The organism is Klebsiella sp. WP3-W18-ESBL-02, assembly GCF_014168815.1.
In the GTDB taxonomy this organism is placed as follows: domain Bacteria; phylum Pseudomonadota; class Gammaproteobacteria; order Enterobacterales; family Enterobacteriaceae; genus Kluyvera; species Kluyvera ascorbata_B.
This window is the reverse complement of the sequence record NZ_AP021972.1, coordinates 1953450-2010391: the sequence shown is the minus strand read 5'-3', so window position 1 is coordinate 2010391 and position 56942 is coordinate 1953450. Positions and strand designations below refer to the sequence as shown.

Genomic DNA, 56942 nt, shown 5'->3' with positions numbered 1-56942 from the left:
GGTAAACACCAGCGTGCCGAGGATCAGCAGAGGAAAAGAGTGCAGGCCAAAGAAGGACAGCAGCGCCAGTCCAATGGCGCAGAGATAGGCGGAGATCATATACACTTCGCCGTGGGCGAAGTTAATCATGCCGATAATACCGTAAACCATGGTGTAACCAATGGCGATAAGCCCGTAGACCGATCCTAGCGTCAAGCCATTGACTAACTGTTGTAAAAAGAATGTCTCCATCTTCGCGCGCTCGTGTTATTGGCCATGTTTTAAAGCGCCGGTATGCTGCCATACCGGCGCTGAGCGTGACTCCATCCGGTTACTCAACTTCCTTATACTTGCCTTTGTCATCCCATTGATAAACGACATAGTCGGAGACTTTCAGATCGCCTTTGCTGTCCCAGGCTTTTTTACCCATCACGGTTTCCACCGGATTGGCCTTCAGCCAGGCGCTGGCTTTCGCCGAGTCGGGTCCTGCGGCTTTAAACGCCGCTGCGATAGCCTGAATAGAAGCATAGGAATAGAGGGTATAGCCTTCCGGCTCGAACTTATTGGCACGGAATTTCTCAATCACCGCTTTACCGTCCGGGATCAGGCGCGGATCTTTGCCGAAGGTCATGTAGATGCCATTGGTGTACTGTGGTCCGCCGGCAGCGGTCACCATCTCTTCGTTCACAATGCAGTCACCGGAGAAGAATTTCGCCTGCACGCCCTGCTCACGCATCTGGCGTACCAGCGGTCCGGCTTCCGGATGACAGCCGCCGAAGAACACCACGTCCGGCTTCTGCGCACCAATTTTGGTCACCAGCGCGTTGAAGTCTTTCTCGCCGCGCGACAGGCCTTCATACATCACCTCTTTCACGCCGCGTTTGGCCAGCGCTGCGCGGGTGGCATCCGCCAGGCCCTGACCGTAGGTATCTTTATCGTGAATGATAACCACCCGTTTCGCCTTCAGCTTATCAATGATGAAGTTGCCGGCAACGTCACCCTGCTGGTCATCGCGGCCGCACATACGGAACATGTCATTCATACCGCGTTCGGTAATAAGCGGGTTGGTTGACCCCGGGGTAATCGCCAGCACCCCGGCATCGTTATAGACCTCGGAAGCCGGCATAGTAGAAGATGAACAGAAGTGGCCGACAACGGCCTGAACTTTATCCTGATCGACCAGACGGTTCGCTACCGCTACGGCCTGTTTAGGTTCACAAGCGTCATCGCCCTGCACCAGCTTAATCTTTTCGCCGTTAATCCCACCGGCGGCGTTAATATCTTCCGCCGCTTGAGTCGCACCGTGCCAATATTGATCGCCATAGGTCGCGTTAGGCCCGGTAAAAGGCCCGGCAACGCCAATAACGATATCGGCCTGGGCGGAAAACGCCGTCACCAGACACCCTGCCAACACAATCGAAAGCGGACTTTTTATTAATTTCAGCGACATTATTATCTACCTTAGCAAAAGAGGTTTATGCATTACGGTGTGAAGCCGAACCACCGGCGCATTGCGCCGGACAAACGACATCCTGACAATATCCTGCTGATAACGGCGAGGTTTCCTTACGCTTCTCAGGCCAAATCATTAAGCAAAATGGTTGCCAACTTTGCACAACCCGCGCTCGGATTTTGACAATTCTGAGTATAGAGCGCCGTTGCAGGGCCTCTGCACCGGCGAAGTGAAATTACGGGAGGGATCACATCTGCTTAACAATAAAGTACATAAATATTGCAATAGTCACGGTTTGTGCATTTTTGTTGCAAATTGTGCAACTTATGTTAACTAATGGTGCAACGGCCTGCCGCTGAGGGTCTGACGCTAACGTAACGTCAGATCACGCGTTGTCCCTGAACGTTTCCAGACGCTGAATTTGCCGCCCATGCGCATCAAAGTTAGTTTCAGCCAGCCAGGCACAGATGACCGCTTCGCAGCGCGCCCATTCACCGTCGATGATAGACAGATAGTCGCTATCGCGGGTGCGACCTTTACGGATCATCCGCTGACGCAGGCGCCCTTCCCAGCTAAACCCCAGGCGCTCGGCGGCGCGGCGGGATTCGAGATTCATCGAATCACATTTCCACTCCAGCCGTCTGTAGCCCTGTTCAAACGCATTTTTCAGCAGCAGCCACACGGCTTCGGTTCCCAGCGGCGTTTGTTTCATCAACCGCGACCACGTCACGTGGCCAATTTCTACCGACCCCATCTGGCGATCGATGGCCATAAAACTGACCAGTCCGACTGCCCGCTCGGTGCGTCGGTCGATCACCGCATAAGGCACCAGCGCAGCGTCATCAACTTTGACCTGCACCCACCGTTCGGTGGCGACAAGAGAGTCGGGGCGCGAACTGGCAAGCCACGTCCAGTCGCTCTCTTCGCCCTGCGCGTAGGCCTCGTACAGATCGGCGGCGTGACGCGCTGCATTGAGGGGTTCCAGCCAACAAAAGCGGCCGTACAGCGGCGCACGCGCCAGCGCCCCGGCCCCCTGCCAGTCGGGGATACGATCGTTTACCCACTGGCCAAACTCATTGATTTCCGGCATAAACATTTCCTGTCAAAACGGTAAACTAAGGGTTATAGCAGAAAGACCACGAATGTTACACATTTGTAAATTTTACTATGCGCAATAAGAATAATATCGTCCATAACATCATGAATACCCGGCGCGATATTCTGTATCCGGCCTGACACTCCCCGCCCCAACGATTGACGTGTTCCCCTGGCCATTCTGGAGCCCTCTGGATTTTGTCGTTATACTGTTTAAATAAACAGATACCGGAGGCCACTTGCCCTCACGCCCAACGTACCGCCCACAATTTTCCCCCGCCGCAATATACGCGTACCCCGAGCACCTGCGCCCGTTTATTTCGGCGATCCCACCCTTGCCCGGCGTGTATGTCTTTCATGGCGAAAGTGAAACGTTGCCGCTCTATATTGGGAAAAGCATCAACCTGCGCAGCCGGGTGCTGTCACACCTGCGTACGCCCGATGAAGCCGCCATGCTCTATCAGGCGAAAAGAATAAGCTGGACGCGCACCGCGGGGGAAATCGGCGCACTGCTGCTGGAAGCTAAAATGATTAAAGCACAGCAGCCGCTGTTCAATAAGCGCCTGCGCCGCAGCCACCAGCTGTGCGCGTTGCATATGCAGAACAGAAAGCCTGAGGTAGTGTACGCAAAAGAAATCGACTTTTCTCATCACGCTGGCTTATACGGGCTGTTCGCCAATCGTCGCACTGCGCTGGAAGCGTTGCGGTCTATTGCCGACGCGCACCGGCTCTGTTACGGATTGCTCGGCCTCGAACCGCTGAATAAAGGGCGCGGCTGTTTTCGCTCGGCGCTTCACCGCTGCGCCGGTGCCTGCTGCGGTAAAGAGACCCTCGACGCACACCACCACAGGTTGCTTTGTGCACTTGAGCAGCTTCAGCTCATCTGCTGGCCGTGGCGTGGGGCGATCGCATTGCCAGAGGAGAGCGATGATCTCATTCAGTATCATATTATCCGCAACTGGATGTGGCTGGGCTCGGTTGGTTCGCTTGCCGAAGCTGCAACCCTATCGCGCCAGCAGGCCGGTTTCGATCACGATGGCTATAAGATTTTGTGTAAAACGCTGATGTCAGGCAGTGCAGCCGTTATCGATCTGAGTGGGGAAAGCGATGGCTGAGGCGCAGTGAACACAAGGGACAAAAACAAAAAAAACCCCCGTAGATGGTTTCACGACACTGCTTATTGCTTTGATTATTCTTTACTTTCCCATGGTACCCGGAGTGTGTAGTGATCAACTAAAACTCGCCACCGATTTAAAGTTTTTGCTGTATCGGTTTTCCGATTCGTTTGGGGATAACCCACCGTTATAGTCATCCGGCCTTTGCGGGCGGTAATATACGACGATATAGTCAGTGATCGTATGATCAGCTTCGCTAAAGCTTATAGAACCTGTCACGGGCACCCATCGTTTTTCAGACTTCGGAAGATGCAAATGGAGTACAGGAAGCTCACTCACTGGATGCAATGTAAAACTATGCGGCCCAGTGGCAATCGTTTTATAATCCCAAACGCCTAAATATGGCACTGAATGGCTAAACACGATGCAGCATATTCAGCGAATGTCCCTATTCTACTTATCACCTCCATTAAAATTGGGGGGATTACCCTAACTGTCCTGTTAATTGACGTTTCTGCGAAACGCGAAGAAATACAAGCCCTGGCGTTTTTCGAGCATGAGAGTAAATGATGAGCAAAGCAGTTAAATCCCTAGCGCTGGCGCTGGGCAATTCAAACAAAGAAGAAGCTACTAACGCATTTCGTCAGGCATTCAGCTATGCAGAGCGTGAAGGTGTACGCCTGAGTTCTCTGCATGTTATCCGGGAAGAAACCGCGCCTATTAGGGCAGATCGAGAACGCGAGTTAGTTGACAAGTACAATGCTCTTCTGGTCGAAGCCCGCCGTATCCGCGAACGTGCAACCTCATTGCAGGATGAGAAGATAGTCCTGAATGAGTCATACCAAAATGCACTTTCTGAACTCAGCCAATGTCAGATTGAGCTGTCGGAGGCGCAAAAAGAGATCGCCCGGCTGCAAACTATAGTCCTCGCTCTGAGTGCCGATATAACGACACCCGCAGCCACCAGCACGCAGAGTGATTCAGCATCAATGATCCGTGATCGCCTGAATGCCAAGAAGGCAAAGGTTGTCGATTTGTCTAAACATCCCATGACGCTTAAAACGCGTGAGATTTTCGACGCACTACTTACAGAGCTACAAGATTCAGCTCGAGGCTATTTCGATTACCGGGAACCAAAGGAAAACACTCCTTATGGGGAAATTCACTATTACTGGTCACCAGGGGATACCTATCACATCTGGTGCAAATACACCGGGGAAGGCTTCAAGATTTCGACAGCAACATTTGGCCCACGCGGAGGAGAGAAAGGGACAGACCAATATTTTGTGAAAGATGCTGATGCGCTTTTAGACTGGTTAATGAATCGATGGGAAGTAATGCTCTAAGTCACGTCATAGTGCCATTCTTATAATACTAATGCCCATAATTCACTCTTCGTCAATACTTGCCTTTAGCATTTCGAAAGGGGGTAACAACTTTTATTCAGATTCAGAATCTTCAAACGCATCTAAACAACATGACTCGAAATCAGACCAGAACTGTACGCCCTGTTCTCTGTGTTTGAGGGGAATGAAGTGAGATCGCATTAACGTGCGTGGGAAAACAATTCATTGCACTCAGTGAGTACAGGATATGTACAGAGTGTGAATTTCAGGCACAAAAAAACCACCCGTAGGTGGTTTCACGACACTGCTTATTGCTTTGATTATTCTTTACTTTCCCATGGTACCCGGAGTGGGACTTGAACCCACACAGCGCGAACGCCGAGGGATTTTAAATCCCTTGTGTCTACCGATTCCACCATCCGGGCTCGGGAAGAAAGTGGAGGCGCGTTCCGGAGTCGAACCGGACTAGACGGATTTGCAATCCGCTACATAACCGCTTTGCTAACGCGCCTTTAAATCTTAAACACCCGCTATTGCCGATGCTTTTAATTTGGAGCGGGAAACGAGACTCGAACTCGCGACCCCGACCTTGGCAAGGTCGTGCTCTACCAACTGAGCTATTCCCGCATTATCAAGTTGGTTCGTTAACCACTTGATTTTGCTATCGTCTGGCAATCTGTGCTGCCGTTCGATGCGTTGCATTCTACTTATCTGACGCGGTGAGTCAACGGTATTTTTCGCAACTTTGCATCGTTTGCTGAAAATTGCGTCGAAACGATCACTCTTGAAGCAAATCACCGCGCGCCGCGTTCAAATATTGCAGCATAGACCACAGCGTCAGCACGGCCGCCACCAGGAATAATGCAATACCCGCCCACTCAACCCACATATTCGGACGCCACAGCATCCACACCAGCGCGGTCATCTGCGCGGTGGTCTTCACTTTACCAATCCAGGAGACGGCAACGCTGCTGCGTTTACCCAGCTCAGCCATCCACTCGCGCAGCGCGGAAATAATAATTTCACGGGCGATCATCGTTGCCGCCGGTAACGTAACCCACCAGGTGTGGTAGTGCTCGGCTACCAGCACCATGGCGATGGCGACCATGACTTTATCGGCGACCGGATCGAGGAAAGCGCCAAAGCGGGTGCTCTGGTTCCAGCGACGGGCAAGGTAGCCATCAAACCAGTCGGTCACGGCGGCGACAAAGAAGATCAGCGCGCACGCGAACGGCGCCCAGACAAAAGGAAGGTAGAACGCCAGCACGAAAAATGGAATCAGGATGACGCGGAACAACGTAAGCAATGTAGGGATATTATATTGCATGGCGCGGTAACTATCTGTTGTTAGTAAATATTAGCCCTATGTTGCTACAGAGCCCCTAATGTTTCAACGAGTAGAAGATCTTTTCTGCTAAGCCAAGCGAGATTCCGGGCACTTTGGCAATTTCTTCGACGCTGGCCTGCTGTAAACCCTGCAGGCCGCCCATGTATTTGAGCAGCATCTGGCGTCGCTTCGGCCCTACGCCTTCGATGGTCTCCAGCGAACTGGTGCTCTTGACCTTCGCGCGCTTTTTACGGTGGCCTGAAATGGCGTGATCGTGCGACTCATCACGAATATGCTGAATAACGTGCAGCGCCGGCGAGTCCGGAGGCAGACTAAACCCCTCGCCTTCCGGTTCAAAGAACAGCGTCTCGAGCCCCGCTTTGCGGTCGCTGCCTTTTGCCACCCCCAGCAGCAGCGGGTGATGTTTATCCCACGGCACATCAAGTTCGGCAAACACGGCTTTCGCCTGCCCCAACTGCCCTTTCCCACCGTCAATCAGGATAACGTCAGGAATTTTACTCTCATCAATCGCTTTACCATAGCGGCGACGCAGCACCTGGTTCATGGCCGCATAGTCATCGCCCGGGGTAATGCCGGTAATATTATAGCGGCGATACTCGGCGCGCAGCGGGCCGTTAGCATCGAACACCACGCAGGACGCCACCGTCTGCTCACCCATGGTATGGCTGATATCAAAACACTCCATCCGCTTAATCGCCGGCAGCTTCAGCTCGGCGGCCAGCGCCTGCAGGCGCTGATGGACGGTAGACTGTTGGGAAAGTTTAGTCGACAGCGCGGTCACCGCATTGGTACGCGCCAGCTTTAAATAGCGCGCGCGATCGCCGCGCGGTTTTGTCTGCACCTGAATGCGTCGCCCGGCCAGCTCTGATAAAGAATCGGCGAGTAGCGTTTTGTCCTGCAGCGTAAAGTCGAGCAGGATCTCACCCGGCAGCGTGCGCACCTGGCTGCCCTGAAAATAAAATTGACCGACGAAGGTTTCCACCACCTCGCCCAGTTCAGTATCGTTCGGCACCTTCGGGAAGTAGCTGCGGCTGCCGAGCACTTTGCCCTGGCGAATAAACAGCACGTGCACGCAGGCCATACCGGCTTCAAAGGCCACGCCGATCACGTCCAGATCGTCACCGTTGTTGGAGACAAACTGTTTCTCGGTAACCCGGCGCACCGCCTGAATCTGATCGCGAATACGCGCCGCTTCTTCAAAGGCCAATGCCTGGCTGGCTTTTTCCATACGCGCAATCAGCTGCGTCAGCACCTGATCATCTTTACCGGCAAGGAATAGCCGCACGTATTCCACCTGCTGCGCATACTCTTCTTCACTCACCAACCCCTTCACGCACGGCCCGAGACAGCGGCCGATTTGGTATTGCAGGCAGGGGCGCGAGCGGTTGCGGTACACGCTGTTTTCACACTGGCGGATGGGGAAAATCTTTTGCAGCAGCGCCAGGGTCTCCCGTACCGCATAGCCGTTCGGGAATGGCCCGAAGTATTCGCCTTTCGCATGCTTAGCGCCGCGATGGGTCGCCAGGCGCGGGTGGGTATCGCCGCTGAGAAAAATAAAAGGATACGATTTATCATCACGCAGCAGTACGTTGTAGCGCGGCTGATAGAGCTTGATGTAGTTGTGTTCGAGCAGCAGCGCTTCCGTTTCGGTGTGGGTCACGGTGACGTCAATTTGCGCAATTTGCGCGACCAGCGCTTCCGTTTTGCGTGAAGCAACCTGAGCACGAAAATAGCTGGAAAGGCGTTTTTTGAGATCTTTGGCTTTGCCAACATAAATAACCGTGCCGCCGGCATCATACATACGATAAACGCCGGGTTGGCTGGTTACGGTTTTCAGAAAGGCTTTTGAATCAAAAACATCACTCACTGACTTGCTAACGACTCCGCATTGCACAGGCCATGGCGAATTGCCAGGTGCGTCAACTCAACGTCACCGTGGATGTTCAGCTTGCTAAACATACGATAACGGTAGCTGTTGACCGTCTTGGGACTCAGATTCAACTGTTCTGAAATCTCATTCACCTTCTGACCTTTTGTGATCATCAGCATAATCTGCAATTCACGTTCAGACAAACTGGAGAACGGCGATTCCGTTTTTTCTGGCTCGATCTGGCTTAAGGCCATCTGCTGAGCGATATCGGACGCAATATAACGCTGGCCGGAGAACACGGAGCGGATAGCATTAACCACTTCCTGCGGCGCGGCGCCTTTGCTGAGATAGCCTGCAGCCCCAGCCTGCATCACTTTCGCCGGTAGCGGATTTTCCGTGTGTACGGTCAGCATAATGACTTTGGTATCGACCGCAGACCGCGCAATTTTGCGCGTAGCTTCGAGGCCGCCGATGCCGGGCATGTTCATGTCCATCAGCACAACGTCGACAGGGTTAGCACGGCACCACTTCACCGCATCTTCCCCGCAGTTTGCCTCGCCGGTCACTCTAATACCTTTTATATCTTCCAGAATGCGTCGTATCCCTGCGCGCACCAGTTCGTGGTCATCAACAAGAAGGACGTTGATCAAAGGAATAATCTCCAGAATAGGGATAACGCTACTACTGCTTAATTCCCCCATACTACCGGGTTTTATATCATCTGTGAAAGTCTAAAAATGCCAGAGCTTCGATTTCGATCTCGTTTTTGGAAATATTCATGTACAGATGCTGGAAAGCTCTTAAAAACAGTAAGATGCCAAAGGCCGTTATCAGTATGCAGGCGGTGATTATCGGCGTAAACAGGCGCTTTATCGTATATTTGCTAAATAGCCCCTATAATATGTAACAACTATTAACGATGCAGGAACCGTATTTAAACAATTTGCGGCTAAGCCACTGCCCATGCAGTCGAAAATAATAATTAATATCAGCTCTGAGCAGCGCACAAAAAACAGGCACTCCTTTTTTTCTCTCCGCTTGTGGTATACTGCGCCGCTTTCATCATCCGCATCGCGCATAATGCGCAGAAATTGTACGAGGCAATAAATGAGCACACCTGATTTTTCCACCGCTGAAAATAATCAAAATCTGGCCCAGGAACTCTCCTGCCTGAAGGCCATGCTGACCCTGATGCTGCAAGCGATGGGGCAGGCTGACGCCGGCCGTGTGATTATTAAGATGGAAAAGCAAATTGCGCAGTTAGAAGATGAAGCTCAGGCTGCCGTATTTTCCAGTACCGTTAAGCAAATTAAACAAGCTTATCGCCAGTAATTAAAAACCGGCCGTCGGCATCGCTGCTGACGGTCGGTTTGCCGTCTGGCACGCAGAACGTGTGAATACAAGTCAGATCAAACCAATCGCCGCCGCATAGCAGGCAATCTGCGTTTTATTAGGCGCATTGAATTTCTTCTGCATATTCTTTTGATGGAAATTCACCGTATTCTCTGAAATAGACAGAATCATCGAAATTTCCGCCGATGTTTTTCCTTCCGCAGTCCATTTCAGAATTTCTAATTCCCGCTTACTGAATTTCATCTCGCGCGGCATCACCATTTCGTCTTCGACGCGTAATAATGCCAACAGGCTCATTTCCAGCAGAATCTGTAAGCGCAGCGCCATTTCATCCTCATCCTGAGCAACGCGCAGCACGCGTGAACGCGACACCGATAAGAAACCGTGCGCATGATTCGGCAACATCAGGCACTGCGTGGCCCCCGTTTGCAAACCATGCTCGCGCGCAGCGTGCCACAGCTCCTGGGCGTCGCTAAAGAGTTCATCATCCCAGCGCAAATGGCCCAGTGAGAAATTATCCGGTTTCAGCACCGGATCGATAGCCATATAGTTTGCCGACTTATAGTGCGACATCCAGGCATCTGGATAGGTGGTATACACCGAAATGCGGGGCCGGGTAAACGGCACCGGGTGACGAACGCACAGGGCGAAGAAATCATATTCCAGATATTCGGTTTGCTGCTGAAGTAACGTGTATATCTGCGCGCTTGCTGTCGCCGCCTGGAAAAGATGCAGCACTTCCCGCCGCCAACTGAAAAAATCATCGTCTCTCATAACAAACGAGAAACCCCCTGATCAACAATCATTTTTATGAATACTAAAACCTAACACATAAATCTTATTTATATGTATAAAATATCACGCTATCGCCAAATAATCTTAAATTGCCGCATTTTTGCAACGTAACACGCGATATAGCTGCAATCAGGCCCTTTACGCGCGCCCGTAATGAAATAATGTCCACCTATTAATAAGGCGAACTTAAGTAAAATTTTTCATTGAAAAGAGGATGCCCGCACGTGGTCATCCTTTGCGATATAAATTAAGTAGCCGCCGACGCGCGCCGGTTGGGCTACCCGGCGCGCATTAGCGCTATTGCATGAGGAATTTTTCGAGGAACTGACGCGTACGCGTCTGCTGTGGATTGGCAAACAGGGCTTTTGCCTCCCCTTGCTCGACGATTCTCCCCTGATCCATAAAAATAGCCCGATCGGCCACATCACGCGCGAAGCTCATCTCATGGGTAACGATAACCATCGTCCGCTTTTCCTGCGCCAGCGCGCGAATGGTATTCAATACCTCACCGACCAGTTCCGGGTCCAGCGCGGAGGTGGGCTCATCGAAGAGAATGACGTCCGGACGCATCGCCAACGCGCGGGCTATGGCTACGCGCTGCTGCTGGCCGCCGGAAAGACGTCGCGGATAGCTCGCTTCCTTGCCTGTCAGCCCGACCTTCGCTAACAGCTCGCGAGCGCGGGCGATCGCACCGGGTTTATCCTCGCCTTTCACAATCACCGGCCCTTCAATAATGTTTTCCAGCACGGTGCGGTGTGGAAACAGGTTAAAGTTCTGAAACACAAAACCAACGTGCTGTCGCAGGCGGCGAATCAGCCCCTTCTGCTGGCTCATTGGCCGCGCGGTATCAATGGTTATCTCCCCCACGCGAATGGTGCCACTCTCCGGCTGCTCCAACAGGTTAATACTGCGCAGCAGCGTGGTTTTACCAGAGCCGCTCGGCCCGATAATCGCCACCACTTCGCCCTCTTTCACTTCAAGGTCAATGCCGTGCAGCACCGTCTGTCCGTGGAATTTTTTCACCAGGTTTTTGACTTCTATCGCGCTCATTTCGGATCTCGCTCCTGGCGGTTAAGCTGGTTTTCAAAATAGTTTTGCAGCATCGACAGCACCGTCGCCATCACCCAGTAAATCAGCGATGCGGCCAGGTACATGGTGAACACTTCCAGCGTGCGCGAAGTAATCAGCTGCGCCTGGCGGAACAGTTCCGGCACCTGAATGGTGGCGGCCAGCGAGGTATCCTTCACCAGGCTGATAAAGCTGTTCGACAGCGGCGGCAGCGCGACCCGCGCCGCCTGCGGCAGAATCGCCCGACGCAAGGTCTGCCACGGGGTCATGCCAATACTGGCGGCCGCTTCCCACTGCCCTTTGTCGATCGATGAAATCGCCGCTCGCAGCGTTTCGGCGGCATAGGCCGCGGTGTTAAGCGACAGGCCAATCATCGCCGACGGAATGGGGTCCAGCTCGATGCCAAACTGCGGCAGGCCGTAGTAAATCATAAACAGCTGGGCAATCAGCGGCGTGCCGCGAAAGATAGAGATGTAGCAGCGCGCCAGCCAGCGCACCGGCGCAATCGGCGACAGGCGCATCAGCGCGAGAATAAAGCCCAGCACCAGCCCGAAGAACATCCCGCCAATACTAAGCTGGAGGGTAAAGACCGCACCTTTGAGCAAATACGGTGCGGAATCAATCACTAATTGAATACTTTCTTGCATGAGCGCGTTCTATTTAGATGTGAGGATGATAGGCGAACAGCGCAGGCGCGCCGCCGGTGTGAACAAACAAAATGGGGCCTTCATCCTTAAAGCGTTTCTGGCTGATGCCATCAATAAGCCCGGCCATCGCCTTGCCGGTGTACACCGGGTCGAGCAGAATACCTTCCAGACGTGCCAGCAGCTTAACCGCCTCCATGCCGTCATCGTTAGGGATGCCGTAACCCGGCGCGAAATAATCGTCCCACAGCGTAATGTTGGCCTTCGCCGTCAACTCAAGGCTACGGGCAATCTCCTGCTGAAGCGTCACCACTTTCGGCAACTGATCGGCAACCTTGCGCGAGACGGTTACGCCAATCAGTTCGGCTTCCGGCATGACCTGCTCCAGACCAACGGCGAGGCCCGCATGGGTACCCGCGCTGCCGGAGGCGACCACGACGGATGAAATCGACACCGCGCCTTCGCACTGCTGGGCGATTTCCAGCGCGCTCTCCACGTAACCCAGCGCGCCCAGCGCGTTTGATCCGCCTACCGGGATCACGTACGGACGAAAGCCCTGCGCCTCAAGGCGCGTCGCCAGCTCGGCAAGCTGGGCGTTCGGATCGTTCAGCGCATCGCACATTTCGACCTGAGTATTGAATAAATCCAGCAGCAGGCGGTTGCCGTTGCTGAGGTAGTTTTCCGCCGTGGTGCCCATCGGGTTTTCCAGCAGCGCCACACAGTGCAGGCCCAGTTTGGCCGCCACGGCCGCTGTCTGGCGCACGTGGTTAGACTGAATCGCGCCGGCGGTCACCAGCGTATCGGCCCCCTCGCGCAGCGCATCGGCGGCGAGAAACTCAAGCTTGCGCAGCTTGTTGCCGCCCATTGCCAGCGGCGTGACGTCGTCGCGCTTAATAAAGATATCGCGCCCGATGTAGTCAGAAAAGCGCGGCAGGTATTCCAGCGGCGTCGGCGCGCCAATAAATTCCAGGCGCGGAAAGCGGGTTAAATTTTGCAGTGACATAACATCTCCTTGGTCTCGTTTTTATTATGCGCCCAAAATAAAAAAAGGCGCCCTTTCAGCGCCTTTTTTCGATCGGAGCGATTACTGCGTCACGTCTGCGCCGAACCATTTTTCGGACAGCGCCTTCAGGCTACCGTCTTTATGCATGGCATCAATCGCACTATCAACCGCTTTCAGCAGGTCTTCGTTGCCTTTACGCAGCGCCACGCCCGATTCCTGGCGGGAGAACGCATCACCGGCAACGGCCAGCGTGTCGTTAGTTTTCTTCACCAGGTCCAGCGCGGCCAGACGGTCAACCAGGATAGCATTGATGCGGCCTACGCGCAGGTCCTGATACTTGGTCGGGTCATCATCATAGGTACGAATGTCTACGCCCTGCACGTTCTGACGCAGCCACTCTTCGTAGTTGGTTCCCAGGCCGACGCCGACTTTTTTGCCTTTCAGATCGGCGGCGGTTTTGATGGTGCCTTCATTGCCCTTTTTCACCAGCGCCTGAATACCGGAGATGGTGTACGGGGTGGAGAAGTCATATTTCTTCTGACGTTCCGGCGAAATGGTGACCTGGTTAATCACCACGTCAATACGTTTGGAGTCCAGCGACGCCAGCATACCGTCCCATTTGGTCGGCTTCAGATCGGCTTTCACACCCAGATGCTTCGCCAGCTCGTTAGCGAACTCGACTTCAAAACCGGTCAGCTTGCCATCATCGCCCTGGAAACTAAACGGAGGATAGGTGCCTTCCAGCCCAACGCGCAGCGTGCCGCGTTCTTTGACCTGGTTTAATAAATTTTCAGCCGCAAAAGCATGAACACTTGCGCCTGCGACCAGCGCAGCGGCCATTACGCCCATCAGCGCCTGACGACCCAGAAACTTCAGCTTCATCATTCCCCCGAAAAACATCATTTTTTCAGTAGTGTAAACCGTTCATCATCAATGACAAACACCTATGCGATACATGTTATTCCAAATTAATATATATCAGAGGTTTCACAATCTGCGAAATCTTGTTCGCCGCTCCGGGGAGCGTGGCGCTGAAAACGCAGGTATTTACGCAGCGCAATGCGATAATTGTTGGTGCTGGTGTCCGGCAGCCAGGCTTCCAGCTTTTCATCCGCGTGGCGCTCTTGCAGCAATGCATGCGGCACCTGCTGTTCGGTGAAATGATTGCCCAAACGACGCAGGCGCACCACGTATTCGCGCACGGTGCCAGCGCTCATGTCGGTTTGTTCGAGAAGGTATTGTTTAAAGCCGATGATATTGAAGAAAGCGCTCCGCTCTTTGCAGTGCAGATCGCCACAGAAGCGGCACAGTGCGGACCACGCGCTACGCTCCTGCTGCCACGCGGCGTCATCCATCAGGGTATCGAGACGGGAAATCGCGATTTTGTTCACTATCTCCCCGTGGCGGACCAGCGTGATGCGATCGAGCAGTTTATGACAATGTGCGCAGTGCGTTTGGCTGTGTTTGAAGTCTTTCAAATAGCGGCTTAGCGGCCGTCTTTTTACCTGCATCATCATGATAACTCCGGGTTTTCATTGATTAATGCGGCATTTTTTGGTCAAACTTTACGTTATTCCAACCTACAACTTACCCAGCTTGATGCGTAAACGCTTGATCGCCTGGCTGTGCAGCTGGCTGACGCGCGACTCCCCGACTTCCAGCACCGCGCCAATCTCTTTAAGATTGAGCTCTTCCTGGTAATAGAGGGTTAACACCAACTTCTCGCGTTCCGGCAGGGCCTCAATGGCCTCCATCACGCGATGGCGCAGATCGCCTTCCAGCAGTTGATGCAGTGGGTTTTCGTGCTGATTCTCTTCCGTCACCAGTTCGATGCTGTCGCCGTACTCTTCCCGCCACTCATCGTAGGAAAAAAGCTGGCTGTTATTGGTATCCAGCAGCACCTGACGGTATTCCTCAACCGCAATCCCCAATCGCTGCGCGACTTCGGTTTCCGTCGCGTTTCGTCCCAGCTCTTGCTCCAGTTGACCCAGCGCTTGCGCAACTTCACGCGCGTTTCGCCGGACGCTACGCGGAACCCAGTCACGGCTGCGTAGTTCGTCCAGCATCGCCCCACGGATGCGCTGCACTGCGTAAGTGGTAAATGCCGTACCTTGCAGAGCGTCATAGCGTTCAACAGCGTTCAATAAGCCGATACCGCCCGCCTGGAGCAGATCGTCCAGTTCCACACTCGCCGGCAAACGCACCTGGAGGCGCAGCGCTTCGTGTCGTACCAACGGCACATAGCGTTGCCATAGCGAGTGTTTATCCATTACACCTTCAGCGGTATACATTGAATTCACGATAAACAGCCCTGCATCAATATGATTTATCGGCACGATTATCCGTTTCTATAGCCGTTTTAATCGATGGAACAGTGGGGAAAATGTGGGGTTATTTGCAGAGTAAGTAAAATTTCAGCAACAAAAAACCCCGCCGAAGCGGGGTTGAGTCAGGTTGAGAGCGATTAGCCCTGCAGCAGAGACAGAACCTGCTGCGGTACCTGGTTAGCTTTTGCCAGCACGGAGTTACCGGCCTGCTGAATGATCTGCGCTTTAGACATGTTGGACACTTCGGTCGCATAGTCGGCGTCCTGAATACGGGACTGCGCTTCAGACAGGTTGGTGGTGGTGTTGTTCAGGTTGGTTACCGCGGAATCCAGACGGTTCTGGATAGCACCCAGGGAAGAACGGAATTTGTCGATGGAGCTGATAGCAGCGTCCAGAGCAGCCAGAGGATCTTTGGTTGCCGTGCCTGCAGCAGTAGCTTCAGAAGTGATTTTACCACCAGAAGTCACGTACGCCGCTGAACCCACAGATTTAGCAAACGGGTTACTGTTGCTGTTGTCAACGGTACCCGCGGTACCATCACCCAGCAGGTTAGCATTAACGGTAACAGCCCCGGTATCTTTGTCTACTTTGTACTGAGTAGTAAATTGCTTAACGTCAGTAAAGTTACCATTGGCATCTTTGTAAGTGGCATCAGCTTTGCCTACATCAGCGCCAGTGCTGTTGAACGTAATGGAGCCTTTCAGTACACCCGAAGCATAGTTAACGGTAGAAGCCGTTGCATGACCCGCAACAGTTGAAGCGGTATCAGTGCTTGCGACTTTCGCCATCACTTCATCTTTAGAGATGGTGGCGGTGTAAGTCATATTACCGTTAGTAGCATCGGTAAAGTTATAAGTTGTACCGCCGACGCTTACAGAAGAAGTATATGCGCCAGTTGCCGCTTTAGCTGCGTCAGCAGATGCCTGCATCAAGCCATCAAGGGTAGCCGCAGTACCAGTGCCGCCAGCATTACTGGTGGTCAGGTTACCCGCAGTATCCAGGAATGCATCCTGACCACCGATAGTAACTTTACCGTTGGAATCGACGTCGAATTTAACGCTCGCGGTTGAACCGTTGGATGCAGTGTAAACACCAGACTGAGAGCCAGAAGCCGGGATCAGTTTCTGTGCGAAAGTAGTAACATCAGTATTGTCTACACTTGCAGCATAGCTAAAGTTACCGCTGGTTGCATCGTAGGTGTAGTTAGTGGTGATATCACCTGCGCCATCATCGACATAGGTCTTAACAGAAACGGTATCGCCAGTGCTCAGTTTTGCGAAAGCATCGGAAGCACTAACTGCATCGTTCTTGGTGGTCAGGTTATACAGACCAGAGCCGGTTGCAGTTTCGGTCGCGCCAGCCGCCGTCAGGTTACTAACAGTTGCTGCTTTGTTGTTGACAGTGCCGGAGCCATTTACGTTAAAGCCATTCAGACCCAGAGTAGAAGAGTCAATTTTCTTCAGATCGATGGTGATCGTCTGGCCATCGTTCGCGCCAACCTGAATTTTCAGGGAGCCGTCTTTTGCCAGCACGTTCACTCCGTTGAACTGGGTCTGACCGGATACGCGGTCAATTTCGTCCAGACGAGATTTGATTTCGTCCTGGATAGAAGCCAGGTCGGAATCGGAGTTAGTGCCGGTGGTTGCCTGAACGGTCAGTTCACGCACACGCTGTAAGTTGTTGTTGATTTCAGACAGTGCGCCTTCCGTGGTCTGTGCCAGGGAGATACCGTCGTTGGCGTTACGCGCAGCCTGAGTCAGGCCTTTAATGTTGGAAGTGAAACGGTTAGCAATCGCCTGACCCGCAGCATCATCCTTCGCGCTGTTAATACGCAGACCTGACGACAGACGCTCAATAGAAGTCGACAGTGCAGACTGGTTCTTGTTGATGTTGTTCTGAGTGATCAGCGAGAGGCTGTTGGTATTAATGACTTGTGCCATGATTCGTTATCCTATATTGCAAGTCGTTGATTACGTATTGGGTTTCCACCCTTCGGCTCAATCGCCGTCAAACTTGTTATCGTCTGCCGTAAACCAACCTTTAGAATTTTTTTTCGCAATCACGCATTTTTTTAGCCGCCGAATTACTCTTTTCTCTTGCCCTTATTCCTGCCATTAAAAAAAAACAATTAAGCGTAAACTTTGACGCATTCAGGCCGATAACCCAGACATTCATTCTACGTGTCGACAAATCAAGGAATAACAATGGCAAGCATTTCTTCACTAGGAGTTGGATCGGGCCTGAATCTGAGCGACATTCTGGATAGCCTTACCGCTGCACAAAAACAGACGCTGACGCCGATTTCTAAACAACAGTCTTCCTATACCGCAAAGCTGAGCGCCTACGGCAGCCTGAAAAGCGGGCTCGAAGCATTCCAGACCGCCAACACCGCGCTGTCGAAAGCCGATCTGTTCACCGCGACCACTACCGCCAGTTCGACCACCGCGTTTAGCGCCACCACGACCGGCAGCGCCATTGCGGGAAAATACACCATCAGCGTCACGCAGCTGGCGCAGGCGCAAACGCTGACCACCAAAACCACCCAGAGCGATAGCAAGACCGCCATTGCCACCGGCGACAGCACTTTAACTATCCAGCAGGGCGGCGATAAAAAGCCGGTGACCATCGATATCAGCGCCGCTAACTCGTCGTTAACCGGTATTCGCGATGCCATCAACAATGCGAAAGCGGGCGTCAGCGCCAGTATCATTAACGTCGGCAACGGCGCCTATCGTCTGTCGATCACCTCGAACGATACCGGTTCAGATAACGCCATGACCTTAAGCGTCAGCGGCGACAGCGCGCTGCAAAGCTTTATGGGCTATAACGGCACCAGCACCGATGCCAGCAACGGTATGGAACAGAGCGTTAACGCGCAAAACGCGAAGCTGACCGTCAACAACGTTCCGATTGAAAACAGCAGCAACACCATCAGCGACGCGCTGGAAGACATTACGCTGAACCTCAACGATGTCACTTCCGGCAACCAGACGCTGACTATCACTCAGGACACCAGCAAAGCGCAGAGCGCCATCAGCGCCTGGGTGACCGCCTATAACACCCTGCTCGATACTTTCAGCAGCCTGACAAAATACACCGCTGTAGACGCGGGCGCAGACAGCCAGGATGCCAACAACGGCGCGCTGCTGGGCGACACCACGCTGCGTACCATTCAGACCCAGCTGAAAAGTATGTTAAGCAATTCGCTGAGCTCCTCTTCTTACAAAACGCTGGCGCAGATCGGTATTACCACCGACCCGAGCGACGGCAAACTGGAGCTGGACAACGATAAACTGACCGCGGCGCTGAAAAAAGATTCTTCCGGCGTGGGCGATCTGCTGGTCGGCGACGGTAAAAAAACCGGCATCACCACCACCATTGGCACCAACCTGACCAGCTGGCTGTCCACCACCGGCATCATCAAGGCCGCTACCGATGGCGTCAGCAAAACGCTGAACAAATTAACCAAAGACTACAACGCGGCCAGCGATCGTATCGATGCCCAGGTCGCACGTTATAAAGAGCAGTTTACCCAACTGGACGTGTTAATGACCTCGCTGAACAGCACCAGCAGCTACTTAACCCAGCAGTTTGAGTCGACCAGCAGTTCCAAGTAATCATCGTTAACCGGGAGAAAGCGCATGTACGGGGCAAAAGGTACGCAGGCCTACGCACAGATTGGAGTGGAAAGCGCCGTCATGAGCGCCAGTCAGGATCAGCTCGTCACGATGCTGTTCGACGGCGCGCTGAGCGCGCTGATCCGCGCCCGCCTGTTTATGCAGGACGGTAACCAGCAGGGAAAAGGTCTTTCTCTGTCGAAAGCCATCAACATTATCGACAATGGGCTGAAGATTGGCCTTGATGAAGACAGCCGCGATGAGCTGACGCAGAACCTGCTGTCGCTCTACGCTTATATGGTCAGACGCCTTCTGCAGGCCAACCTGCACAATGATGTTAGCGCCGTTGAGGAAGTTGAGGCATTAATGCGCAATATCGCCGAAGCCTGGAAGGAATCTTTACTTACGCCCAATACGATTCAGGATGCCGTCTAATGAGCTATGCATCGCACCTTTACCTCTCATACCAACAGCTGGTTGAAAAAAGCAATATGATGCTGCGGCTTGCCACGGAGGGTCTGTGGGACGAACTGATTGCCAGTGAAATAGAGTACGTAAATGCGGTGCAAAAGATTGCTCAATTGACGCGAGATAGCGATCCGACCGATCCGCTTCAGGAACAGCTGCGTCCTTTGCTACGCAAAGTGCTGGATAACGAAAACACCGTCAAGCGCCTGCTGCAGGGGCGGATGGATGAGCTGGCAAAACTGGTGGGTCAATCGTCGATGCAAAAGACGGTCATGACTACCTACGGCAATCAGGGCGGCCACGTGCTGGTGCCGCAGGACAACGTCGACCTCAACCATTGACGAAAAGCGCTCCGGCATGGTGCATGTCGGAGCGTCAATGGCTTACGGCAGCGTCGACTTCAGCGGCGTTTTCGCCAGCGCCTTCTCGCACTCTACCGTCGGACGCGCCACCCGCTGCAGCGTCATACCGTCATAGCTCAGCGAATTCCCTTCCCGCTCGATCGCGTAAACATCCAGCTTATGCGTGACGTTATAGACGTCTTTGTCGCGCAGGGTCAGTTTACCCGGCAGAGCAATCACGCGCTGCCACTGGCGGCAGTCGAGAGTGTCGCCGTCGCGAGTGATGATCAGGCTCGCCATCGCCTGCGGGCTCACCAGCGCGCTCTGTGGCCCCATGGTCTGCCAGTAGCCGGCCAGCCCTTCCGGTGCAGGCGCTTTCACCACCGTTGAGTAGTTGTCAATCTGCGCACAGCCCGCCAACGTCATCAGCGCCGCCACAATGGCTAATTTTTTCATTATTCATCCTGTTCGGGGAGAAAAAAACAGAAACATTATAGCGTTAAACACGCTGGCGTTTCACGGGAAATGACGATGTAGAGCGATAGCCCTGAAGAGAGAAAACGACTTTATGGATTAACGCCAGGCAGGCACAACGCCAGCGTCAGGCTCAACGGCAGCCGCGACGAGCCAACAAAAAAGAGGTGAGAGGAATGGTGGTGGCGAACGTTTCGCCACCCATACAGTCGCTACACCTGCATGCCCATCACGTCCTGATAGGCGCTTACCAGCTTATTACGCACCTGAATCCCCATTTGCAGCGACACGGACGCTTTTTGCAGATCGGTCATCACATCGTTCAACGCAATACCCGGTTCCCCTAAGGTGAACTTCTCTGCCTGCGCTTTGGCGCTGTTTTGCGCGTTGCTCACGCGGTCCAGCGCCGCGGTCAGCTGACCGGCAAAGCTAATGTCAGGCTGCACATCAACGCTTTGATTGCGCGCCATCGCCGCCGTGGCCTGCATCTGCGACAGCACGCCCTCAATACCCTGAATCGCCATATTGACTCCAGATTGTTTTTACCTGTGAACGAGCTTATCAGTTTGTCAATAAGATAAAGGCGTTAAATAGCGCTATAAAAACGGGTTATTTGGCCCATCAAAATTTCTGAAGCATCAAATAATGTCATGGCTGTCTTTATACGTTTTGCGCCAGGGAGTCTGCTTTGTTTTCGTTTACGTTTAACGCCATTGATCAGGATCGACGAGGTGCGCAATGAGCGCGAGTGCTACGGCTACGCCACAAAATAAAACGATAGAATGGGTCAATCGCCTGCGCGCTAATCCTAAAATCCCGCTGATGGTGGCCAGTGCCGCCGCGGTGGCTATTCTCGTGGCGATGGTACTGTGGGCCAAATCCCCGGACTACCGCACGCTGTTCAGCAACCTGTCCGACCAGGACGGGGGGGCCATCGTCACCCAGTTGACCCAGATGAACATCCCCTACCGTTTTGCCGATAACGGCGGCGCGCTGGAAGTGCCGGCCGATAAAGTGCATGAACTGCGCCTGCGCCTGGCACAGCTGGGCCTGCCAAAGGGCGGCGCGGTCGGTTTTGAGCTGCTCGACCAGGAAAAATTCGGCATCAGCCAGTTCAGCGAGCAGGTGAACTACCAGCGCGCGCTGGAAGGTGAACTGTCGCGCACCATCGAAACTCTGGGGCCGGTGAAAAGCGCCCGCGTGCATTTAGCGATGCCGAAGCCGTCGCTGTTCGTGCGCGAACAAAAATCGCCTTCTGCCTCCATTACCGTCAACCTGGAACCGGGCCGCGCGCTCGATGAAGGGCAAATTTCGGCCGTTGTCCATCTGGTCTCCAGCGCGGTCGCCGGGCTACCGCCGGGTAACGTGACGGTGGTCGATCAGGGCGGTCATCTGCTGACGCAATCCAACACCAGCGCCCGCGACCTCAACGATGCCCAACTGAAGTACACCGCCGACGTAGAAGGCCGCGTCCAGCGCCGTATTGAAGCGATTCTCGGCCCGATCGTGGGCAACGGCAACGTCCACGCGCAGGTCACCGCACAGGTTAACTTCGACAACAAAGAGCAGACCGACGAGCAGTATCGTCCGAACGGCGATCCTAACCAGACCGCGATACGTTCGCGCCAGGTCAGCGAAAGCGATCAGATTGGCAGCCCGTATCCGGGCGGCGTACCGGGCGCACTGTCAAATACGCCAGCGCCAGCGCCGTCAGCACCGATTTCCACTCCGCCGGCGAACCAGGGCAACCAGGCTAACCAGGCTAACGGCCAGAACACCAATACCCGCACGACCGCGACGACAAGCGGCCCGCGCAATACCCAGCGTAGCGAGACCAGCAACTTTGAACTCGACCGCACCATTTCGCACACCAAAAAGAACGTTGGCGACGTCCAGCGTCTGTCGGTGGCGGTGGTAGTCAACTATCGCAATCTGCCTGATGGCAAGCCGCTGCCGCTGACCAGCGATCAGATGAAGCAGATTGAAGATTTAACCCGCGAAGCCATGGGCTTCTCCGGGCAGCGCGGCGACACGCTGAACGTGGTCAACTCGCCGTTTAACAGCACCGATGAAAGCGGCGGCGAACTGCCGTTCTGGAAGCAGCAATCGTTTATCGATCAGCTGATGTCCGCCGGACGCTGGCTGCTGGTACTGATCGTTGCCTGGCTGCTGTGGCGTAAGGGGATTAAACCTCAGCTGGCGCGCCGCGAACAGGTTGCTCAGGCCGCCGAGGAAAAAGCCAAAGCGCAGCAGGAAATTCAGGAAGCCGTTGAGGTTCGCCTCAGCAAAGATGAGCAGACGCAGCAACGCCGCGCCAACCAGCGCCTGAGCGCCGAAGTCATGAGCCAGCGTATTCGCGAAATGTCTGATAACGATCCGCGCGTGGTGGCGCTGGTCATTCGCCAATGGATGAATAACGACCATGAGTAATCTTTCTGGAATCGACAAAAGCGTCATTTTGCTGATGACCATTGGCGAAGATCGCGCGGCTGAGGTGTTTAAACACCTCAGCACCCGCGAAGTTCAGCAGCTCAGTACCGCCATGGCGGCGGTCAAGCAAATCTCGAACAAGCAGTTAACCGACGTGCTGGCTGAATTTGAGCAAGAGGCCGAACAGTTCGCGGCGCTGAGCGTCAACGCCAACGAATACCTGCGTTCGGTGCTGGTGAAAGCGCTGGGCGAAGAGCGCGCCTCCAGCCTGCTGGAAGACATTCTCGAAACCCGCGAAACCACCAGCGGCATCGAAACGCTCAACTTTATGGAGCCGCAGAGTGCCGCCGATATTATCCGCGACGAACACCCGCAGATTATCGCCACCATTCTGGTGCACCTCAAACGTGGCCAGGCGGCGGATATTCTGGCGCTGTTCGACGAGCGTCTGCGTCACGATGTGATGCTGCGTATTGCCACCTTCGGCGGCGTGCAGCCGGCGGCGCTGGCGGAGCTGACCGAAGTGCTGAACGGACTGCTCGACGGCCAGAACCTCAAGCGCAGCAAAATGGGCGGCGTGAGAACGGCGGCCGAAATTATCAACCTGATGAAAACGCAGCAGGAAGAGGCGGTCATTACCGCCGTACGCGAATTCGACGGCGAGCTGGCGCAGAAAATTATCGACGAGATGTTCCTGTTCGAAAATCTGGTCGAGGTCGACGATCGCAGCATCCAGCGCCTGCTGCAGGAAGTGGATTCCGAATCGCTGCTTATCGCACTCAAAGGCTCCGAGCCGCCGCTGCGCGAGAAGTTCCTGCGCAATATGTCCCAGCGTGCGGCCGACATTCTGCGCGACGACCTGGCCAACCGCGGCCCGGTTCGTCTGTCTCAGGTGGAAAACGAGCAGAAGGCCATTCTGCTTTTCGTTCGCCGCCTGGCCGAAACCGGCGAGATGGTGATTGGCAGCGGAGACGACACCTATGTCTGATACCACACCGTGGAAAATCTGGCAGCCTGACGATCTTGCGCCGCCGGTGGAAATGGAGTTCGCCCCGCTCTCCCTCGACGAGCCCGACGTGGAGCAGGCAGAAATTTCCGCCGAGCAGCTGCAACAGCAGCAACTGGCCCAGTTGCAAATCCAGGCCCACGAGCAGGGCTATCAGGCCGGGCTGCGGGAAGGTCACGCCGCCGGCCAGCAGCAGGGTTATCAGGAAGGGCTGGCGCAGGGACTGGAACAGGGGCTGGTGCAGGCCAGACAAGAGCAGGCCCCTATTCATGCCCGTATGCAGCAGCTGGCAAGCGAATTTCAGCACACGCTGGACACGCTCGACAGCGTGATTGCCTCGCGCCTGATGCAGATGGCGCTGGAAGCCGCGCGGCAAATCGTTGGCCAGGTGCCAGTGGTCGATAACACCGCGCTGATTAAACAAATTCAATCGCTGCTGCAGCAGGAGCCGCTGTTCAGCGGTAAACCACAGCTGCGGGTGAGCCCGGAAGATCTCCCGCGCGTGGAAGAGATGCTGGGCGCGACCCTGAACCTGCACGGCTGGCGGCTGCGCGGCGATCCCACGCTGCATCCCGGCGGCTGTAAAGTCTCCGCTGATGAAGGCGATCTTGATGCCAGCGTGGCCACCCGCTGGCAGGAACTGTGCCGCCTGGCGGCGCCGGGAGCCTGCTGATGACCGTGCGCCTGACCCGCTGGCTGAACACGCTCGACAATTTTGAGGCGCGCATTGCCCAGCTTCCGGCCGTGCGTCGCTACGGCCGCCTGACCCGCGCCACCGGACTGGTACTGGAAGCGACCGGTCTACAGTTGCCGCTCGGCGCCACTTGCATTATCGAACGCCAGCAGGGCGCTGAGATGCAGGAGGTCGAGGCCGAAGTCGTCGGCTTCAACGGCCAGCGCCTGTTTTTAATGCCGCTGGAAGAAGTGGAAGGCATTCTGCCCGGCGCGCGCGTTTACGCCCGCAACACCGTTGGCGACGGCCTGCAAAGCGGCAAACAGCTGCCGCTGGGCCCGGCGCTGCTCGGCCGCGTGCTCGACGGCAGCGGCAAACCGCTTGACGGTCTGCCCGCACCGGACACCACCGAAACCGGCGCGCTGATCACCTCGCCCTTTAACCCGCTCCAGCGCACGCCGATTGAACACGTACTGGACACCGGCGTACGGCCGATTAACGCCCTGCTGACCGTGGGTCGCGGCCAGCGTATGGGGCTGTTTGCCGGTTCCGGCGTCGGTAAAAGCGTGCTGCTCGGCATGATGGCGCGCTATACCCGCGCCGACGTGATCGTCGTGGGGCTTATCGGTGAACGTGGTCGTGAAGTGAAAGATTTTATCGAGAATATTCTCGGTACCGAAGGCCGCGCGCGCTCGGTGGTGATTGCCGCACCGGCAGACGTGTCGCCGCTGCTGCGTATGCAGGGCGCCGCCTACGCCACCCGTGTGGCGGAGGACTTCCGCGATCGCGGCCAGCACGTGCTGCTGATTATGGATTCACTCACTCGTTACGCGATGGCGCAGCGTGAAATCGCACTGGCGATCGGTGAACCCCCGGCCACCAAAGGCTATCCGCCGTCAGTGTTCGCCAAGCTGCCCGCGCTGGTTGAGCGGGCCGGAAACGGGATTACCGGCGGGGGGTCAATCACCGCCTTTTATACCGTGCTAACCGAAGGCGACGATCAGCAGGACCCGATCGCCGACTCCGCGCGCGCCATTCTCGATGGCCACATCGTACTGTCGCGGCGTCTGGCCGAAGCCGGGCACTATCCCGCCATCGACATCGAGGCATCCATCAGCCGCGCCATGACCGCATTGATCAGCGAGCAGCACTACGCGCGGGTGCGCAATTTCAAACAGCTGCTCTCCAGTTTCCAGCGTAACCGCGACCTGATTAGCGTCGGCGCGTACGCCAAAGGCAGCGACCCGATGCTGGACAAAGCCATTACGCTCTGGCCGCATCTGGAAGCATTTTTACAGCAAGGCATTCTTGAAAAAGCAGACTGGGAATCGTCAATCCAGGCGCTGGAATTGATTTTCCCCACGTCATAGTGAAGCAAGAGGATCACGAATATGGCGCAGCATGGTGCATTAGCAACGCTTAAAGAACTGGCAGAAACCGACGTCGACAACGCCGCCCTGGTACTGGGCGAGATGCGCCGCGGCTGCCAGCAGGCGGAAGAACAGCTCAAAATGTTGATGGACTACCAGCTTGAATACCAGAACAGCCTGAACAACGACATGACGCAGGGCATTGCCAGCCTGCGCTGGCAGAACTACCAGCAGTTTATTCAAACGCTGGAGAAAGCCATCGATCAGCACCGTCAGCAGCTTGTTCAGTGGAACAACAAAGTGGAGCAGGCGCTGAACTTCTGGCGCGAGAAAAAACAGCGTTTGCAGGCATGGCAAACGCTTCAGGACCGGCAGGCTTCCGCAGCGCTGCTGGCGGAAAACCGCTTGGATCAGAAAAAGATGGATGAATTTGCCCAACGCGCGACCTTGAGGAAACCCGAATGATCACACTGCCTAATCTTGCCGTCAGCGATACAAACCTCGCGGGTGCCGATACCGCGGCAAAAACGTCAGGCGGTGCCGAGGATTTTCTGGCTCTGCTCGCCGGCGCATTAAACCCAACGGCTAACGCCGTGAGCGGCGAAAAAACGGCGCTGCTCACCAGCGATGAAACATCCACACCGCGCGAGCTCAATGCGAAAGGCCAATCGCTGACCGAGTGGCTGGTACAGCAGGAAGCCACGCGTACCGGCGTCGCCGCCGACGCCGCCACCGCAGAGATAACGCAGCAGAGCGATGCGCAAAGCCTGCTGAGTTCACTGGCAGCCCATCTTAAGGGCGAACTGTCGGTCGGCAAGGATAAAGAGAATGACACCGCCAAAACCAGCGATGATGATGACACCGCGCTGAGCGAGGAGCAGCTAAGCAGCCTGAACGCGCTGATGGCCATGTTGCCCGCACCGCTGCAGGCACCGCAAACCGTCGAACGTTCCGCTGCTGCGCCCGCTGGCGATACGCTTGCCAACCTCACGACATCACTGAAACACGGCGGTGCGAAAACCGACGGCCCTGTGGAGATGAAGAGCGCTGCCGCCGCACAGCTGCAAACCGACGTGCGCGCCCTGCCCGCCGATTCGGCCTTTGTCCTTCCGGCGCAAAAGGCAGAGGCAGAAAGTACGCCAAGCCCAGCCGCGCCAACGGCCGCGCTGTCACCAGTTGCCGCACCAAGCAGCACAACGCTTGCCACACCAGCGTCCGTCAGCGCCAACATCCATGCTCAGTTAGGTACGCCGGACTGGCAGCAAAATGTCAGCCAGCATATCACCCTGTTTACCCGTCAGGGCCAGCAGACCGCTGAGCTGCGTCTTCACCCGGAATCGCTCGGCCAGGTGCATATTACGCTGAAGGTCGAGGATAACCTCGCGCAGATTCAGATGGCCTCACCGCACGGCCACGTGCGCGCCGCGCTGGAAGCCGCGCTGCCGGTGCTGCGCACCCAGCTGGCGGATAACGGCATTCAACTGGGGCAGAGCAACATCAGCAGCGACGGCTTTGCCGGGCAGCAACAGCAGCCCTCTTCACAGCAGTCGTTCGCCTCCCGCGCTGATGCCAACGGCAACGATACACAGGAAGACGACGCGCTTCTGGCTGTGCCTGCGGCGCTTCACGCCGCATCTCGCGGCGATAACGCCGTAGACATCTTCGCTTAAACGCCAGAGGTAACATGATTATTCCCGTCTTTTCCACGCTTTGACCCGCGCGGGAGACGGGATAATCAGAGGATAAGCAGTAGTAAAAAGGAAGACCGCATCAGATGACTGACACCGCTATCAATAAAAAGAGCAAACGCTCTCTCTGGATCCCACTTTTGGTGCTGGTAACGCTCGCCGCCTGCGCAACCGCAGGCTACAGCTACTGGCGCATTGAGCATCAGAGCGCCACCGCCGCTACGCCGAAAGAAGCCCCGCCGCCGCCTGCTCCGGTCTTTTTCCCGCTGGACACCTTCACCGTGAACCTGGGCGATGCGGACCGCGTGCTTTACGTGGGCGTGACGCTACGCATGAAAACGGAAGCCGACCGCGCGCGTCTGAATGACTATCTGCCGGAAGTGCGCAGCCGTATGCTGCTGCTTTTATCGCGCCAGGATGCCACAAAGCTGGCGACCGATGACGGTAAAAAACAGCTGGCGAATGACATCAAAGAGACGCTCAGCGCACCGTTGATTGCCAGCCAGCCGAAACAGGACATCACCGATGTTCTGTACACAGCTTTTATTCTGCGGTAGAGCCATGGGCGACAGTATTCTTTCTCAGGCCGAAATCGATGCGCTGCTGAATGGCGACAGCGACAATCCCACAGAACCGCTGGCAGGCAAGTCGGGCGAAGACGATATTCGCCCCTACGATCCCAATACCCAGCGCCGCGTGGTTCGCGAGCGGCTACAGGCGCTGGAGATTATCAACGAGCGTTTTGCCCGTCATTTCCGTATGGGGCTGTTCAACCTGCTGCGCCGCAGCCCGGACATTACCGTGGGGGCGATTCGCATTCAGCCCTATCACGAATTTGCCCGCAACCTGCCGGTGCCAACCAACCTTAACCTGATCCACCTTAAGCCGCTGCGCGGTACCGGGCTGGTGGTCTTTTCGCCGAGCCTGGTGTTCATCGCAGTAGACAACCTGTTCGGCGGCGACGGCCGCTTCCCCACTAAGGTGGAGGGACGCGAGTTCACCCATACCGAGCAGCGGGTCATCAACCGGATGCTGAAGCTGGCGCTGGAAGGCTACAGCGATGCGTGGAAAGCGATTAACCCGCTAGAGGTCGAGTACGTTCGCTCGGAGATGCAGGTGAAGTTCACCAACATCACCACCTCGCCGAACGATATCGTGGTCAACACCCCTTTCCATGTGGAGATCGGCAACCTGACCGGCGAGTTCAATATCTGCCTGCCGTTCAGCATGATTGAACCGCTGCGTGAGCTGCTGGTGAATCCGCCGCTGGAAAACTCCCGCCACGAAGATCAGAACTGGCGCGAGAACCTGGTGCGTCAGGTACAGCACTCTGAGCTGGAGCTGGTGGCGAATTTCGCCGATATCTCACTGCGGCTATCACAAATACTCAAACTCAAGCCCGGCGACGTTCTGCCGATTGAGAAGCCCGATCGCATTATTGCCCACGTAGACGGCGTACCGGTTCTCACCAGCCAGTACGGCACGATTAACGGGCAGTATGCGCTGCGCGTAGAACATTTGATCAACCCGATTTTGAATTCGCTGAACGAGGAACAGCCCAAATGAGTGATATGAATACTCCACCCGATGACAACAGCGGATCCGTGGACGATCTGTGGGCTGAAGCGCTGAACGAGCAAAAAACCACCGTGGGCGGCAAAAGCGCCGCCGATGCGGTATTCCAACAGCTGGGCGGCGGCGACGTCAGCGGCACGCTGCAGGATATCGATCTGATTATGGATATCCCGGTTAAGCTGACCGTGGAGCTGGGGCGCACGCGCATGACCATCAAAGAACTGCTGCGTCTGACTCAGGGTTCGGTGGTGGCGCTGGACGGTCTGGCGGGCGAACCGCTGGATATTCTGATTAACGGCTATCTGATTGCTCAGGGTGAAGTCGTGGTCGTCGCCGACAAGTACGGCGTACGCATTACCGACATCATTACGCCGTCAGAACGTATGCGCCGTCTGAGCCGCTAAGATGAGCGCCCCCCATTCCGCCTCCGTCGTGACGCCTTCGCACGCCGCGCCGGCCAGCCATAGCGCGACACCGGTCACGGTGGCGCACGCCAACGAACCGATGACCTCGCCGCTGATTCAGGTCAGCGGCGCGCTGCTGGGCATTATTGTGCTGATTCTGGCGGCGGCATGGGTCGTTAAGCGCGTCCTGCCCGGCACCGTCCAGGGCCGGTCAGGCAGCAATCTGAAAGTCAGTGCCAGCGCATCGCTGGGCGCACGCGAACGGGTCGTGATTGTGAATGTTGAAGACGCGCGGCTCGTTCTGGGCGTCACCGCGCAGCAGGTCACGCTGCTGCACACGCTGCCGCCCGCGCCGCCGGAAAGTTCACCGCCGCCGGCCGCCTCGCCCGAGTTTGCGGTACTGATGAAAAACATGCTTAAACGTCCCGGGAGATCCTGATGCGCCGTTGTTATTCCCTTGCGCTGAGCGGGCTGTTATTGCTCTCCCCCTCTGCCTTTGCCCAGCTTCCGGGCTTGATCAGCCAGCCGCTGGCTAACGGCGGCCAGAGCTGGTCGCTGCCGGTTCAGACGCTGGTTTTTATCACCTCGCTGACCTTTATTCCGGCGATTTTGCTGATGATGACCAGCTTTACGCGCATCATCATCGTTTTCGGCCTGCTGCGCAACGCCCTCGGCACGCCGTCCGCGCCGCCAAACCAGGTCCTGCTGGGGCTGGCGCTGTTCCTCACCTTTTTCATTATGTCGCCGGTTATCGATAAGATTTACACCGATGCCTATCAGCCTTTCAGCGAAGACAAAATCACCATGCAGGAAGCGCTGGATAAAGGTGCGCAGCCGCTGCGTGAGTTTATGCTGCGCCAGACCCGCGAGGCCGATCTGGCGTTGTTCGCTCGTCTGGCTAACAGCGCGCCCATCCAGGGGCCGGAGGCAGTACCCATGCGTATTCTGCTGCCCGCCTACGTGACCAGCGAGCTAAAAACGGCCTTCCAGATCGGCTTTACCATTTTTATTCCGTTCCTGATTATCGACCTGGTGATCGCCAGCGTGCTGATGGCACTGGGGATGATGATGGTGCCCCCTGCCACCATCGCCCTGCCGTTCAAGCTGATGCTGTTTGTACTGGTGGACGGCTGGCAGCTGCTGGTAGGCTCGCTGGCGCAAAGTTTTTACAGTTAAGGAGTAACCATGACCCCTGAATCCGTCATGATGATGGGCACCGAAGCGATGAAAGTGGCGCTGGCGCTGGCGGCCCCGCTGCTGCTGGTCTCGCTGGTCACCGGCCTGATAATCAGCATCCTGCAAGCGGCAACGCAGATTAACGAAATGACCCTGTCGTTTATTCCGAAAATCATCGCCGTGTTTATCGCCATTATCGTCGCCGGGCCGTGGATGCTCAATCTGCTGCTCGACTACGTGCGTACGTTGTTCAATAACCTGCCCTATATCATCGGATAAGCACCATGCTGCATGTGACCAGCGACCAGTGGGTTTCCTGGCTCGGCCTTTATTTCTGGCCGCTGCTGCGCGTGCTGGCGCTGATTACGACCGCCCCTATTCTCAGCGAGCGCGCCGTACCCAAGCGGGTCAAGGTCGGTCTGGGGGTGGTTATCACCGTGGTGATCGCCCCTTCACTGCCGCCGGTAGATGTTCCTGTTTTCTCCGCTGGCGCGCTGTGGCTGGCGCTCCAGCAAATTCTCATTGGTATCGCGCTGGGCTTTACCATGCAGTTTGCTTTCGCCGCGGTGCGCACCTGCGGTGAAATCATCGGCCTGCAAATGGGGCTCTCTTTCGCCACCTTCGTTGACCCGGGCAGCAATCTCAACATGCCGGTACTGGCGCGCATTCTCGATATGCTGGCCATGCTGCTGTTTCTGGTCTTTAACGGTCATCTGTGGCTCATTTCACTGCTGGTGGACACCTTCCACACCCTGCCCATCGGCGGCGAACCGATTAACAGCAACGCTTTTCTGGCGCTGACCCGCGCCGGAGGAATGATCTTCCTTAACGGTATGATGCTGGCGCTGCCCATTATCACCCTGCTGCTGACGGTTAACCTGGCGCTAGGCATGCTCAACCGCATGACGCCGCAGCTGTCGGTGTTCGTCATCGGCTTCCCCATCACCCTCACCGTTGGCATTTTGCTGATGGCCGCATTAATGCCGCTGGTTGCGCCGTTTTGCGAACATCTATTTAGCGAAATATTCGATCTATTAGCTGATATTATCAGTGAGTTGCCACGTATAAATTCTCCATAGTACCAACCTGGTTATTATGAGGAAAATCCTAAAGTAAAAGCGGAAAAACATTCACCAGCATATCGCTGGCGCGGGTTATTTGTTTTTACGTTATTCACATAACCTAACATTTACTTTACTTTGGGATGATTCCTGGCAAATTATACGTAACTTTACGGGATAGTTGATGCCGCCTGAACGTCTTCATTCTCTATTTTTATATTCAACAGGTTCATTGCGACGATGAAGTGCGAGGGGAATGGGTTAATTATCGTTACGCATTGAGTGAGGGTATGCCATGTCAACGATTATTATGGATCTATGCAGTTATACGCGGCTAGGGTTAACCGGATACCTGGCCAGTCGTGGGGTAAAAAAACGAGATATAGACAATGTTGAGAACGTAGAAGGGCTTACTGAGGTCTGTGCAAGCCGCCAGCCGTCTGTAGTGTTTATTAATGAGGACTGTTTCATTCATGACGTGCAGAGTAGTCTGCATATCAAGCAGATCATTAATCAACACCCCAAGACGTTGTTCATTGTTTTTATGGCGATTGCCAATATTCATTTCGACGAATATCTGATGGTGCGGAGTAATCTGTTAATAAGTTCCAAATCGATAAAACCGGAAACGCTGGACAGTATTCTGGGGAATTATCTGAAAAAAGAAAAAACGGACGTAAAGCAAACTAATATGTCTACTTTGTCATTAAGCCGGACAGAGTCAAGTATGCTGAAAATGTGGATGTCGGGACAAGGAACGATTCAGATTTCCGATCAGATGAATATTAAGGCAAAAACGGTATCATCACATAAGGGTAATATTAAGAAAAAAATAAAAACGCATAACAAGCAGGTTATCTATCATGTTGTGCGGCTGGCAGAAAACGTCACTTCCGGCATTTTTGTTAACATGCGCTAGCGCCTGCAGCGATGAAACTGGCGGTAGGACTACCGCCAGACGATTCGCCGCTATTCGCTTTTCTCAACGAAGATACCGTCAGGGTGGCCCGATTCGTTAAAGAACCAGATACCCAGCGGATAATCTTCCAGCGCCACCAGATACATCGTCCCTTCATTGAACGCTTCAATGGCCAGCACCACACCGGAGCGACGCGGGCCCCCATCGGTCTTGACCGTCACACGATCGTTAACTTGCATAAACGCCTCTCCTGATTGGTTTAGCCCAGTGTAGAACAAAATCACCCTGCTGACAGCGGCCCAGCTTGCCAACCGGTGAATTATCCACCAATCCCAAAATAGCGCAAAAAATGAGCAATCCGCAGCCGCCGATGTATACTTATACAGGGAGAGGAACAAAGGGTACCTGTGATGAAATCAGCAATCGACCCTCGCGAGGTAAACGTAGATGCGCTGCTGGCGGCGATCAATGAAATCAGCGAAAGCGAAATCCACCGTTCGTCGAACGACCCTCACCACGTCAGCGTGGACGGTCGTGAATACCACACCTGGCGCGATCTGGCGGAAGCATTCGAACTGGACATTCATGACTTCAGCGTGACTGAAGTGACGCGTTAGCGGTAAAAAAAATCCCGACACGTCTGCGTCGGGATCAACCTTGCCGAAGCAAGAAGCATTGAAATATTCGTTACATCAGGAAACCTGACGTGATGAAACATTATCTGTGTTTATTTCGGATGACAAGAATTATTCACCTAAGAAATATGTATGACTTCGTAGTCATGCTTACTCGCTGCGCTTCCCAACACAGAGATAAATCAATCAGATGGCGATTCGAGGCGATCGCGATCACGCTTTGTTTTTTGAGACTTTTCTTATTATATTTCTTATCCATAAGTTAAATTTATGAATTTTAGTACTATTGTACGTATCGCTTAATCTTCCGTACAGACCTGATTACGCCCGTTCTGCTTCGCCTGGTAGAGACGGCTGTCGGCAATCGACTGGAGATGTTCAAAGTCATAGCGCTGCAGCTCCTCGCTGCTGCACACGCCCAACGAGGCGCTGACACGCAGCGTCTGGTTACGGCTGATTAAAATCTCCCGTCGATAAATGCTCTCCCGAATGCGCTCGGCGATAACGCTCGCCTGCTCAAGCGACGTTTCTGGCAGCACAATACAGAACTCTTCGCCCCCTACGCGTCCGGCGATATCCGTTTTACGGACCTTGTTAAGAATGATCCGCCCGATATGGCTCAGCACCCGATCCCCAGCCTGATGACCATAGCGATCGTTGATGCTCTTGAAGTGATCCAGATCGAGCTGGATCACCGACATCGGTTCGCCTGCCTGCTGGCAGGCCGCCAACGCTTTACCTGCGCGTTCAAACAGCGCAGCGCGGTTGTACAGCCGGGTGAGCATATCGTGCCAGGCGCGCCATTCTAAGGAGTCCTGGAGCGTTGACATATTGCGGACCATACGGCGGATCACCGCCCACGAAATGAGCAGCATCGTGGTAAACAGCAGCCACAGCAGCGTCAGCGCAATACTGATGCTACCGAAATCGCCGCGAATCCCCTCTTCGAGACTGTGGATACGCAGCAGCACGCCGTCAAAATTGCGCAGCTTTTCCCAGCTGATATAGCGCGAAAGCTGGCGTAAACTGCCCTCGTTATTGTGCTCATAAGCGTGCGCCAGCTGCGCCTGAATCTCCTGCGAGAGCACGGTACGTTTAGCCGGATCCTGCTCCGAGGAGGCGATCAGATTCATACGACGGTCATAGAGCTGGTACTCGCCTTCGTCTTCCCCCTCCACCGACTGCATCAGAAACTGGGTCATCTCGTTCACCGAAAGTTGAATCGCCAGTACGCCAAACCAGTAGTTATCGTAATCGAGCGGCACTGCGGCGGTGACTTTCTGTGCCACCGGCACCTTGTCGTGGCTGAAGCTGGTGCGCCACTTTACCCCACGATTGGGATTATCCCGCTGCGACTGCTGAATAAACCACGGGCTGGTTGCCAGGCTGTAATAGTGTTCAGTAATGCTCTTTTCATGCCCTTGCTCGGTCGTCAGGTAAAAACCCGCGCGGGAAACGTACAGCATTTCGGTTTCAAAGCGGGAAAGATGCTGGTGCGTAAGGGCGGAAAGACGTAGCAGATAGCCAAGTTCGATGGTGGCCATAAACTCATTGCCCAGCAGCTCATTGTCGCGTGAGAGCAAATTCGTATGTTCGACGAAGTCATCGGAAACGCCGTACAGCGGCAGCGTACGGTTGTTATTGAGCGAAATATGCCAGTCGGGAAGCCCGCGCTTATGCTCAAACTCCAGCTCTGCGGTGCGTAGCACCTCGAAGGCCAGCGGAATTTGCAGCGCCGATGCCATACCGTTACGGAAAAAAAGTAGCCTGTCGGTATTAAACTGCAGCTGCGCGTCCATATCGTTGGCCACATTTTTCAGGTTGTTGCGCTGACTGGAAATGTAGGCTTCTTCCAGCACGATGGTTTCGCGCCAGGTCAGCAGCGTGGAGGTCAGTAACACCACCACAAAACAAATAGTGACTACACGCTCCGGCCGAATCCGCCGGGAAAGCCGCGCCCACCATCCTGAGGACGCTACCGGACTGACGGTTACGGGACGCACGTCCACCTCCTGATGCGCATTCCACTGCCCTCTGCCCGACCGCTGTGCTGCTGATAATTCATGGTGCTCCATTGCGCATCAAAACGCCCGGCAAAACGCCGGGCGTAAACACGAAAGTTACGTCTGCTGTGGTTTGCGGATGTTGCCGGGCTCCAGCTCATCTTCACGAAATGCTTCGCGTTTGACGCCAAAACCATCATACCAGCGGCATTCAACCATCCCGCCGGCATAGCCCGTTACCACCATCCGCGGCCCGCCGTTTTTGGGCCAAACTTCATCACTGACCAAAAAGACCATTACCGCCTCCGGTATCAGGGTGAAACAGTTTCACATTAGCTTATTCGCACCCGGTTTGCGTAGCAGACTCGGATTATTTCCGCAGTCTGGCGATCAGATTTACCCCTGCCAGCACCAGCGCACCGAGGATAAAGCCCAGCACCAGATTCGCCAGCGTCGGCAGCACCATGGTTAGCCACGCGCCCTGCTGTGCCGCAAAATCTTCAATAGCATGGTGCAGCGGCGCCACGCCGTGAACCACGATACCGCCGCCGACCAGGAACATAGCCAGCGTCCCGACGACCGAGAGCGTTTTCATCAGCCACGGCGCGACCACCAACAGACCTTTGCCGAGCCCCTGCGCCAGCATGCTGCGCTTCTCAGCCAGCCAGTAGCCCATATCATCGAGCTTGACGATTACGCCAACGATGCCGTACACGCCAACCGTCACCAGCACCGCGATGCCGGATAAAATCAGTACCTGATTCAGCAGCGGTGCCTGCGCCACAATGCCGAGCGTGATGGCGACAATTTCCGCCGACAGAATAAAATCGGTGCGAATTGCCCCTTTGACTTTGTCACGCTCATAGCTGCCGGGGTCCTGCTGCGCCAGCGCCTCCAGACGCTGCTGACGCGCGGCGTCATCGTCCTTATGTTTACGCGCATGCAGGGAATGGAGCACTTTTTCCACGCCCTCAAAGCACAGGTAGGCCCCGCCAATCATCAGCAGCGGCGTCACCGCCCAGGGAATAAACGCGCTAATCAACAGCGCCAGCGGTACCAGAATCACTTTATTTAGCAACGAACCCTTGGCAACGCTCCACACCACCGGCAGCTCGCGATTCGCCCGCACGCCGGAGACCTGCTGTGCATTCAGCGATAAATCATCGCCGAGCACGCCTGCGGTTTTCTTCGCCGCCAGTTTGCCCATCATCGAGATATCGTCCAGCAACGTGGCGATGTCATCTAAGAGAGTTAATAAGCTACTTCCTGCCACTCGCGGCATCCTTCCGTTTTTGTTAGGGATAACAAAGTATGAAGCAAAATGGCGACGGAGGTAAGAGATACATATTTGCAACACAAATATAACATCAAGCCCTTAATTAAAGCACTCGCCAGCACGGTCGTTTTGGCGTTTACTATCAGCCTGCTTGCTATTTTGCCGTGAGGAAGTATGCGTTTTAATCACCTGTTACCGCTGGTCGGCGCGCTGTTTGCGCTGTATATCATTTGGGGGTCAACCTACTTTGCCATCAGCATTGGGGTGGCCAGTTGGCCTCCGCTAATGATGGCAGGCGTGCGTTTTCTGGCGGCGGGCGTGCTGCTGATGGCGTACCTGCTGGCCACCGGGCACCGTTTACCGGCGCGCGGACCGCTGCTGAACGCGGCGCTGATAGGCGTGCTGCTGCTGGCCGTGGGTAACGGTATGGTAACGGTCGCCGAACACCAGCACGTTCCCTCCGGCATTGCCGCCGTAATGGTGGCAACGGTGCCGCTGTTTACCCTGTGCTTCAGCCGTTTTTTTGGTATCGCCACCCGTAAACTGGAGTGGCTGGGAATTGCTATCGGTCTGGCGGGCATCGTCCTGCTGAACAGCGGCGGCAACCTGAGCGGCAACCCGTGGGGCGCGCTGCTGATTCTGATTGGTTCTCTGAGCTGGGCATTCGGTTCGGTTTACGGCTCACGCATTACGCTGCCGACCGGCATGATGGCCGGTGCCGTGGAGATGCTGGCGGCCGGCATTGTGCTGATGCTCGCCTCGGTGCTCAGCGGTGAACGCTTGACCACGCTGCCGAGCCTGCACGGTTTCCTCGCGGTGGGCTATCTGTCCATTTTCGGCTCCATCATTGCGATTAATGCCTATATGTACCTGATTCGCAACGTAACGCCTGCGGTGGCCACCAGCTATGCCTACGTCAACCCGGTGGTCGCCGTACTGCTTGGTACCGGCTTCAACGGCGAACATCTCTCCGGCACCGAATGGCTGGCGCTGGCGATTATTATTGCCGCGGTCGTGCTGGTTACGCTGGGTAAATATCTGTTCCCGGCAAAAGCGACGGTTACGCCCTGCCCGGCAGAGAAGTAACGTCGACGCTCTTCATTCCCTGAATACCGATCTGCGCGCAGCCTTCGCCGCCGCAGATCCATTCCTCCAGCCTTTCAGAGAGCGCGTCGTCGGTAAGCTTGTGTCGGCCACGCAGCGCACACTCCCACACCACCATCACCCGCCACCCCAGCGCCGCCAGCCTTGCTCTATCGCGCAGGTCTCGAGTCGCGTTGGCGTCGATTTTCTGTCGCCAGAAATCAGTTCGGGTCGCCGGCAGCGTAAATAGATAACAATCGTGATGGTGCCAGAAGCAGCCGTGGGTAAAGATGACGCAGCGATACGCAGCCAGTGAAAAATCAGGCCGACCCGGCAGGCTCGTATCCTGGGGTTGATAGGACAGGCCCAGTCCCTCCAGCAGGCCTGCCAGCCGTTTTTCAATAGCCGTATTCTGCGCGCGGATGGCGCGCATATTTTTACTGCGGGTGGCCTTATCGTGAACGTCCGCCATCGGCTGTTTCCACCTTGCGCTGCTCTACGGCCTGTAAAATACGCGACTCCAGCAGCCTGGCGACGGCGGCAAAAACGGGAACAATGACCGAATTGCCAAACTGACGGTAGGCCTGAGTGTCCGACACCGGAATACGGAAACGGTAACCCTGCGGCGATTCAAAGCCCATCAACCGAGCGCATTCACGCGGCGTCAGGCGTCGCGGGCGATGCTGTTGGTTGTGCGGATCGTCAAAGTGTTTCTCGCCCAGCTCGCGGTCCCAGCCACGATCGATAAGGATCTCGGCACCGTCCTTGTAATAGCGCGCCGACAGCGTTCGCGCAACGCTCGTCGCCCGCGTCGGGTCCACCATCCCGTAGCCAAAACCGTTGCCCTTTTCCTGATGTTTGCGGGCATAGCGATAGAGGTATTTCCACAGTACCGGGGTCAAAATAAACTTGGCGTCGACGTTCGGCTCAAGCAGTTCACCAAAGGTGGGGCGTCGCTGCGGGTAGAGCGCCGGAATATCGCGCAGGGTAAATCCGTGATGCAGCGCGGAATCCCGACGGAAACCCACCAGCACAATGCGTTCGCGGTGCTGCGGCAGAAAATGCTGACCGTCGATAATTTTCGGATCGTCAGCTCCCATGTCCGCCGCATCGGCCACTTCATAGCCCAGTTCATCAAGGGTCTGCATAATAATACGGAAGGTTTTGCCGTTGTCGTGGCTTTTCAGGTTCTTGACGTTTTCCAGCACAAAAATAGGCGGCCGACGGGCGTCAATGATCCGCACCACGTCGAAAAACAGCGTTCCCTGCGTATCGCAGGCGAACCCGTGCGCGCGCCCCATGGCGTTCTTTTTCGACACGCCAGCGAGTGAAAACGGCTGGCAGGGAAAGCCCGCCAGCAGTACGTCATGCTGCGGGATACAGTCGCGGATATGCGCCTGCGCTTCGGCGTCGCTCACCTCGGCACGCCCGCTGAGGGTGACGTCACGAATGTCAGCGTTAAAACGGTGTGCCTGCGGATCGCAATACCAGTTGGCTTTATAGGTGCGCACCGCGTGCTTATTCCACTCGCTGGTGAAGACGCACTGACCGCCGATGGCTTCAAAGCCGCTGCGGATCCCGCCAATACCGGCAAACAGGTCGACGAAGCGGAAAGCGTAGTGCGGATGATGCGCCGGCGGCTTCGGTAGCAGAGAAGCCAGGTGCGCACGCTCATTTTCACTCAACCGAGTATTGGCCCGCCCGAGCGTGACGACGCGCTTAACAATAGCCGGGCTCCAGTGCTGCTCGCCAACCGCGGCAAGCTCGGCGACAACGGTCTTAAGATCGTAAATCTCCAGAATATGCTGCAGCAGCGCCTGAGCATCCGGCTCATCGAGCGGCGCGGCTTCGTGTGATAAGACTCGTTGTTGCATAAATTTGACCAGATACAGAAAAAGAAAAAGGAAATCGCCAATAAAATCGAGATTATCACAGTTTGGCAGATTCTTGTGGCGCGAATCGCCGCAGTATCTCTGTATCCAGACGCTGCGGTTCCCCCGCCAGCTCGGCGCTTAATTTCGCCATAAAATGCACCAGAAAATCGGCGTTTTGCTGCGCCATTTCGCGCCCTTTCTCTGTCTGCATCGTGGCCGGCAGACGCAGCAGCTTGGTCTGAAAATGATCCAGCGCGAAGGCTTTATCATCCAGCCCGCGGCGGTCGGCAAACGGGTCTGCGGCGTCAAACAGCGCAGTATTCATCGCACCGGCAACCGCAAACACCCGCGCTAGCCCAATGGCCCCCAACGCCTCAAGCCGATCGGCATCCTGCACAATACGTGCTTCAAGGGTTTGTGGCGGCACGTTGGCGCTGAAGCTGTGCGCCGCAATCGCGTGGGCAACGGCGGCGTAGCGTTCAGGAGGGAAATGCGGGAAATCGCGCTGAAGGATAGCGATCGTTTGCTGCGCCGCCAGCTGTGAGGCGCGGGCGAGATCCGGATGGTTTTTGGGCAGGCTGACCAGATCGTGAAAATAACTGGCCAGCAGAATGACGAGCAGATCCGCCGGTTGCCCCCGCGCTATCTGCTGCGCGGTGTGCCAGACGCGGCGAACATGGGCAATATCATGCGCGGCATCGCCGCTAAACTCGTGGGTTTCAAACCAGAACTCAACGTCCTGCTGCCATGCGGTTAAATCCATTTTCAATTTGCCTGAGTGAACACGTGCCCCTCAGCATAGCAAGTTTACAGGCCGTCTTCCTGCCCAACCTGGCGCGGACGCGTGTACCACGCAATCCCTCCCAGCAGGCCGCCGACGATACTCAGAACCAAGAATCCCAGCAGTGCGCCAAGCCATTTACCGCTGGTTGAGCCAATTTCACCGTCAATGGTTGCCCCAGGGATGCTCTGCACATCGCTGATCACCCAAATGTAGTGGCCCATGGCCCAGACAAAATAGCCGCAAAACGCGTAAAAGACCCACAGCGCCAGTTTGCCTCCTGGACCGCGGTCAATCCGATCTTCCATAAAAACACTCTCATCACGCCAATCGTTCAAACAACCGCCACGCCAATGGTGTGACGTAAATCACATTATAGCAATTTAAGTGCCGTGAGATAGTCTCCCGTGCATCGTCCTGGTGACGAAGTGGCGCTGTTTTGATCTCCGTTAAGTTTACTCATGACCTTTCGCCCTATCGGCGAGCGTATTCTCGCAGGCCGCATTATTCGTGCCTTTCGTGAGAAGGGCTATTTTGTGGAAAATTTCAGCGCACGCATCACCGTCTTTATTTATACAAAATAATATTTAATTAAATTTATTTAATTCATTATAGTAATATTAAAAATATCACCAGGGTTCTTTCTTTTTTATTTTTGGCATGTCATTATCCTTCCCGTTATTAGCCTTTTGTTTATGCATCAAGTTTTATATTTATGACCTTCCCGACTGTATGCCAGTGCAGTCGGGATTTTTTTCGCCCTAAGAATAATTATAAACCTCCTCAATACACACCCCCGCAAAGCATATAAAACACAAATAACAAACTGAATAACATGGATATTTTAAATATCAAATGCGGATTAATATAATCAAGTTAATAAAAGAAATATTTTGAAATATTTAATATAACTTTATTACATTTATATCGTGAGATAAATTGAACTCCGCATATAGTATTCAAACTCGTAACGCCGGATGACGTTACTATATTCACATGCGTTATCATGCAAAGGAAAATATAATGAAAATGAAAGCACTGGCACTGCTGGTTCCTGCTTTATTAATGGCGGGCGCCGTAAATGCAGCAGAAATGTATAATAAAGGCGGCAACAAAGTTGACCTGTATGGCAAAGTGGATGCGCGCCATACTTTCTCTGACAATGCTGGCGATGACGGCGATGAAACCTACGCACAGATCGGTTTCAAAGGTGAATCCCAGATCACCAACGATCTGATTGGCTACGGCCAGTGGGAATACAAAACCTACGCCAACGACACCGAAGGTGCCGGCGATAAATCCTTCAACCGCCTGGCGTTTGCCGGCCTGAAGTTTGCTAACTTTGGCTCTTTTGATTACGGCCGTAACTACGGCTCCGTATACGATATTGAAGGCTGGACCGACATGCTGCCGGTATTCGGCGGCGATTCCTACACCTGGACCGATAACTTTATGGTTGGCCGTACCAACGGTGTTGCCACCTATCGCAACAGCGACTTCTTCGGTCTGGTTGACGGCTGGAACTTCGCGCTGCAATACCAGGGTGCGAACGAATCGGGCTCCAATCATCAGGAAGGCACCAAAAATGGCCATAATGACGTTCGTTTCCAGAACGGCGACGGCTACAGCATGTCTACCACCTTTGATTTCAGCAACGCCGTCCCGGCGCTGGAAGGCTTAAGCGTTGGCGCAGCCTACGGCATCTCTGACCGTAGTAACGATCAGGTTGCCTACCGCGGCGTTTACAATCGCTATGGAAATGGCCAAAATGGCAGCGTAACTGCAGGCGGCGATAAAGCTGACGTCTGGACCATCGGTGCGAAATACGATGCCAACAACGTCTACCTGGCGATGATGTACGCAGAAACCCGCAACATGACGCCGTTTGGTGACGACGGTATCGCCAACAAAACGCAGAACTTCGAAGTGACAGCACAGTACCAGTTCGACTTCGGTCTGCGCCCGTCCCTGGCATGGGTCTATTCCAAAGGCGTTGACGTTGGCGTGCACACTAACAGCAATGGTTCTTACCTGACCGATCAGGATCTGGTGAACTACATCGATCTGGGCGCAACCTACTCCTTCAACAAGAACTTCTCCACCTACGTTGATTACAAAATCAACCTGCTGGATGCAGATGCTCAGTTCTATAGCGCGAACGGCATCTCTACCGACGACATCGTCGGCGTGGGCATGACCTACCAGTTCTAATTGAATGCCAAAACAAAGCCCGCATTACGCGGGCTTTTCTTCTTTATGGTTTACGGCGCTTCCTGCAGCGCCACGCGCACAAAACCGTTATTTTGCGCCAGCAGCGCATGCGCCTTCCAGGCATCCATTCCCGTCAGCACCATCAGCACCGCCGTCTTGCAGTTGTGGTCGCAGCTTTCCAGCGCCGCTTTTGCCACCGTGCGCGTACAGCCGCCCGCCGCCATCACAATCGCTATCTGTCGTTCCGCCATTTGGGTTGTGTTATTGCGAATATCCACACGCATATTGCTATACACCCGCCCGGTACGCACGGCCAGTCCGGTGGTCAGCATATTGAGCACCATTTTCTGCGCCAAAATGGCTTTCGGATTGCCGTAACCGGCCACCACCTCGGACCCGGTTTGCGGCGCAATCACGATATCCGCCAGCTCCGTAGCCTCACTCTGCGGATTACGGGTGATCGCCGCCCTTGTCGCCCCCAGCGACCAGGCGTGGCGCATCGCCCCCCACAGCCATGGCGTTTTGCCGCCAACGGTCAGCGCAATCAGCATATCCTTTTGCGTAAAGCCGATCGCCTGGAGATCCAGCACGCCACGGTTATAGTCCTGTGCGGCATCGCGCATATCGTGAAGCATCGCCAGCGCGCCGCCGGCAATCAGCCCCACCAGCGGGTGTTGCTCATCCGGCGCATATTCGCCAGCGGCCAGCACCGCATTGCGCCCGGAAGCGCCGGCGCCTATCAGCACCACCCGGCCGCCCTGGCCCAGGGTCACCACCGCCCGGTCGACCAGACGAGTAATATCGTCAAGGCAAGGGGTAACGGCCTCAGTAACCAGCTTATCTTCTTGATTAATAAGATTTAGCATATCGCGGGTAGACAGTCGGTCAATCTCAGCCGTTGTTGAACTGCGTCTTTCGATGAGTGAACCGGCAAGCTTCATGCTCATAAATGGGCTCCTTATTATGGGTTCTTCAGCAATACTAAAGTGTTTCGTATGGAAAACGCTGCGAGAGCGGTCACAAAGAAAGGTTTGAAATTGTCAGGACGCGACGGCTTTATGAAATGGTTTACATCGGCGATAATAGGTTTTTGCCGTTGATAATTGAAGGTTTTCATGCACGATATGCCGCAACCGCCGCCTCAGGAAAAGCGCCCCATAAAGCTCAGCACGCTGGTGACGCTAATGGTATGCAGCGTTATTGTTTGCGTCCTGCTGGTGGTATACGCCTTCTATTTCGTGCAAATCACTAAAGCAACGCGCACCGGTGTGGAAGATACCGCCTTTGCAATTGCCCGTACGCTTGCCGACTCGCCGGATATCAAGCGCGGGCTTAACGCGCCGCCGGGACAGAATATTATTCAGCCCATCGCTACCGCCGTGCAGCAGCGCAACGGGCTGCTTTACGCGGTGATCACCAATATGGACGCCGTGCGCTACTCGCATCCTAACCCGCAGCTCATTGGTCAGCACTTTATCGGTGCCGATCTGCAGCCCGCGTTAAAAGGCAAAGAAAACCTGTCGATTAACCACGGTGTTCTGGCGGAAGCCATGCGCGTCTTTACGCCCATTTATAACGATCGCCAGCAGCAAATTGGCGTCGCCATCGTCGGTATCTCGCTTAAAAAAGTGGATGAACAGATCGGCGCGGCACGCTGGAACGCCATCTGGTTTGTGCTCTTCAGCGCCGTGGTCGGCACGCTGGGCATCTGGGGACTGGTGCGGGTGCTCAAAAACATCCTGTTTGGCCTGGAACCTCACGAGATTTCGAGCCTCTTCGAACAGCGCCAGGCGATGCTGCAATCGCTGCGCGAAGGGGTTATCGCCGTGGATGCAAAGGGCCGGGTAACAATGATTAACCAGGCCGCGCGGCACATTCTTTTTTCACCGCAGGCCGTCGCGCTGGGCGCTGCTCAGCATGCCCCGCTGCTGGCTCATCTTAAAGACGTTCTCGCTAGCGGTACGGCCATCGCCGACCGTGAGATTGGCTGCAATGGCCGACTGCTGCTGTGCAATACCGTGCCAGTGCGCAATAACAAGCGGGTGATTGGCGCCATCAGTACCTTCCGCGACAAAACCGAAATCAGCCAGCTGATGCAGCGCATGGACGGGCTGGTCAACTACATTGACGCGCTGCGCACCCATTCTCACGAGTTTATGAATAAACTCCACGTGATCCTTGGGCTGCTGCATATGAAGCGCTACGACAAGCTTGAAGGGTATGTTCTGCAAACCGCGCAGAACTACCAGGCGGATATCGGCACGCTGCAGCATAAGATCAAATCACCAATTATTGCCGGTTTCCTGCTGGGTAAAATGAATCGCGCGGGTGATGCAGGCATCACCCTGACGCTCGCCGATGAAAGCCTGGTACCGGATAACCCGAACGAAGAGCAAGTCGCGGTGCTGGTGACGGTACTCGGCAATCTGATAGAGAACGCTCTTGACGCGATGGCAGGCCTGGGCGAAGGCGAAATCAGCCTGCTGCTACACTACCAGAACGGCTGGCTTAGCGGCGAAGTGAGCGATGATGGCCCGGGCATAGAACCCGCGCAGATCGATGCGATATTCAATAAAGGATTTTCAACCAAGGGCGAGAACCGCGGCGTCGGGCTATTTCTGGCCCGCCAGCAGACGGAAAACCTCGGCGGAACGCTTTCCGTCGAATCGGAGCCTGGCGTGTTTACGCAATTTTTTGTACATATTCCGTGGGACAGCGAGAGGAACAGCGCGTGATTAATGTGTTAATAGTCGATGATGATGCCATGGTGGCCGATCTGAACCGTTGCTATATCGAGAGGGTTGACGGCTTTGCCTGCTGCGGTATCGCCTCTACGCTCCAGCAGGCGCGCGAGAAGATCATGGACGCCACGCTCGCCATCGACCTGATTCTGCTGGACGTCTACATGCAGCAGGACAACGGGCTGGATCTGCTGCCGGAAGTGCGCAACGCCGGGCGAGCGATTGACGTTATCATGATCTCCTCCGCCTCCGACGCCGCCACCGTTCAGACGTCGCTGCGCTATGGCGTCGTCGATTATCTGATTAAGCCTTTCCAGTTTCCGCGCTTTGAAGAAGCGCTGCTGAGCTGGCGTGAGAAAAAGCAGTTGATGGGGAGCCACGCGTACTATGAGCAGGCCGATGTCGACCGTCTGCTACACGGCGAATCGCCGGAGTTGGCGGACAGCAAGCGGCTGCCGAAAGGGTTAACGCCGCAAACGCTGCGTACCCTGTGCCAGTGGATTGACGCCCACCCTGAGACCGAGTTTTCCACCGACGATCTGGCGCAAGCGGTGAATATCTCACGCGTATCGTGTCGTAAATATCTGATTTGGCTTGCACAAATCAATATTCTCTTCACCAGCATTCACTATGGCGCCACCGGCCGCCCGGTCTACCGCTATCGGTTGCAGCCGGAACAGTCGGCGCTGCTTAAACAGTACTGCCAGTAAGGCGATACTCGCTGTCCAGCAGCGTAAAACGATAGTGGTGGGCTGACGACAGCACCACCTCTTTCGTTCTGGTGACGAAAATGGCTTCAATATCCGGCCTTGCTCGCAGGGCCGCGCAGCCTTTCTCCACCCCCATACCGTACATCAGCGTGGTCCAGATATCGCCGTCGATAGAATCGCTGCTGATGATGGTCACGCTGTCGAGTTCGTTATCCAGCGGATAGCCGGTGCGCGGGTCGAGGATATGATGATAGAGATGGCCATTATGCTCAAAAAAACGTTCATACACGCCGGACGTCACCACTGATTTATTCGCCACCTCGAGTGCACCAATCATCGCGCCAGCAGTGGAAAACGGTTTTTTTAGGCCGATGGACCAACCGCCTTCCGGTGAACCCAGCGTCTGTACGTTGCCGCCAAGGTTGATTAACCCCTGCGCGATGCCTTCTTTATGCAGATAGTCGCGCACGCGGTCGGCGATGTAGCCTTTAGCGATTGCGCCAAGGTCAATCTCCATGCCCGGCTGCGTCAGATAGACGCTCTCATCCGCATCGTTAAGGACAACTTGCCTGGGGTCGGTTAACGTCAGCAAACGCGCGATTTCGTCCGCCGGCGGCACGCTATCCCCACGAAACCCGATACGCCAGCGTTTGACCAGCGGCCCAATGGCCAGATTAAACGCGCTCTGCGGCAGCAGACTGGCGGCTTTGGCGCATTTGATCAGGGCGTAGACCGGGCTGCTGACGGCCACCGCATGCTGGCCGGCGGCGTGGTTAATGTCCATCACCTGCGACTGGGCGCGGTTTACGGTAAGTAAATCTTCGTATTGTTTGATCAGGCGAAAAACGCGGGAGGCCAGCGCCTCGTCGTGGGCGAAGAGTTTTAGCAGAATGGGCGAGCCCATCAGAACGGCGGAATAGCTGTAAACCCGGGTACTGTCTGACATCCCAATCCCCCTTCATGTAAGTTGAAATAGCCCGGCGTCGCTGCGCTCGGCCGGGCTACGGGACTCTGCCATCCGTTAATTATGCGGATTCAAGCATCGCCCAAGGCTGCTGCTGCGCACGCATCGCGGCCTGATGGCCGGCGAGTGTGCCAAAAATAATAATATCAGCGACGGCGTTTCCGCCAATGCGGTTACCACCGTGAATACCGCCAACCACTTCACCCGCCGCGAACGCGCCAGGAATCACCTGTTTGTTCACGTTCAATACGCTGGTTTCAGTGTTGATGGTGACGCCGCCCATCGTGTGGTGAACGCCCGGTGCAATCTGAATGGCGTGGAACGGCCCTTCATTGATTGGCGCACGCAGCGCAGTTTTACGGCCAAACTCTTCATCATCCTGTTTTTCTACCGCTGCGTTATAGCGGGTCAGCGTGTCGAGGAACGTCGCCTCGTCTAATCCCAGCTTCGCGGCCAGCTCGGCGGCGGTACTGGCGCTGGTGACCAGGCCTTTGGCGATGTATTCGTCTGCCGCTTTGTTTTTGGTGCGGACGTGTTCATCAAAGACGATATACGCGTAGTGCTCCGGCAGCGCGATAATGGCCGCCGAGACTTTATCGCGTGTTTCCATCTCATTAAAGAAACGGCTCCCTTTCTGATTGACCAGGATAGCGCCGCCGCCGCGGATGGATTCAGACACCAGGTAAGACGTTTTTTGCTCTACCGTCGGGTGAATCTGGATTTCACCCATATCCACCGTACCCGCGCCGATGCGTTCCAGCAGCGCAATACCGCCGCCGGTCGCACCTTTGTGGTTGGTGGTCACGAAGCCCGCCAGATCCGGACGGTATTTCACTACCATCTCGCTATTGGCGCTGAAGCCGCCGGTCGCCACGATAATGCTGCGCGTTGCAATGGTGATGTTTTCCTGCTCATCGGTCAGCAGACGCACCGCTGAAACTTCACCGCCGTCCATCACAATATCGACCACCGAAGTGTCGAGCATGACGTCAATCTGGCGTTTTGTGACGTTACGCACAAGACCGCTGATGAGATAGCCGCCAACGGCTGAACCGTCTTTCGGACGGTGAGTACGGTCAATGCTCATACCGCCGGTGGTGGTAATATCGTTCAGCATGATGCCACGGTCGGCCAGCCACTCGATCGCCTGCGGCGCGTTTTCGACAAAGCGGTGCAGCAGCGCTGGGTTGTTTTTGTTTTTGCCGCCTTTCAGCGTTTCTGCGTAGAACAGCGCCTTGCTGTCCTGAATGCCTTTCACGCGCTGGAAGCGGGTTTCCGCCGCGTTCATCCCGGCAGACGCTTTGATGGTATTCCCGCCAATAGTCGGCATTTTTTCGACAATCAACACGCTTGCGCCGTCGTCATGCGCCTGAATTGCCGCCGCGAGGCCAGCGCCGCCGCTGCCGACCACCACAACGTCATAGGCTTTCGGCGTTGCGTTGTCGCCCCCCTCTTCCGCCATCAGCGCTTTGCTGGATTTCACCATCGCTTTCGAGACGGCTTTTTTCACCGCTTCGCTCTGGCTGGTCGCGCCCGAAATAGCGTCGACGTGCGGGGTATTGGCATCAAGAATACGCGAACGGATCTCTTCAAAGCTGGTCACGAATTCAACGTCCTGATCGACACCGCCGGTCAGTTCGATATCGGCAATACGGTCGGTTTCCAGGCTAACGTTAATCACCAGTTCGCCGGCTTCATCCTGTACTTTTTCCACGAATACGCCCGGTTTAAATTTGGAAACCGTCATACTCATATCACGGATCATCGCTTCAACCAGCGAGAAGCGCCACAGCGGTTCCGGGATATTCAGCGCTTCGCGCTGGGTGCTATCAATAAACAGATCCAGCATCTGGTCATCGGCAATACGGTCGGCCCAGTCTGGATAGGCAATGCAGGCGCGGCCGACGGCAACGAGGTCGTAACCGTGGTCCATGGCGCTATCAACGTCACTCGCATTCACCACGCCGCCTACGCCCATCACCGGCACCTGCGCCAGCGTTTCTGAACGCATCGCAACATATTTTTCAATCAGCGGGGTGGGGTCGTTGGTTTCAACAATCGACGGGCGCAGAGTGGCGCCGACGGAGAAGTGCAGGTAGTCCAGACCACGGGCGGCCAGTTTTTCCAGCAGATACAGCGTATCTTCAAAGCGGATCCCCGGCACTTCCATTTCTTCCGGCGAGAAACGATAGCCAATGATAAAGGCATCGTCGGCGTACTGACGGACCATTTTGTGGGTGATGTCGAGCACCGCCAGCGGGAACTTCGCGCGATTGTCGCGGCTACCGCCCCATTCATCATCGCGCTGGTTGGAGTTCGGCGAGTAAAACTGTTGGATCAAATAGGTATTGGCACCGTGCAATTCTACGCCGTCGAAACCGGCCTGAATGGCGCGGCGAACGGCGTCGCCAAATTTACCGATCATGCTTTCCACTTCTTGCGCCGTCAGCGCGACCGGCGTGGCGGCCCCCTCACGCGGCGCGGCCACGGCGCTAGGGCCCACCGGCGTACGACCGCCGATCAGTTTCGGATCGACCATGCGACCGCCGTGGTAGATTTGCAGCAGCGCTTTCGAACCTTTGGATTTGATCGCTTCAGCAATCTTTGCCAGCCCGGCAATTTTGTCGTCGCTGTCGATGCCGAGCGCACCCGGGAACGCCAGCCCCAAATCGTCCACAAAGCAGCACTCGACGATGATGGTACCGATACGTCCGGCGCGGGCGCGGTAGTACTCAATCAGTTCGCTGCTGACAGAACCGTCGTAATAACCCGAGCAGGTCGTCATGGGTGCCATAAACAGGCGGTTTTTCAGCTCGGTGCCGTTCGGCAAGGTAAAAGCGCTAAGTACGCGATGATCGTTGTTCATACGAGTAAACTCCAAACTTTAAAATTAAAATCTCAGAATTCGGGATCGGGCTGTATTTGAGTTATTTGTTATGCCGATATCATGCTATTAATATAGCGATAATTTTAGTTACTAAAGCTATTACGTTAGTTATAAAACTATTTAATCCCACTAATAACACCAATACCCCCATAGTGTTACTAATTAAATTATATTTTATTCACAATTTTTTAATAAATATCAATAAACACATAACTTAAAAACCAGTGGACAAACCAGTGGCGCATCTAAATAAAAACACCTAAACTCAACGAGTTAAATTATAAAAACATCATTAATTCACCTTAAAAATAAACCATTAAATATGTTTTACCCGTCAAATAACCTATAATTCAACAGGGTTATTTTGATTCGCATAAAAATAACACCATGATTGTCTTTTTTTGATCGCGATCAATTGTAATGGCCTTCAAAAGCGCATTATATGAATATAAGAATTTTTCACGCTGGCGCTAAATAAAATAGCGCTAACGACCTATACTCAAAATTGCCTGCAGTACTTTTGAAATCTAAATAAAGTAAAAAAACTAAAAAAAGCAGAGCGGCAGTTTTTGCGAATCGAATTATTAACTACTTATAGAAGCGTAATATGAACGAGAAATCTGCGACATCGCCCTCGCCAACACCGGTGAGTAAACCGAAAGACGGGAAGAAAAACCGTCTCGTGATGATGGCACTGCCAATTATCGTGGCCGTGCTGTTGCTCTTTGTCCCCGTGCCTGATGGTCTGCCACCGTACGCCTGGCACTATTTCGCTATCTTCGTCGGCGTCATCGTCGGCCTGATCTTCGAACCGCTGCCGGGTGCCGTGATTGGTTTGACCGGCGTGGTCGCCATCGCACTGTGCAGCCAGTGGGTGCTTTTCAGCCCGGACCAGTTGGCCGATCCGAAATTCAAGCTTGCTGGTGCCTCCTTTAAATGGGCGGTCAGCGGTTTCGGGAACTCCACCGTATGGCTGATTTTCGGCGCCTTCATGTTCGCCGCAGGCTATGATAAAACCCGCTTCGGCCGCCGCCTGGCGCTGATTCTGGTCAAATATCTTGGCCGTCGCAGCCTGACGCTTGGTTATGCCATCACCCTGGCAGACCTGCTGCTGGCACCGTTCACGCCGTCCAACACCGCGCGTAGCGGCGGGACCATCTATCCGATTATCGCCAACCTGCCGCCGCTGTACGGTTCAAAACCCAACGATCCCAGCGCACGTAAAATTGGTTCTTATCTGATGTGGGTGGCGATTACCGCAGCCTGTATCACCAGCTCAATGTTCTTGTCCGCTCTGGCACCTAACCTGCTGGCGCTGGCGCTGGTGAAAAGTATCGTCGGCATTAACATTTCCTGGGGCACCTGGTTCATCGCCTTCCTGCCGCTGGGCGTGCTGCTGATCCTCACCATGCCGCTGCTGGCCTACTGGTTCTACCCACCGGAAGTGAAGGTTAACGATGAAGTGCCGCTGTGGGCCTCTCGTGAACTGGAAAAACTGGGCAAACTGTCACGCAATGAAATTCTGCTGCTGGTCTTCGTATGCTGTGCGCTGATGATGTGGATCTTCGCCGCCGCGTGGATTGAGCCGGCCATGGCCGCTCTGCTGATTATCGGCCTGATGCTGTGGACAGGCGTACTGGAGTGGAACGACATTACCGGCAACAAAGCCGCCTGGAACACCTTTGTCTGGTTTGCCACCCTCGTCGCGCTGGCCGACGGTCTCTCCTCTACCGGCTTTATCGGCTGGCTGGGTAAAGAAGGCGGCATGCTGATGAGCGGCATCTCGCCGGGCGTCGCGACCATCGTCCTGCTGCTGGCGTTCTACCTGCTGCATTACCTGTTTGCCAGCACCACCGCGCACACCACCGCGCTGCTGCCTGCGATGCTGACCATCGCCTCCACGATCCCTGGCATGAATATGGAAGTCTTCGTGCTGCTGATGGTGACCTCGCTGGGTATCATGGGGATCATCACCCCGTACGGTACCGGCCCCAGCCCGATTTATTACGGCAGCGGCTACCTGCCAACCAAAGATTACTGGCGCCTCGGCACCATCTTTGGCGGCATCTTCCTGGCGGCCCTGCTGCTTATCGGCTACCCGTGGATGTCTATGATGTTCTGATTCATAACCGTCGGTGGGCAACCTCCGGCGGTTTTATTTTTATGGAGTGAAGAGCTATGTCAAACAAACCTTTTGTCTACCAGGACCCCTTCCCGCTGTCGCACGACGATACCGAATACTACCTGCTGAGCCGTGAACACGTTTCCGTGGCCGAATTTGACGGCCAGGAAGTGCTGAAAGTTGCCCCCGAAGCGCTGACCCTGCTGGCTCAACAGGCGTTCCACGACGCGGCGTTTATGCTGCGCCCGTCGCACCAGAAACAGGTCGCCGCCATTCTTAACGACCCGGAAGCCAGCGAGAACGATAAATACGTCGCGCTGCAGTTCCTGCGCAACTCCGAAATCGCCGCAAAAGGTATTCTGCCAACCTGTCAGGACACCGGCACCGCGATCATCATGGGCAAAAAAGGCCAGCGCGTCTGGACCGGCGGCGGCGACGAAGCTGCGCTGTCCCAGGGCGTGTACAACACCTATATCTCAGACAACCTGCGCTATTCACAGAATGCCGCGCTGGATATGTATAAAGAAGTCAACACCGGCACCAACCTGCCGGCGCAGATCGACCTCTACAGCGTTGACGGCGACGAGTACAAATTCCTGTGCATCGCCAAAGGCGGCGGCTCAGCCAACAAAACCTATCTGTATCAGGAAACCAAAGCGCTGATCACCCCGGCGAAGCTGAAAAACTACCTCGTCGAGAAAATGCGCACCCTCGGCACGGCAGCCTGCCCGCCCTACCACATTGCGTTTGTCATCGGCGGCACGTCCGCAGAATCCACGCTGAAAACCGTCAAGCTGGCCTCCACCCGCTACTACGACGGTTTACCAACCGAAGGTAACGAGCACGGTCAGGCGTTTCGCGACGTGAAGCTGGAACAAGAGCTGATGGAAGAAGCCCGTAACCTCGGCCTCGGCGCGCAGTTTGGCGGCAAATACTTTGCCCACGACATTCGCGTGATTCGTCTGCCGCGTCACGGCGCGTCCTGCCCAATCGGCATGGGCGTCTCCTGCTCTGCCGACCGTAATATCAAAGCGAAAATCAACCGCGACGGCATCTGGATTGAAAAAATGGAGCACAATCCGGGGCAGTACATCCCGGAAGCGCTGCGCCAGCAAGGTGAAGGCAATGCGGTCAGCATTAACCTCAACCAGCCGATGAGCGACATTTTAGCCCAGCTTTCTGCACATCCTGTGTCTACCCGCCTGTCGCTTAACGGCACCATCATTGTTGCCCGCGATATCGCACACGCGAAGCTTAAAGAACTGCTCGATAACGGCGAAGACCTGCCGCAGTACGTGAAAGACCATCCGATCTACTATGCGGGTCCGGCGAAAACACCGGAAGGCTATGCCTCCGGCTCCCTGGGCCCAACCACCGCGGGCCGTATGGACTCCTATGTCGATCTGCTTCAGTCTCACGGCGCAAGCATGGTGATGCTGGCCAAAGGCAACCGCAGCCAGCAGGTGACCGACGCCTGCCACAAACACGGCGGTTTCTACCTGGGCAGCATCGGCGGCCCGGCAGCGGTACTGGCGCAAACCAGCATTAAGAGTCTGGAATGCGTGGCCTATCCTGAGCTGGGCATGGAAGCTATCTGGAAAATTGAAGTCGAAAACTTCCCGGCCTTTATCCTGGTGGATGATAAAGGCAACGACTTCTTCCAGCAGATTCAGAATAAACAGTGCGCAGGTTGCGCTCAGCGATAAGCAACACAGCCTCGATTAAGGGGCTGTCGTGTTCTGCTCAACAATCACAGCCCGCCGACGACACATCATGTACGTCGGCGGGCTGTTTCGAATACAAAGCTAGCCATAAGCCACTCAGCACGCATTACCCTCCTCTAGCCTCGATAATGCCTCCGTTCGGGAATATTTCCCCCTCAGGGTGAAAAATGCGATCTCATCACTTTTGTATAGTAAACAAAATATCTACACTGTGCCCCATATTCATTTCAACCGATGACGGGGAATCAACATGAGACTAGGGCTGGATATTGGCGGTACAAAAATTGAGGCGGTGATACTGGACGAGCACGGCGAAGCCATATACCGCCAGCGTTACGCGACGCCAAAGCAGCATTACGAGGAATTCTTACAGGCGGTAATAACCGCCGTTCACGATGCGCAGGCCAACGCACGGCAACCGCTTACCGTCGGGCTGGGAATACCTGGCGCAGCAGGCCGCGATGGGCTTATCAAAAACTCAAATATTCTGGTGCTCAACCAGCAGCCGTTTGTGCAGCACCTGACGCAGCGTCTTGAGATGCCGGTCGCCGTCACCAATGACGCCAACTGCTTTACCCTCTCTGAAGCAATCGACGGCGCGGGCAAAGGCTATGGTGTGGTCTTCGGCGTGATCTTAGGCACCGGCTGCGGCGGCGGGCTGTGCGTTGACGGCCGCCTTATTAGCGGGCCAAACGCCTGCGCGGGCGAATGGGGGCACAACGTCCTGCCACACTACCAGCCGCAAAAAGACGGTGCCAGCGACGTTTGCTACTGCGGGCAAACCAACTGTATCGAGAGTTTCATTTCCGGTAGCGGCCTGCAGCGACAGTATTTTCAGAAATTTAGTAAACATGATAAAGTGCCGGATATTATTTCTCAGATGAATGCTGGAAATACGGCGATTGGTCAGCTGTGGGATCGCTATCAGGATCAGGTGGCGCGCTCGCTGGCGGGGATCGTGAACACGCTTGACCCGGATGCCATTGTCCTTGGCGGTGGAGTGTCCAATATTCCGCAGCTGTATACGGGCTTGCAGGAACGCATTGCGCAATACGTATTTGGCAAACAGTGCTGTACCCCTGTCGTTCAGGCGCGCCACGGCGACAGCAGCGGCGTACGCGGTGCAGCCTGGCTCGGAGCGCAGCCGCACTAAATAACGTTGGGAGACAGATGGCTAAAGCAGTCAGAATTCGCGATATCGCCGCCGCGTGCGGAGTTTCCCCCGGGGCGGTGTCCCGGGCGTTGAAAGGTCAGCCAGGCCTGCGGGAAGAGACCCGGCAGCGGATCATCGCCGCTGCCGAGCAGCACGGGTATGATTTCTCGCGTTTACGCAGCGACAAAATCAAACGTGTGCTGTTTTTACTGCACCGTCAGCACAACATCAGCCGCGCTCTGCCGTTCTACTCGCCGCTGTTTCTGAGCCTTGAAGCGCAATGCCGCGAACAGGACATTGCCCTCAGCTTCCTCGCCACCGGCCCCGGCGACCCGCTGGCCGAGCAGGTTCTGCGCCATCAGCCCGACGCGATGATCTGCGCCGGTTTTTTTGAGCCTGAGCTGCTGGCGATGCTGGAACAGCTGAAACTGCCGCTGGTATTGGTCGATCTGTGGTCTCCTGGCCTCCCCTGCATCAATCCGGACAATGTACAGGGCGGCTATCTCGCTACTCGTCATCTGTTGGCACAAGGGCGTCAGCGCATTGCATTCCTTGCCAGCACGCTCGCCCACTACAGCATTCGCCAGCGCGAGCAAGGCTATCGCCAGGCGCTGTACGAAGCCCGTCGTCTCATGCCGCCGGAGTACGAAGCCATCGCCCTTCCGCAGCTTGATACCGAGCAGGCACTGGTATGCGCCATAAACGGACTGTTCGATCTTGCCGAGCCGCCGGACGCCATTTTCGCCTACAACGATGCCACTGCGCTGCTGGTCCTTCGGGTTTGCGCCGAACGCGGTCTGCGGGTGCCGGAAGACGTCGCGCTGGTGGGGTTTGATGATATTGAACCTGCCGCCTGGTCGCAGCCGCCGCTCACCACGGTGGCCGTCGACAAGCAGCAGCTCGGCCGCGAAGCGCTTAACGTGCTGCTGGCCGAGCGCAAGGAGGCAAGCGTGCTGCTGCCGGTGTCGCTGGTGATACGCGCCAGTTCAGGCGCGCGAAATGCTTAAAGCGCGCGCCAGATAAGTAACGCAATGCCGCCGAACAGCAGCCATTTCACGATATAGTAGACCGTTTTATTCCATTTTTTCAGCCGTTTACCAACAATTCGGATCTGATAAATATAGCGAAAACTGCGGTTAATACCGCCAATACGGTCGCCGGTGTCATTCGGCGCGGCGGCCGCGCTCATCAGGTTGCGCCCCAGCCAATGGTTCACCTTCTGCGCCCACCCGTAGCGCATCGGCCGCTCGATATCGCAAAACAGGATCAGGCGATTCTCACCACTGGTATTTTCCGCATAGTGAATATAGGTTTCATCAAACAGCACACCCTCTCCATCTCGCCAGCTGTAACGTTCCCCATCAACCTCAATAAAGCAGCGATCATCGTTAGGCGTTAACAGCCCAAGATGGAAACGCAACGATCCGGCATACGGGTCACGGTGGCGCGGCAGCCGGCTGCCATCAGGTAGCGTGGCGAACATCGCCGCCTTCACGGAAGGAATACCGCGCAGCAGTTCGGTCGTTTTCGGGCACAGGGCGCTGGCCGAGGGATGCGCCTCTTCATACCACTTCAGGTAAAAACGCTTCCAGCCGGTTTTAAAAAACGAATTAAAGCCCGCGTCATTGTATTTTTCCGCCGCTTTAATCTGCTCAAGATTTTGCAGGTGCAGCCCTTCATCACGAATGACCTGCCAGTGCTGTTTCAGCACCGCGAGCTCGGGAAAGGCATCGGGGCGCAGATACGGCTGGTTAGGCACACGGGAAAAAAGATACATAAAACCGTTCAACGGCGCGGTGAAAGTGGAGTGATCAGAAAGCTGACGCCAGAAACGAAAACGAACCTTCCCTCTGAGATGCACGTACAGTACAGAAACTATAATTATCAGCAGAATGACGTACTTCATGTTGCCTCACCCGACCATTGGTTGTTTTTTACACATTTCGTATGATGGCCTCTGTATCACGGAAAGCAGCGGCTAAAAAATCTTAGCAAAGAAATACCGCGCTGCACGCGATGCCAGCATAATCGACGAGCGGGTTAAACGCATCTTGAGGCAAAGGGATGACGCGACGATTGGCAGGATTCAGAGTAGATTGATAGTGAAAAAAGGGGTAAGCATCCAGACCCACTCTATGCCAAGTGTGATGCTGGTCGTTGAAACAGAATGGTGTAAGTGC

57 protein-coding genes, 3 tRNA genes and 1 pseudogene (1 of these 61 only partly in view) are annotated in these 56942 nt (G+C 55.1%); 29 read left to right on the top strand and 32 right to left on the bottom strand.

What is annotated here, in order from left to right:
• The 3 genes from H7R56_RS09445 to H7R56_RS09435 form a co-directional block, all read right to left on the bottom strand.
• Positions 1-231, bottom strand: the 5' portion of a protein-coding gene (locus H7R56_RS09445; RefSeq protein WP_106927869.1) for an ABC transporter permease subunit. 684 nt of this gene lie to the left of the window's left edge; only the first 231 of its 915 coding nucleotides appear in the window; its start codon is at positions 229-231; its stop codon lies off the left edge, out of view.
• A 79-nt stretch (positions 232-310) separates the two neighbouring features.
• Positions 311-1429: a branched-chain amino acid ABC transporter substrate-binding protein gene (locus tag H7R56_RS09440; RefSeq protein ID WP_182928587.1), complete on the bottom strand. Its 1119-nt coding sequence runs from the start codon at positions 1427-1429 to the stop codon at positions 311-313.
• Positions 1430-1817: 388 nt separating this feature from the next.
• The gene (locus H7R56_RS09435; RefSeq protein ID WP_106927873.1) at positions 1818-2522 is read right to left on the bottom strand and encodes a GNAT family N-acetyltransferase; all 705 of its coding nucleotides are present in this window, start codon (positions 2520-2522) and stop codon (positions 1818-1820) included.
• Positions 2523-2766: 244 nt separating this feature from the next.
• Here H7R56_RS09435 and cho point away from each other — a divergent pair, with 244 nt between their 5' ends.
• Positions 2767-3642, top strand: a complete 876-nt coding sequence (gene cho / locus H7R56_RS09430) for an excinuclease Cho (RefSeq protein ID WP_106927875.1) — start codon at positions 2767-2769, stop codon at positions 3640-3642.
• A 114-nt stretch (positions 3643-3756) separates the two neighbouring features.
• Here cho and H7R56_RS09425 read toward each other — a convergent pair.
• A pseudogene (locus tag H7R56_RS09425) lies at positions 3757-3950 on the bottom strand (IS110 family transposase); the annotation flags it as partial.
• A 258-nt stretch (positions 3951-4208) separates the two neighbouring features.
• Here H7R56_RS09425 and H7R56_RS09420 point away from each other — a divergent pair.
• The gene (locus H7R56_RS09420) at positions 4209-4988 is read left to right on the top strand and encodes a hypothetical protein (RefSeq protein WP_106927877.1); all 780 of its coding nucleotides are present in this window, start codon (positions 4209-4211) and stop codon (positions 4986-4988) included.
• Between the two features lie 338 nt (positions 4989-5326).
• Here H7R56_RS09420 and H7R56_RS09415 read toward each other — a convergent pair.
• From H7R56_RS09415 to uvrY, 6 genes are all read right to left on the bottom strand, one after another.
• Positions 5327-5413, bottom strand: a tRNA-Leu gene (locus H7R56_RS09415).
• 12 nt (positions 5414-5425) lie between these two features.
• Positions 5426-5499, bottom strand: a tRNA-Cys gene (locus H7R56_RS09410).
• 40 nt (positions 5500-5539) lie between these two features.
• Positions 5540-5615 (bottom strand) — tRNA-Gly (locus tag H7R56_RS09405).
• 151 nt (positions 5616-5766) lie between these two features.
• Positions 5767-6315, bottom strand: coding sequence for a CDP-diacylglycerol--glycerol-3-phosphate 3-phosphatidyltransferase (gene pgsA, locus H7R56_RS09400; protein WP_106927879.1), 549 nt, complete (start codon positions 6313-6315; stop codon positions 5767-5769).
• 55 nt (positions 6316-6370) lie between these two features.
• Complete coding sequence (uvrC, locus tag H7R56_RS09395; protein ID WP_106927881.1) at positions 6371-8203, bottom strand: excinuclease ABC subunit UvrC; 1833 nt, start codon at positions 8201-8203, stop codon at positions 6371-6373.
• Positions 8200-8856 carry a UvrY/SirA/GacA family response regulator transcription factor gene (gene uvrY, locus H7R56_RS09390; protein ID WP_064544562.1) on the bottom strand — a complete coding sequence of 219 codons (657 nt, stop codon included), beginning with the start codon at positions 8854-8856 and terminating at the stop codon, positions 8200-8202. Before uvrY ends, uvrC begins: the two co-directional genes overlap by 4 nt.
• A 457-nt stretch (positions 8857-9313) precedes the next feature.
• Between uvrY and H7R56_RS09385 the strand changes: the two genes are divergently transcribed.
• On the top strand, positions 9314-9538 hold the full coding sequence (locus tag H7R56_RS09385) for a DUF2594 family protein (protein ID WP_035894108.1): 225 nt from the start codon (positions 9314-9316) through the stop codon (positions 9536-9538).
• Between the two features lie 72 nt (positions 9539-9610).
• On the opposite strand, the gene sdiA is transcribed toward H7R56_RS09385, so the two are convergent.
• The 8 genes from sdiA to H7R56_RS09345 all read right to left on the bottom strand — a co-directional run bounded on the left by sdiA (position 9611) and on the right by H7R56_RS09345 (position 17336).
• A complete protein-coding gene (sdiA, locus tag H7R56_RS09380) occupies positions 9611-10333 on the bottom strand; it encodes a transcriptional regulator SdiA (protein ID WP_106927883.1) in 723 nt (240 codons plus the stop codon).
• 318 nt (positions 10334-10651) lie between these two features.
• On the bottom strand, positions 10652-11404 hold the full coding sequence (gene tcyN / locus H7R56_RS09375) for an L-cystine ABC transporter ATP-binding protein TcyN (protein ID WP_106927885.1): 753 nt from the start codon (positions 11402-11404) through the stop codon (positions 10652-10654).
• Positions 11401-12069 (bottom strand): cystine ABC transporter permease, encoded by a 669-nt coding sequence (tcyL, locus tag H7R56_RS09370; protein WP_106927887.1) that lies wholly within the window; start codon positions 12067-12069, stop codon positions 11401-11403. Before tcyL ends, tcyN begins: the two co-directional genes overlap by 4 nt.
• A 13-nt stretch (positions 12070-12082) precedes the next feature.
• The gene (gene dcyD / locus H7R56_RS09365; protein WP_106927889.1) at positions 12083-13069 is read right to left on the bottom strand and encodes a D-cysteine desulfhydrase; all 987 of its coding nucleotides are present in this window, start codon (positions 13067-13069) and stop codon (positions 12083-12085) included.
• 81 nt (positions 13070-13150) lie between these two features.
• Positions 13151-13951 carry a cystine ABC transporter substrate-binding protein gene (tcyJ, locus tag H7R56_RS09360; RefSeq protein WP_106927918.1) on the bottom strand — a complete coding sequence of 267 codons (801 nt, stop codon included), beginning with the start codon at positions 13949-13951 and terminating at the stop codon, positions 13151-13153.
• 86 nt (positions 13952-14037) lie between these two features.
• Positions 14038-14589, bottom strand: coding sequence for a flagella biosynthesis regulatory protein FliZ (fliZ, locus tag H7R56_RS09355; protein ID WP_106927891.1), 552 nt, complete (start codon positions 14587-14589; stop codon positions 14038-14040).
• Between the two features lie 60 nt (positions 14590-14649).
• Positions 14650-15369 carry an RNA polymerase sigma factor FliA gene (locus H7R56_RS09350; protein ID WP_106927920.1) on the bottom strand — a complete coding sequence of 240 codons (720 nt, stop codon included), beginning with the start codon at positions 15367-15369 and terminating at the stop codon, positions 14650-14652.
• 164 nt (positions 15370-15533) lie between these two features.
• On the bottom strand, positions 15534-17336 hold the full coding sequence (locus H7R56_RS09345) for a FliC/FljB family flagellin (RefSeq protein ID WP_182928586.1): 1803 nt from the start codon (positions 17334-17336) through the stop codon (positions 15534-15536).
• A 264-nt stretch (positions 17337-17600) separates the two neighbouring features.
• Here H7R56_RS09345 and fliD point away from each other — a divergent pair, with 264 nt between their 5' ends.
• Genes fliD through fliT form a run of 3 tightly spaced genes read left to right on the top strand, consistent with a single transcriptional unit; the run spans position 17601 to position 19822 of the window.
• Positions 17601-19013: a flagellar filament capping protein FliD gene (gene fliD, locus H7R56_RS09340; protein ID WP_106927895.1), complete on the top strand. Its 1413-nt coding sequence runs from the start codon at positions 17601-17603 to the stop codon at positions 19011-19013.
• A 24-nt stretch (positions 19014-19037) separates the two neighbouring features.
• On the top strand, positions 19038-19448 hold the full coding sequence (fliS, locus tag H7R56_RS09335) for a flagellar export chaperone FliS (protein ID WP_106927897.1): 411 nt from the start codon (positions 19038-19040) through the stop codon (positions 19446-19448).
• Positions 19448-19822: a flagella biosynthesis regulatory protein FliT gene (gene fliT, locus H7R56_RS09330; protein WP_106927899.1), complete on the top strand. Its 375-nt coding sequence runs from the start codon at positions 19448-19450 to the stop codon at positions 19820-19822. The genes fliS and fliT overlap by 1 nt, the downstream gene beginning before the upstream one ends.
• Positions 19823-19864: 42 nt before the next feature.
• Here fliT and yedD read toward each other — a convergent pair whose 3' ends face one another.
• Positions 19865-20278, bottom strand: a complete 414-nt coding sequence (gene yedD / locus H7R56_RS09325) for a lipoprotein YedD (protein WP_106927901.1) — start codon at positions 20276-20278, stop codon at positions 19865-19867.
• A gap of 230 nt (positions 20279-20508) precedes the next feature.
• Complete coding sequence (gene fliE, locus H7R56_RS09320; RefSeq protein ID WP_106929938.1) at positions 20509-20820, bottom strand: flagellar hook-basal body complex protein FliE; 312 nt, start codon at positions 20818-20820, stop codon at positions 20509-20511.
• Between the two features lie 214 nt (positions 20821-21034).
• On the opposite strand from fliE, the gene fliF reads away from it, so the two are divergent.
• The 14 genes from fliF (at position 21035) to rcsA (ending at position 32598) form a co-directional block, all read left to right on the top strand.
• A complete protein-coding gene (gene fliF / locus H7R56_RS09315; protein ID WP_106929940.1) occupies positions 21035-22726 on the top strand; it encodes a flagellar basal-body MS-ring/collar protein FliF in 1692 nt (563 codons plus the stop codon).
• On the top strand, positions 22719-23714 hold the full coding sequence (gene fliG, locus H7R56_RS09310; protein ID WP_106929942.1) for a flagellar motor switch protein FliG: 996 nt from the start codon (positions 22719-22721) through the stop codon (positions 23712-23714). The genes fliF and fliG overlap by 8 nt, the downstream gene beginning before the upstream one ends.
• Positions 23707-24405, top strand: coding sequence for a flagellar assembly protein FliH (fliH, locus tag H7R56_RS09305; RefSeq protein ID WP_106929944.1), 699 nt, complete (start codon positions 23707-23709; stop codon positions 24403-24405). The genes fliG and fliH overlap by 8 nt, the downstream gene beginning before the upstream one ends.
• A complete protein-coding gene (fliI, locus tag H7R56_RS09300) occupies positions 24405-25775 on the top strand; it encodes a flagellar protein export ATPase FliI (protein ID WP_106930061.1) in 1371 nt (456 codons plus the stop codon). The genes fliH and fliI overlap by 1 nt, the downstream gene beginning before the upstream one ends.
• Before the next feature lie 21 nt (positions 25776-25796).
• Entirely contained in the window at positions 25797-26240 is a 444-nt protein-coding gene (fliJ, locus tag H7R56_RS09295; protein ID WP_106929946.1) for a flagellar export protein FliJ, read from the top strand.
• Positions 26237-27445 carry a flagellar hook-length control protein FliK gene (locus tag H7R56_RS09290; protein WP_106929948.1) on the top strand — a complete coding sequence of 403 codons (1209 nt, stop codon included), beginning with the start codon at positions 26237-26239 and terminating at the stop codon, positions 27443-27445. Before fliJ ends, H7R56_RS09290 begins: the two co-directional genes overlap by 4 nt.
• Before the next feature lie 104 nt (positions 27446-27549).
• Positions 27550-28020, top strand: a complete 471-nt coding sequence (fliL, locus tag H7R56_RS09285) for a flagellar basal body-associated protein FliL (RefSeq protein WP_106929950.1) — start codon at positions 27550-27552, stop codon at positions 28018-28020.
• A 4-nt stretch (positions 28021-28024) separates the two neighbouring features.
• Positions 28025-29029, top strand: coding sequence for a flagellar motor switch protein FliM (gene fliM, locus H7R56_RS09280; protein ID WP_106929952.1), 1005 nt, complete (start codon positions 28025-28027; stop codon positions 29027-29029).
• Positions 29026-29442 carry a flagellar motor switch protein FliN gene (gene fliN, locus H7R56_RS09275; RefSeq protein WP_106929954.1) on the top strand — a complete coding sequence of 139 codons (417 nt, stop codon included), beginning with the start codon at positions 29026-29028 and terminating at the stop codon, positions 29440-29442. The genes fliM and fliN overlap by 4 nt, the downstream gene beginning before the upstream one ends.
• 100 nt (positions 29443-29542) lie before the next feature.
• Positions 29543-29881, top strand: coding sequence for a flagellar biosynthetic protein FliO (gene fliO / locus H7R56_RS09270; protein WP_106930063.1), 339 nt, complete (start codon positions 29543-29545; stop codon positions 29879-29881).
• A complete protein-coding gene (gene fliP / locus H7R56_RS09265) occupies positions 29881-30618 on the top strand; it encodes a flagellar type III secretion system pore protein FliP (RefSeq protein WP_106929956.1) in 738 nt (245 codons plus the stop codon). The genes fliO and fliP overlap by 1 nt, the downstream gene beginning before the upstream one ends.
• A gap of 9 nt (positions 30619-30627) precedes the next feature.
• Positions 30628-30897 carry a flagellar biosynthesis protein FliQ gene (fliQ, locus tag H7R56_RS09260; RefSeq protein WP_035896987.1) on the top strand — a complete coding sequence of 90 codons (270 nt, stop codon included), beginning with the start codon at positions 30628-30630 and terminating at the stop codon, positions 30895-30897.
• A 5-nt stretch (positions 30898-30902) separates the two neighbouring features.
• Positions 30903-31697, top strand: a complete 795-nt coding sequence (gene fliR / locus H7R56_RS09255; RefSeq protein ID WP_106929957.1) for a flagellar biosynthetic protein FliR — start codon at positions 30903-30905, stop codon at positions 31695-31697.
• A gap of 277 nt (positions 31698-31974) precedes the next feature.
• Entirely contained in the window at positions 31975-32598 is a 624-nt protein-coding gene (gene rcsA, locus H7R56_RS09250) for a transcriptional regulator RcsA (RefSeq protein WP_106929959.1), read from the top strand.
• A gap of 50 nt (positions 32599-32648) precedes the next feature.
• On the opposite strand, the gene dsrB is transcribed toward rcsA, so the two are convergent.
• Complete coding sequence (dsrB, locus tag H7R56_RS09245; protein WP_181358039.1) at positions 32649-32837, bottom strand: protein DsrB; 189 nt, start codon at positions 32835-32837, stop codon at positions 32649-32651.
• A gap of 171 nt (positions 32838-33008) precedes the next feature.
• Here dsrB and H7R56_RS09240 point away from each other — a divergent pair, with 171 nt between their 5' ends.
• Complete coding sequence (locus tag H7R56_RS09240) at positions 33009-33215, top strand: DUF2525 domain-containing protein (protein ID WP_106929963.1); 207 nt, start codon at positions 33009-33011, stop codon at positions 33213-33215.
• A 317-nt stretch (positions 33216-33532) separates the two neighbouring features.
• On the opposite strand, the gene dgcQ is transcribed toward H7R56_RS09240, so the two are convergent.
• The 3 genes from dgcQ to H7R56_RS09225 all read right to left on the bottom strand — a co-directional run bounded on the left by dgcQ (position 33533) and on the right by H7R56_RS09225 (position 36509).
• Positions 33533-35236, bottom strand: coding sequence for a cellulose biosynthesis regulator diguanylate cyclase DgcQ (dgcQ, locus tag H7R56_RS09235; RefSeq protein ID WP_223878963.1), 1704 nt, complete (start codon positions 35234-35236; stop codon positions 33533-33535).
• Positions 35237-35353: 117 nt separating this feature from the next.
• A complete protein-coding gene (locus H7R56_RS09230; protein WP_106929967.1) occupies positions 35354-35533 on the bottom strand; it encodes a YodC family protein in 180 nt (59 codons plus the stop codon).
• A 73-nt stretch (positions 35534-35606) separates the two neighbouring features.
• On the bottom strand, positions 35607-36509 hold the full coding sequence (locus tag H7R56_RS09225; protein ID WP_146145738.1) for a DUF808 family protein: 903 nt from the start codon (positions 36507-36509) through the stop codon (positions 35607-35609).
• A gap of 177 nt (positions 36510-36686) precedes the next feature.
• Here H7R56_RS09225 and yedA point away from each other — a divergent pair, with 177 nt between their 5' ends.
• Complete coding sequence (gene yedA / locus H7R56_RS09220; RefSeq protein WP_106929971.1) at positions 36687-37598, top strand: drug/metabolite exporter YedA; 912 nt, start codon at positions 36687-36689, stop codon at positions 37596-37598.
• Here yedA and H7R56_RS09215 read toward each other — a convergent pair.
• Genes H7R56_RS09215 through drpB form a run of 4 tightly spaced genes read right to left on the bottom strand, consistent with a single transcriptional unit; the run spans position 37573 to position 40558 of the window.
• The gene (locus H7R56_RS09215; RefSeq protein ID WP_106929973.1) at positions 37573-38067 is read right to left on the bottom strand and encodes a very short patch repair endonuclease; all 495 of its coding nucleotides are present in this window, start codon (positions 38065-38067) and stop codon (positions 37573-37575) included. The two genes, yedA and H7R56_RS09215, sit on opposite strands and share 26 nt — an antisense overlap.
• A complete protein-coding gene (locus H7R56_RS09210) occupies positions 38048-39469 on the bottom strand; it encodes a DNA cytosine methyltransferase (RefSeq protein ID WP_106929975.1) in 1422 nt (473 codons plus the stop codon). Before H7R56_RS09210 ends, H7R56_RS09215 begins: the two co-directional genes overlap by 20 nt.
• A 55-nt stretch (positions 39470-39524) precedes the next feature.
• Positions 39525-40232 (bottom strand): phosphohydrolase, encoded by a 708-nt coding sequence (locus H7R56_RS09205; protein ID WP_106929977.1) that lies wholly within the window; start codon positions 40230-40232, stop codon positions 39525-39527.
• A gap of 44 nt (positions 40233-40276) precedes the next feature.
• On the bottom strand, positions 40277-40558 hold the full coding sequence (drpB, locus tag H7R56_RS09200) for a cell division protein DrpB (RefSeq protein WP_106929979.1): 282 nt from the start codon (positions 40556-40558) through the stop codon (positions 40277-40279).
• 715 nt (positions 40559-41273) lie between these two features.
• Here drpB and ompC point away from each other — a divergent pair.
• Entirely contained in the window at positions 41274-42461 is a 1188-nt protein-coding gene (gene ompC / locus H7R56_RS09195; protein WP_106929981.1) for a porin OmpC, read from the top strand.
• Between the two features lie 50 nt (positions 42462-42511).
• Here ompC and H7R56_RS09190 read toward each other — a convergent pair whose 3' ends face one another.
• Positions 42512-43408 carry an N-acetylmuramic acid 6-phosphate etherase gene (locus H7R56_RS09190; protein WP_106929983.1) on the bottom strand — a complete coding sequence of 299 codons (897 nt, stop codon included), beginning with the start codon at positions 43406-43408 and terminating at the stop codon, positions 42512-42514.
• A gap of 168 nt (positions 43409-43576) precedes the next feature.
• On the opposite strand from H7R56_RS09190, the gene H7R56_RS09185 reads away from it, so the two are divergent.
• Positions 43577-45196, top strand: a complete 1620-nt coding sequence (locus tag H7R56_RS09185) for a sensor histidine kinase (protein ID WP_106929985.1) — start codon at positions 43577-43579, stop codon at positions 45194-45196.
• Entirely contained in the window at positions 45193-45912 is a 720-nt protein-coding gene (gene dcuR, locus H7R56_RS09180) for a two-component system response regulator DcuR (protein ID WP_182928585.1), read from the top strand. The genes H7R56_RS09185 and dcuR overlap by 4 nt, the downstream gene beginning before the upstream one ends.
• On the opposite strand, the gene H7R56_RS09175 is transcribed toward dcuR, so the two are convergent.
• Positions 45893-46858 (bottom strand): FAD:protein FMN transferase, encoded by a 966-nt coding sequence (locus H7R56_RS09175; RefSeq protein ID WP_106929989.1) that lies wholly within the window; start codon positions 46856-46858, stop codon positions 45893-45895. The two genes, dcuR and H7R56_RS09175, sit on opposite strands and share 20 nt — an antisense overlap.
• A 79-nt stretch (positions 46859-46937) precedes the next feature.
• Positions 46938-49742 carry a flavocytochrome c gene (locus tag H7R56_RS09170; RefSeq protein ID WP_106929991.1) on the bottom strand — a complete coding sequence of 935 codons (2805 nt, stop codon included), beginning with the start codon at positions 49740-49742 and terminating at the stop codon, positions 46938-46940.
• A gap of 628 nt (positions 49743-50370) precedes the next feature.
• On the opposite strand from H7R56_RS09170, the gene H7R56_RS09165 reads away from it, so the two are divergent.
• The 4 genes from H7R56_RS09165 (at position 50371) to H7R56_RS09150 (ending at position 55769) form a co-directional block, all read left to right on the top strand.
• Complete coding sequence (locus tag H7R56_RS09165; RefSeq protein WP_187143850.1) at positions 50371-51885, top strand: anion permease; 1515 nt, start codon at positions 50371-50373, stop codon at positions 51883-51885.
• Positions 51886-51941: 56 nt separating this feature from the next.
• The gene (gene fumA, locus H7R56_RS09160; RefSeq protein ID WP_106929993.1) at positions 51942-53591 is read left to right on the top strand and encodes a class I fumarate hydratase FumA; all 1650 of its coding nucleotides are present in this window, start codon (positions 51942-51944) and stop codon (positions 53589-53591) included.
• A gap of 268 nt (positions 53592-53859) precedes the next feature.
• A complete protein-coding gene (locus H7R56_RS09155) occupies positions 53860-54762 on the top strand; it encodes an ROK family protein (RefSeq protein ID WP_106929995.1) in 903 nt (300 codons plus the stop codon).
• 17 nt (positions 54763-54779) lie between these two features.
• Positions 54780-55769: a LacI family DNA-binding transcriptional regulator gene (locus tag H7R56_RS09150; RefSeq protein ID WP_106929997.1), complete on the top strand. Its 990-nt coding sequence runs from the start codon at positions 54780-54782 to the stop codon at positions 55767-55769.
• On the opposite strand, the gene lpxO is transcribed toward H7R56_RS09150, so the two are convergent.
• Positions 55766-56668, bottom strand: coding sequence for a lipid A hydroxylase LpxO (gene lpxO, locus H7R56_RS09145; protein ID WP_106929999.1), 903 nt, complete (start codon positions 56666-56668; stop codon positions 55766-55768). The two genes, H7R56_RS09150 and lpxO, sit on opposite strands and share 4 nt — an antisense overlap.
• Between the last annotated feature and the right edge of the window lie 274 nt (positions 56669-56942).

Coding starts and splice junctions, on each gene's coding strand:
- tcyJ (WP_106927918.1), bottom strand. CDS start 13,951: ATGAAGCTGAAGTTTCTGGGTCGTCAGGCGCTGATGGGCGTAATGGCC.
- H7R56_RS09420 (WP_106927877.1), top strand. CDS start 4,209: ATGATGAGCAAAGCAGTTAAATCCCTAGCGCTGGCGCTGGGCAATTCA.
- fliG (WP_106929942.1), top strand. CDS start 22,719: ATGAGTAATCTTTCTGGAATCGACAAAAGCGTCATTTTGCTGATGACC.
- H7R56_RS09190 (WP_106929983.1), bottom strand. CDS start 43,408: ATGAGCATGAAGCTTGCCGGTTCACTCATCGAAAGACGCAGTTCAACA.
- fliH (WP_106929944.1), top strand. CDS start 23,707: ATGTCTGATACCACACCGTGGAAAATCTGGCAGCCTGACGATCTTGCG.
- H7R56_RS09170 (WP_106929991.1), bottom strand. CDS start 49,742: ATGAACAACGATCATCGCGTACTTAGCGCTTTTACCTTGCCGAACGGC.
- H7R56_RS09240 (WP_106929963.1), top strand. CDS start 33,009: ATGAAATCAGCAATCGACCCTCGCGAGGTAAACGTAGATGCGCTGCTG.
- H7R56_RS09345 (WP_182928586.1), bottom strand. CDS start 17,336: ATGGCACAAGTCATTAATACCAACAGCCTCTCGCTGATCACTCAGAAC.
- H7R56_RS09210 (WP_106929975.1), bottom strand. CDS start 39,469: ATGCAACAACGAGTCTTATCACACGAAGCCGCGCCGCTCGATGAGCCG.
- fumA (WP_106929993.1), top strand. CDS start 51,942: ATGTCAAACAAACCTTTTGTCTACCAGGACCCCTTCCCGCTGTCGCAC.
- fliO (WP_106930063.1), top strand. CDS start 29,543: ATGACCTCGCCGCTGATTCAGGTCAGCGGCGCGCTGCTGGGCATTATT.
- H7R56_RS09435 (WP_106927873.1), bottom strand. CDS start 2,522: ATGCCGGAAATCAATGAGTTTGGCCAGTGGGTAAACGATCGTATCCCC.
- fliL (WP_106929950.1), top strand. CDS start 27,550: ATGACTGACACCGCTATCAATAAAAAGAGCAAACGCTCTCTCTGGATC.
- fliR (WP_106929957.1), top strand. CDS start 30,903: ATGCTGCATGTGACCAGCGACCAGTGGGTTTCCTGGCTCGGCCTTTAT.
- H7R56_RS09230 (WP_106929967.1), bottom strand. CDS start 35,533: ATGGTCTTTTTGGTCAGTGATGAAGTTTGGCCCAAAAACGGCGGGCCG.
- H7R56_RS09165 (WP_187143850.1), top strand. CDS start 50,371: ATGAACGAGAAATCTGCGACATCGCCCTCGCCAACACCGGTGAGTAAA.
- rcsA (WP_106929959.1), top strand. CDS start 31,975: ATGTCAACGATTATTATGGATCTATGCAGTTATACGCGGCTAGGGTTA.
- fliT (WP_106927899.1), top strand. CDS start 19,448: ATGAGCTATGCATCGCACCTTTACCTCTCATACCAACAGCTGGTTGAA.
- tcyN (WP_106927885.1), bottom strand. CDS start 11,404: ATGAGCGCGATAGAAGTCAAAAACCTGGTGAAAAAATTCCACGGACAG.
- yedA (WP_106929971.1), top strand. CDS start 36,687: ATGCGTTTTAATCACCTGTTACCGCTGGTCGGCGCGCTGTTTGCGCTG.
- fliN (WP_106929954.1), top strand. CDS start 29,026: ATGAGTGATATGAATACTCCACCCGATGACAACAGCGGATCCGTGGAC.
- pgsA (WP_106927879.1), bottom strand. CDS start 6,315: ATGCAATATAATATCCCTACATTGCTTACGTTGTTCCGCGTCATCCTG.
- H7R56_RS09215 (WP_106929973.1), bottom strand. CDS start 38,067: ATGGCGGACGTTCACGATAAGGCCACCCGCAGTAAAAATATGCGCGCC.
- H7R56_RS09150 (WP_106929997.1), top strand. CDS start 54,780: ATGGCTAAAGCAGTCAGAATTCGCGATATCGCCGCCGCGTGCGGAGTT.
- yedD (WP_106927901.1), bottom strand. CDS start 20,278: ATGAAAAAATTAGCCATTGTGGCGGCGCTGATGACGTTGGCGGGCTGT.
- dcyD (WP_106927889.1), bottom strand. CDS start 13,069: ATGTCACTGCAAAATTTAACCCGCTTTCCGCGCCTGGAATTTATTGGC.
- sdiA (WP_106927883.1), bottom strand. CDS start 10,333: ATGAGAGACGATGATTTTTTCAGTTGGCGGCGGGAAGTGCTGCATCTT.
- ompC (WP_106929981.1), top strand. CDS start 41,274: ATGAAAATGAAAGCACTGGCACTGCTGGTTCCTGCTTTATTAATGGCG.
- H7R56_RS09385 (WP_035894108.1), top strand. CDS start 9,314: ATGAGCACACCTGATTTTTCCACCGCTGAAAATAATCAAAATCTGGCC.
- drpB (WP_106929979.1), bottom strand. CDS start 40,558: ATGGAAGATCGGATTGACCGCGGTCCAGGAGGCAAACTGGCGCTGTGG.
- H7R56_RS09290 (WP_106929948.1), top strand. CDS start 26,237: ATGATCACACTGCCTAATCTTGCCGTCAGCGATACAAACCTCGCGGGT.
- fliI (WP_106930061.1), top strand. CDS start 24,405: ATGACCGTGCGCCTGACCCGCTGGCTGAACACGCTCGACAATTTTGAG.
- tcyL (WP_106927887.1), bottom strand. CDS start 12,069: ATGCAAGAAAGTATTCAATTAGTGATTGATTCCGCACCGTATTTGCTC.
- dsrB (WP_181358039.1), bottom strand. CDS start 32,837: ATGCAAGTTAACGATCGTGTGACGGTCAAGACCGATGGGGGCCCGCGT.
- H7R56_RS09155 (WP_106929995.1), top strand. CDS start 53,860: ATGAGACTAGGGCTGGATATTGGCGGTACAAAAATTGAGGCGGTGATA.
- H7R56_RS09185 (WP_106929985.1), top strand. CDS start 43,577: ATGCACGATATGCCGCAACCGCCGCCTCAGGAAAAGCGCCCCATAAAG.
- lpxO (WP_106929999.1), bottom strand. CDS start 56,668: ATGAAGTACGTCATTCTGCTGATAATTATAGTTTCTGTACTGTACGTG.
- H7R56_RS09205 (WP_106929977.1), bottom strand. CDS start 40,232: ATGGATTTAACCGCATGGCAGCAGGACGTTGAGTTCTGGTTTGAAACC.
- fliE (WP_106929938.1), bottom strand. CDS start 20,820: ATGGCGATTCAGGGTATTGAGGGCGTGCTGTCGCAGATGCAGGCCACG.
- H7R56_RS09175 (WP_106929989.1), bottom strand. CDS start 46,858: ATGTCAGACAGTACCCGGGTTTACAGCTATTCCGCCGTTCTGATGGGC.
- fliP (WP_106929956.1), top strand. CDS start 29,881: ATGCGCCGTTGTTATTCCCTTGCGCTGAGCGGGCTGTTATTGCTCTCC.
- H7R56_RS09440 (WP_182928587.1), bottom strand. CDS start 1,429: ATGTCGCTGAAATTAATAAAAAGTCCGCTTTCGATTGTGTTGGCAGGG.
- fliD (WP_106927895.1), top strand. CDS start 17,601: ATGGCAAGCATTTCTTCACTAGGAGTTGGATCGGGCCTGAATCTGAGC.
- fliM (WP_106929952.1), top strand. CDS start 28,025: ATGGGCGACAGTATTCTTTCTCAGGCCGAAATCGATGCGCTGCTGAAT.
- fliJ (WP_106929946.1), top strand. CDS start 25,797: ATGGCGCAGCATGGTGCATTAGCAACGCTTAAAGAACTGGCAGAAACC.
- fliF (WP_106929940.1), top strand. CDS start 21,035: ATGAGCGCGAGTGCTACGGCTACGCCACAAAATAAAACGATAGAATGG.
- fliS (WP_106927897.1), top strand. CDS start 19,038: ATGTACGGGGCAAAAGGTACGCAGGCCTACGCACAGATTGGAGTGGAA.
- fliQ (WP_035896987.1), top strand. CDS start 30,628: ATGACCCCTGAATCCGTCATGATGATGGGCACCGAAGCGATGAAAGTG.